The 57,375-nt window shown below is 42.5% G+C and carries 58 protein-coding genes, 2 tRNA genes, 1 pseudogene and 1 riboswitch (2 of these 62 running past the window's edge); of the genes and pseudogenes, 33 read left to right on the forward strand and 28 right to left on the reverse strand.

The window, feature by feature from the left end; all coding sequences use genetic code 11:
* Positions 1-529: the 3' portion of a tRNA pseudouridine(38-40) synthase TruA gene (truA, locus tag QTA56_RS11840; RefSeq protein ID WP_267981148.1), read on the forward strand. Its footprint begins 269 nt before the window's first position; the window shows 529 of its 798 coding nt (coding positions 270-798); the start codon falls outside the window, past its left edge; it ends in the stop codon at positions 527-529.
* 45 nt (positions 530-574) lie between these two features.
* On the opposite strand, the gene QTA56_RS11845 is transcribed toward truA, so the two are convergent.
* Entirely contained in the window at positions 575-1,582 is a 1,008-nt protein-coding gene (locus QTA56_RS11845) for an AraC family transcriptional regulator (protein WP_267981149.1), read from the reverse strand.
* Positions 1,583-1,811: 229 nt separating this feature from the next.
* On the opposite strand from QTA56_RS11845, the gene infA reads away from it, so the two are divergent.
* Entirely contained in the window at positions 1,812-2,033 is a 222-nt protein-coding gene (gene infA / locus QTA56_RS11850) for a translation initiation factor IF-1 (protein ID WP_001284370.1), read from the forward strand.
* Positions 2,034-2,096: 63 nt separating this feature from the next.
* Here infA and QTA56_RS11855 read toward each other — a convergent pair whose 3' ends face one another.
* On the reverse strand, positions 2,097-2,468 hold the full coding sequence (locus tag QTA56_RS11855; RefSeq protein WP_267981150.1) for a lysozyme inhibitor LprI family protein: 372 nt from the start codon (positions 2,466-2,468) through the stop codon (positions 2,097-2,099).
* Positions 2,469-2,699: 231 nt separating this feature from the next.
* Here QTA56_RS11855 and QTA56_RS11860 point away from each other — a divergent pair, with 231 nt between their 5' ends.
* Positions 2,700-3,044, forward strand: a complete 345-nt coding sequence (locus QTA56_RS11860; protein WP_267981151.1) for a hypothetical protein — start codon at positions 2,700-2,702, stop codon at positions 3,042-3,044.
* A 57-nt stretch (positions 3,045-3,101) separates the two neighbouring features.
* Here the strand turns inward: QTA56_RS11860 and leuB are convergent, their stop codons facing one another.
* The 5 genes from leuB to QTA56_RS11885 all read right to left on the reverse strand — a co-directional run bounded on the left by leuB (position 3,102) and on the right by QTA56_RS11885 (position 7,920).
* Positions 3,102-4,181 carry a 3-isopropylmalate dehydrogenase gene (gene leuB / locus QTA56_RS11865; RefSeq protein ID WP_267981152.1) on the reverse strand — a complete coding sequence of 360 codons (1,080 nt, stop codon included), beginning with the start codon at positions 4,179-4,181 and terminating at the stop codon, positions 3,102-3,104.
* 43 nt (positions 4,182-4,224) lie between these two features.
* Positions 4,225-4,800 (reverse strand): hypothetical protein, encoded by a 576-nt coding sequence (locus tag QTA56_RS11870; RefSeq protein ID WP_267981153.1) that lies wholly within the window; start codon positions 4,798-4,800, stop codon positions 4,225-4,227.
* 138 nt (positions 4,801-4,938) lie between these two features.
* Positions 4,939-5,589: a 3-isopropylmalate dehydratase small subunit gene (gene leuD / locus QTA56_RS11875; RefSeq protein ID WP_267981154.1), complete on the reverse strand. Its 651-nt coding sequence runs from the start codon at positions 5,587-5,589 to the stop codon at positions 4,939-4,941.
* 12 nt (positions 5,590-5,601) lie between these two features.
* Positions 5,602-7,020 (reverse strand): 3-isopropylmalate dehydratase large subunit, encoded by a 1,419-nt coding sequence (gene leuC, locus QTA56_RS11880; RefSeq protein WP_267981155.1) that lies wholly within the window; start codon positions 7,018-7,020, stop codon positions 5,602-5,604.
* 201 nt (positions 7,021-7,221) lie between these two features.
* Entirely contained in the window at positions 7,222-7,920 is a 699-nt protein-coding gene (locus QTA56_RS11885; RefSeq protein WP_267981156.1) for a hypothetical protein, read from the reverse strand.
* Between the two features lie 160 nt (positions 7,921-8,080).
* Here QTA56_RS11885 and QTA56_RS11890 point away from each other — a divergent pair, with 160 nt between their 5' ends.
* On the forward strand, positions 8,081-8,296 hold the full coding sequence (locus QTA56_RS11890; protein ID WP_267981157.1) for a DUF2061 domain-containing protein: 216 nt from the start codon (positions 8,081-8,083) through the stop codon (positions 8,294-8,296).
* Between the two features lie 41 nt (positions 8,297-8,337).
* Complete coding sequence (locus tag QTA56_RS11895; RefSeq protein WP_267981158.1) at positions 8,338-9,201, forward strand: LysR family transcriptional regulator; 864 nt, start codon at positions 8,338-8,340, stop codon at positions 9,199-9,201.
* Positions 9,202-9,204: 3 nt separating this feature from the next.
* Here QTA56_RS11895 and QTA56_RS11900 read toward each other — a convergent pair whose 3' ends face one another.
* The 3 genes from QTA56_RS11900 to QTA56_RS11910 all read right to left on the reverse strand — a co-directional run bounded on the left by QTA56_RS11900 (position 9,205) and on the right by QTA56_RS11910 (position 11,024).
* Positions 9,205-9,960 (reverse strand): UCP032817 domain-containing protein, encoded by a 756-nt coding sequence (locus QTA56_RS11900; RefSeq protein WP_267981159.1) that lies wholly within the window; start codon positions 9,958-9,960, stop codon positions 9,205-9,207.
* 93 nt (positions 9,961-10,053) lie between these two features.
* Positions 10,054-10,296, reverse strand: a complete 243-nt coding sequence (locus QTA56_RS11905; protein ID WP_267981160.1) for a DUF2789 domain-containing protein — start codon at positions 10,294-10,296, stop codon at positions 10,054-10,056.
* 77 nt (positions 10,297-10,373) lie between these two features.
* Positions 10,374-11,024 (reverse strand): HAD family hydrolase, encoded by a 651-nt coding sequence (locus QTA56_RS11910; protein ID WP_267981161.1) that lies wholly within the window; start codon positions 11,022-11,024, stop codon positions 10,374-10,376.
* 181 nt (positions 11,025-11,205) lie between these two features.
* Between QTA56_RS11910 and QTA56_RS11915 the strand changes: the two genes are divergently transcribed.
* The 5 genes from QTA56_RS11915 to QTA56_RS11935 all read left to right on the forward strand — a co-directional run bounded on the left by QTA56_RS11915 (position 11,206) and on the right by QTA56_RS11935 (position 16,981).
* Positions 11,206-11,682, forward strand: a complete 477-nt coding sequence (locus tag QTA56_RS11915) for an RNA pyrophosphohydrolase (protein ID WP_004674529.1) — start codon at positions 11,206-11,208, stop codon at positions 11,680-11,682.
* Between the two features lie 94 nt (positions 11,683-11,776).
* The gene (gene ptsP / locus QTA56_RS11920; RefSeq protein ID WP_267981162.1) at positions 11,777-14,071 is read left to right on the forward strand and encodes a phosphoenolpyruvate--protein phosphotransferase; all 2,295 of its coding nucleotides are present in this window, start codon (positions 11,777-11,779) and stop codon (positions 14,069-14,071) included.
* Positions 14,072-14,524: 453 nt separating this feature from the next.
* Positions 14,525-16,045, forward strand: a complete 1,521-nt coding sequence (locus QTA56_RS11925; protein ID WP_267981163.1) for a catalase — start codon at positions 14,525-14,527, stop codon at positions 16,043-16,045.
* 91 nt (positions 16,046-16,136) lie between these two features.
* Entirely contained in the window at positions 16,137-16,577 is a 441-nt protein-coding gene (locus QTA56_RS11930; protein WP_267981257.1) for a thiol-disulfide oxidoreductase DCC family protein, read from the forward strand.
* Complete coding sequence (locus tag QTA56_RS11935; protein ID WP_267981164.1) at positions 16,574-16,981, forward strand: DoxX-like family protein; 408 nt, start codon at positions 16,574-16,576, stop codon at positions 16,979-16,981. Before QTA56_RS11930 ends, QTA56_RS11935 begins: the two co-directional genes overlap by 4 nt.
* Here the strand turns inward: QTA56_RS11935 and QTA56_RS11940 are convergent.
* Positions 16,968-18,020 (reverse strand): MBL fold metallo-hydrolase, encoded by a 1,053-nt coding sequence (locus tag QTA56_RS11940; RefSeq protein WP_267981165.1) that lies wholly within the window; start codon positions 18,018-18,020, stop codon positions 16,968-16,970. The genes QTA56_RS11935 and QTA56_RS11940 overlap by 14 nt on opposite strands.
* A gap of 415 nt (positions 18,021-18,435) precedes the next feature.
* Here QTA56_RS11940 and QTA56_RS11945 point away from each other — a divergent pair, with 415 nt between their 5' ends.
* On the forward strand, positions 18,436-19,332 hold the full coding sequence (locus QTA56_RS11945) for a LysR substrate-binding domain-containing protein (protein WP_267981166.1): 897 nt from the start codon (positions 18,436-18,438) through the stop codon (positions 19,330-19,332).
* A 48-nt stretch (positions 19,333-19,380) separates the two neighbouring features.
* Here QTA56_RS11945 and QTA56_RS11950 read toward each other — a convergent pair whose 3' ends face one another.
* The 5 genes and pseudogenes from QTA56_RS11950 to QTA56_RS18335 form a co-directional block, all read right to left on the reverse strand.
* Positions 19,381-19,989, reverse strand: a complete 609-nt coding sequence (locus QTA56_RS11950; RefSeq protein WP_267981167.1) for a glutathione S-transferase family protein — start codon at positions 19,987-19,989, stop codon at positions 19,381-19,383.
* A gap of 51 nt (positions 19,990-20,040) precedes the next feature.
* Positions 20,041-20,739 (reverse strand): helix-turn-helix transcriptional regulator, encoded by a 699-nt coding sequence (locus QTA56_RS11955; protein ID WP_267981168.1) that lies wholly within the window; start codon positions 20,737-20,739, stop codon positions 20,041-20,043.
* Positions 20,740-20,810: 71 nt separating this feature from the next.
* Positions 20,811-21,485 (reverse strand): HAD-IA family hydrolase, encoded by a 675-nt coding sequence (locus QTA56_RS11960; RefSeq protein ID WP_267981169.1) that lies wholly within the window; start codon positions 21,483-21,485, stop codon positions 20,811-20,813.
* On the reverse strand, positions 21,482-22,414 hold the full coding sequence (locus QTA56_RS11965; protein WP_267981170.1) for an RluA family pseudouridine synthase: 933 nt from the start codon (positions 22,412-22,414) through the stop codon (positions 21,482-21,484). The genes QTA56_RS11960 and QTA56_RS11965 overlap by 4 nt, the downstream gene beginning before the upstream one ends.
* Before the next feature lie 62 nt (positions 22,415-22,476).
* Positions 22,477-22,853: pseudogene (locus QTA56_RS18335) on the reverse strand (hypothetical protein).
* Positions 22,854-23,207: 354 nt separating this feature from the next.
* Here QTA56_RS18335 and QTA56_RS11970 point away from each other — a divergent pair.
* The 5 genes from QTA56_RS11970 to QTA56_RS11990 all read left to right on the forward strand — a co-directional run bounded on the left by QTA56_RS11970 (position 23,208) and on the right by QTA56_RS11990 (position 31,249).
* Positions 23,208-26,561 carry an Rne/Rng family ribonuclease gene (locus QTA56_RS11970; RefSeq protein ID WP_267981171.1) on the forward strand — a complete coding sequence of 1,118 codons (3,354 nt, stop codon included), beginning with the start codon at positions 23,208-23,210 and terminating at the stop codon, positions 26,559-26,561.
* A gap of 247 nt (positions 26,562-26,808) precedes the next feature.
* A complete protein-coding gene (locus QTA56_RS11975) occupies positions 26,809-28,650 on the forward strand; it encodes a long-chain-acyl-CoA synthetase (RefSeq protein ID WP_267981172.1) in 1,842 nt (613 codons plus the stop codon).
* A 230-nt stretch (positions 28,651-28,880) separates the two neighbouring features.
* Positions 28,881-28,956: transfer RNA gene (locus tag QTA56_RS11980), tRNA-Lys, on the forward strand.
* Between the two features lie 23 nt (positions 28,957-28,979).
* A tRNA-Lys gene (locus QTA56_RS11985) sits at positions 28,980-29,055 on the forward strand.
* Between the two features lie 562 nt (positions 29,056-29,617).
* Entirely contained in the window at positions 29,618-31,249 is a 1,632-nt protein-coding gene (locus QTA56_RS11990; RefSeq protein WP_267981173.1) for an NERD domain-containing protein/DEAD/DEAH box helicase, read from the forward strand.
* 47 nt (positions 31,250-31,296) lie between these two features.
* On the opposite strand, the gene QTA56_RS11995 is transcribed toward QTA56_RS11990, so the two are convergent.
* The 5 genes from QTA56_RS11995 to QTA56_RS12015 form a co-directional block, all read right to left on the reverse strand.
* The gene (locus tag QTA56_RS11995; protein WP_326498155.1) at positions 31,297-31,575 is read right to left on the reverse strand and encodes a YkgJ family cysteine cluster protein; all 279 of its coding nucleotides are present in this window, start codon (positions 31,573-31,575) and stop codon (positions 31,297-31,299) included.
* Entirely contained in the window at positions 31,572-33,101 is a 1,530-nt protein-coding gene (locus QTA56_RS12000) for a hypothetical protein (RefSeq protein WP_267981174.1), read from the reverse strand. Before QTA56_RS12000 ends, QTA56_RS11995 begins: the two co-directional genes overlap by 4 nt.
* Positions 33,102-33,194: 93 nt before the next feature.
* Entirely contained in the window at positions 33,195-34,217 is a 1,023-nt protein-coding gene (locus QTA56_RS12005; RefSeq protein ID WP_267981175.1) for a kinetochore Spc7 family protein, read from the reverse strand.
* A 58-nt stretch (positions 34,218-34,275) separates the two neighbouring features.
* Complete coding sequence (locus tag QTA56_RS12010; protein ID WP_267981176.1) at positions 34,276-34,770, reverse strand: lecithin retinol acyltransferase family protein; 495 nt, start codon at positions 34,768-34,770, stop codon at positions 34,276-34,278.
* Positions 34,771-34,812: 42 nt separating this feature from the next.
* Entirely contained in the window at positions 34,813-35,715 is a 903-nt protein-coding gene (locus tag QTA56_RS12015; RefSeq protein WP_267981177.1) for a helix-turn-helix transcriptional regulator, read from the reverse strand.
* Positions 35,716-36,079: 364 nt separating this feature from the next.
* Between QTA56_RS12015 and QTA56_RS12020 the strand changes: the two genes are divergently transcribed.
* The 3 genes from QTA56_RS12020 to QTA56_RS12030 all read left to right on the forward strand — a co-directional run bounded on the left by QTA56_RS12020 (position 36,080) and on the right by QTA56_RS12030 (position 37,020).
* Positions 36,080-36,493 carry a hypothetical protein gene (locus tag QTA56_RS12020; protein WP_267981178.1) on the forward strand — a complete coding sequence of 138 codons (414 nt, stop codon included), beginning with the start codon at positions 36,080-36,082 and terminating at the stop codon, positions 36,491-36,493.
* Between the two features lie 140 nt (positions 36,494-36,633).
* Entirely contained in the window at positions 36,634-36,783 is a 150-nt protein-coding gene (locus QTA56_RS12025) for a hypothetical protein (RefSeq protein WP_267981179.1), read from the forward strand.
* Positions 36,784-36,795: 12 nt separating this feature from the next.
* On the forward strand, positions 36,796-37,020 hold the full coding sequence (locus QTA56_RS12030; RefSeq protein ID WP_267981180.1) for a helix-turn-helix domain-containing protein: 225 nt from the start codon (positions 36,796-36,798) through the stop codon (positions 37,018-37,020).
* Here the strand turns inward: QTA56_RS12030 and QTA56_RS12035 are convergent.
* Positions 37,017-37,271, reverse strand: coding sequence for a helix-turn-helix domain-containing protein (locus tag QTA56_RS12035; RefSeq protein WP_267981181.1), 255 nt, complete (start codon positions 37,269-37,271; stop codon positions 37,017-37,019). The two genes, QTA56_RS12030 and QTA56_RS12035, sit on opposite strands and share 4 nt — an antisense overlap.
* 94 nt (positions 37,272-37,365) lie before the next feature.
* Here QTA56_RS12035 and QTA56_RS12040 point away from each other — a divergent pair, with 94 nt between their 5' ends.
* The 6 genes from QTA56_RS12040 (at position 37,366) to QTA56_RS12065 (ending at position 39,982) form a co-directional block, all read left to right on the forward strand.
* Positions 37,366-38,154 carry a hypothetical protein gene (locus QTA56_RS12040; RefSeq protein ID WP_267981182.1) on the forward strand — a complete coding sequence of 263 codons (789 nt, stop codon included), beginning with the start codon at positions 37,366-37,368 and terminating at the stop codon, positions 38,152-38,154.
* 37 nt (positions 38,155-38,191) lie between these two features.
* The gene (locus QTA56_RS12045; protein ID WP_267981183.1) at positions 38,192-38,497 is read left to right on the forward strand and encodes a hypothetical protein; all 306 of its coding nucleotides are present in this window, start codon (positions 38,192-38,194) and stop codon (positions 38,495-38,497) included.
* 85 nt (positions 38,498-38,582) lie between these two features.
* Complete coding sequence (locus QTA56_RS12050; RefSeq protein WP_267981184.1) at positions 38,583-38,750, forward strand: hypothetical protein; 168 nt, start codon at positions 38,583-38,585, stop codon at positions 38,748-38,750.
* A 70-nt stretch (positions 38,751-38,820) separates the two neighbouring features.
* Positions 38,821-39,321, forward strand: a complete 501-nt coding sequence (locus tag QTA56_RS12055; protein WP_267981185.1) for a hypothetical protein — start codon at positions 38,821-38,823, stop codon at positions 39,319-39,321.
* Positions 39,302-39,649: a hypothetical protein gene (locus tag QTA56_RS12060; protein WP_267981186.1), complete on the forward strand. Its 348-nt coding sequence runs from the start codon at positions 39,302-39,304 to the stop codon at positions 39,647-39,649. The genes QTA56_RS12055 and QTA56_RS12060 overlap by 20 nt, the downstream gene beginning before the upstream one ends.
* A gap of 54 nt (positions 39,650-39,703) precedes the next feature.
* Positions 39,704-39,982, forward strand: coding sequence for a hypothetical protein (locus QTA56_RS12065; protein WP_267981187.1), 279 nt, complete (start codon positions 39,704-39,706; stop codon positions 39,980-39,982).
* 119 nt (positions 39,983-40,101) lie between these two features.
* On the opposite strand, the gene QTA56_RS12070 is transcribed toward QTA56_RS12065, so the two are convergent.
* A complete protein-coding gene (locus QTA56_RS12070; protein ID WP_267981188.1) occupies positions 40,102-40,680 on the reverse strand; it encodes a hypothetical protein in 579 nt (192 codons plus the stop codon).
* Positions 40,681-41,052: 372 nt separating this feature from the next.
* Here QTA56_RS12070 and QTA56_RS12075 point away from each other — a divergent pair, with 372 nt between their 5' ends.
* The 3 genes from QTA56_RS12075 to QTA56_RS12085 all read left to right on the forward strand — a co-directional run bounded on the left by QTA56_RS12075 (position 41,053) and on the right by QTA56_RS12085 (position 45,296).
* On the forward strand, positions 41,053-41,640 hold the full coding sequence (locus QTA56_RS12075; RefSeq protein WP_267981189.1) for a hypothetical protein: 588 nt from the start codon (positions 41,053-41,055) through the stop codon (positions 41,638-41,640).
* A gap of 208 nt (positions 41,641-41,848) precedes the next feature.
* Positions 41,849-43,024 carry a site-specific integrase gene (locus tag QTA56_RS12080; protein WP_267981190.1) on the forward strand — a complete coding sequence of 392 codons (1,176 nt, stop codon included), beginning with the start codon at positions 41,849-41,851 and terminating at the stop codon, positions 43,022-43,024.
* A 58-nt stretch (positions 43,025-43,082) separates the two neighbouring features.
* Entirely contained in the window at positions 43,083-45,296 is a 2,214-nt protein-coding gene (locus tag QTA56_RS12085) for a DEAD/DEAH box helicase family protein (protein WP_267981191.1), read from the forward strand.
* Positions 45,297-46,249: 953 nt separating this feature from the next.
* On the opposite strand, the gene QTA56_RS12090 is transcribed toward QTA56_RS12085, so the two are convergent.
* Positions 46,250-47,233, reverse strand: a complete 984-nt coding sequence (locus tag QTA56_RS12090) for a FecR family protein (protein WP_267981192.1) — start codon at positions 47,231-47,233, stop codon at positions 46,250-46,252.
* A 5-nt stretch (positions 47,234-47,238) separates the two neighbouring features.
* Positions 47,239-47,745 (reverse strand): sigma-70 family RNA polymerase sigma factor, encoded by a 507-nt coding sequence (locus tag QTA56_RS12095; protein WP_267981193.1) that lies wholly within the window; start codon positions 47,743-47,745, stop codon positions 47,239-47,241.
* Between the two features lie 209 nt (positions 47,746-47,954).
* Here QTA56_RS12095 and QTA56_RS12100 point away from each other — a divergent pair, with 209 nt between their 5' ends.
* A complete protein-coding gene (locus tag QTA56_RS12100; protein WP_267981194.1) occupies positions 47,955-50,420 on the forward strand; it encodes a TonB-dependent siderophore receptor in 2,466 nt (821 codons plus the stop codon).
* Positions 50,421-50,447: 27 nt separating this feature from the next.
* Here the strand turns inward: QTA56_RS12100 and hemW are convergent, their stop codons facing one another.
* Positions 50,448-51,605 carry a radical SAM family heme chaperone HemW gene (hemW, locus tag QTA56_RS12105; RefSeq protein WP_267981195.1) on the reverse strand — a complete coding sequence of 386 codons (1,158 nt, stop codon included), beginning with the start codon at positions 51,603-51,605 and terminating at the stop codon, positions 50,448-50,450.
* Between the two features lie 108 nt (positions 51,606-51,713).
* On the opposite strand from hemW, the gene QTA56_RS12110 reads away from it, so the two are divergent.
* From QTA56_RS12110 to QTA56_RS12120, 3 genes are all read left to right on the forward strand, one after another.
* Positions 51,714-52,175, forward strand: coding sequence for a DMT family transporter (locus tag QTA56_RS12110; protein ID WP_267981196.1), 462 nt, complete (start codon positions 51,714-51,716; stop codon positions 52,173-52,175).
* 28 nt (positions 52,176-52,203) lie between these two features.
* Positions 52,204-53,565 (forward strand): MATE family efflux transporter, encoded by a 1,362-nt coding sequence (locus tag QTA56_RS12115; RefSeq protein WP_289821552.1) that lies wholly within the window; start codon positions 52,204-52,206, stop codon positions 53,563-53,565.
* Positions 53,566-53,754: 189 nt separating this feature from the next.
* On the forward strand, positions 53,755-55,047 hold the full coding sequence (locus QTA56_RS12120; protein WP_267981197.1) for an ABC1 kinase family protein: 1,293 nt from the start codon (positions 53,755-53,757) through the stop codon (positions 55,045-55,047).
* Positions 55,048-55,066: 19 nt separating this feature from the next.
* Here the strand turns inward: QTA56_RS12120 and QTA56_RS12125 are convergent, their stop codons facing one another.
* Positions 55,067-56,032: a metal-dependent hydrolase gene (locus tag QTA56_RS12125; RefSeq protein WP_267981198.1), complete on the reverse strand. Its 966-nt coding sequence runs from the start codon at positions 56,030-56,032 to the stop codon at positions 55,067-55,069.
* 410 nt (positions 56,033-56,442) lie between these two features.
* Here QTA56_RS12125 and QTA56_RS12130 point away from each other — a divergent pair, with 410 nt between their 5' ends.
* Entirely contained in the window at positions 56,443-56,697 is a 255-nt protein-coding gene (locus tag QTA56_RS12130; protein WP_267981199.1) for a type B 50S ribosomal protein L31, read from the forward strand.
* A 113-nt stretch (positions 56,698-56,810) separates the two neighbouring features.
* Here the strand turns inward: QTA56_RS12130 and crcB are convergent, their stop codons facing one another.
* Complete coding sequence (gene crcB / locus QTA56_RS12135; protein ID WP_267981200.1) at positions 56,811-57,191, reverse strand: fluoride efflux transporter CrcB; 381 nt, start codon at positions 57,189-57,191, stop codon at positions 56,811-56,813.
* 132 nt (positions 57,192-57,323) lie between these two features.
* Positions 57,324-57,375, reverse strand: a riboswitch (Fluoride riboswitch) (it continues 15 nt past the right edge of the window).

Genomic DNA, 57,375 nt, shown 5'->3' on the forward strand with positions numbered 1-57,375 from the left:
TCAGTGGATCAAGTGCATGGATGAAAGTTTCCATGCACGTTTCAAGGCGACTGCACGTCGTTATCGCTATGTCGTGTATAATGCCCCTCACCGCCCCGCGTTACTGCATAAACAGGTTACGCATATCTATTATGCGCTAAATGCAGAGAAAATGATTGCAGCAGCATCCAAGTTTGAAGGCACTCATAATTTTGAGACGTTCCGTGCAGCGGCCTGTCAATCAAACCAGCCTGTACGCCATGTAGAGCATTGTCGTTTATTTGAACATGGCCGTTATTTAGTTCTTGATATTCAGGCAGACGGTTTCCTACACCACATGGTACGAAATATCATGGGGTGTTTACTGGAGATTGGACAGGGCCTGTATGAGATTGAGCATATTGACACCATGTTCGCTGCACAGGACCGTAAAGCCGCTGGTATTACTGCCCCACCTGACGGACTTTACTTTATTCAGGCCTATTATCCTGAAGAGTTTAGCTTGCCACAGCCACCACTAGGTCCACAGTGGTTAAATCTGCCTGAATAAAAAAGCCCTATCGATAAAAGATAAGGCTTAGTCATTCTAAAAAATCTAACGTTGTTTGCGTTTACGGTATTCCACTGGCGTTTCATTGGTCCAGCGCTTAAAGGCACGGTAGAATGTACTTGGTTCGGAGAACCCTGTTAAATAAACGATACGCTCCACACTTTCATTGGTGTTCGCCAGCAGCTTCTTTGCCAAACGACAGCGATAGTCGGAAAGAATCTGCTGAAAGCTGGTATTGGCTTCACTCAACTGGGTACGTAAACGGCGTGGCGTAATATTGAGTTGTGCTGCAACAGTTTCCAGTGTGGTTTCACCACTTTCCAGTGTCGAACCGATGGCACGGCGTACCTCGCCCACTAAATCATATCGGGCCAGTTCCTGCAACTTTTCAATTGCAAGCTGCTCATGCAGTTGCAGCAATTCAGGTTCAGCTTGCCATAATGGATAATCAAGCACGGCATCATCAAAATAAAGGCGGGTTTCTTTTTGACCTAGGCTGACAGGGCAGCCATACACCCGAAAATATTCATCATCATCCGCCCCCTCATTGAAGTTGAAGTCAATGTAGATTGGCTGAAACTGCCCTTCGGTGATGAATTTAAAGAAGCGAAGAATGCCCGACATCGCACATTCAGAAAAATGACGGTTTACAAATTGGTCAGACCAGTACTGCTCACCATTGCTTAGGTAACAGCGACCATCTGCAATCACCAGTTTGGCATCAAAGGCATCACTGATCAGGCGCTGATAGGCCAAGGCACGTTTCAGGCCTTCTCCAAAAGTTTCACTACTGATAAATAGATGTTCAATCACCTGCCCACGATAAAGCGGTAAATGCTCCCCCAAATGCAAACCAATGTCTGGGTCATTGCTCACGTCCTGTGCCGCAATCCAGAATGCGTTCTGCGCACTTAATGGTGTTCTGGCGTTTGTATCAACCTGATTGAGTGCGACACCTGCCTTTGTTAAAATCTCTTCAGTTGGTAATCCAGCTTTACGAATCGCCTGATAACCAAAGCGCAATACAACCGATGCATCTGTTAACTGACCCACGCAGTGCCCTTCCCTGTAGATACTTTATTGTGACAATAACACTAAATTTAGATTAACGTTGATTGACCAAACTGACAACACTATTCTGCTTCTTTTGTTAAAAAAAATCGTCGATTGTCTGACAGTTTTTTCCAAATGATTACTCAAAGCTTTGCCGCGACTTCATCTTGTAAAATTTAAATAAATTGACTATAATTTGCGCCTTTCCAATTTGATCATCAGGTAGGCTATGGCCAATAAAGAGGAACTCATTGAGTTCGAAGGCGTTGTCACCGAAACGCTTCCTAATACGATGTTCCGTGTGCGTCTAGAAAACGGTCACGAAGTTATTGCTCACATTTCTGGTAAAATGCGTAAACACTATATCCGTATTTTAACAGGCGACAGCGTAAAAGTTGAAATGACACCTTATGACTTAACCAAGGGTCGTATCACTTACCGTGCACGCTAAGAATTAGTGAATGCAAAAAAGCCACATCAATATGTGGCTTTTTTTATGTGCATAAACAAGGGATTATTCACTTAAACGTGTGGTTTTACATCCCACGGTTTGGCATTCACGTAGACGTTCCAGCAACCAGTGATTGCGTTCCTGTGTTGTGGTCAGGCGGCATTGCACATCAACACTGTTCTGCTGTGAATCTGTACAGCTTGCGTCGCGATGACGTATCCATGCGAGCTGTGCCCTTTTTAGAATCTTTTGTTGTGTCTCATTGAGCTGCTGGCGTAACTGCTGATAATTCTTGTTTAAGTCAGCATCGGCACTGGCATAAATTTTATTGGTACAGTAAATATCATCATAAGTGTTACGTGCCTTGTCGCAATTATCTGCATAACTCAATGTGGCGAAAGCACCACACATTAACCCTAAAATTATCTTGCGCATCAAGTTTTTCCCAATCGCTTAATTATGCGGCATATCTAAGCATATTTTGCGTCAATTGAACATTACTTTACAAACAGATAGGTATGTATATTGTGATTGGTTCACACAAATGGACTCGACAAGATGTGCCCTTTGGCTTTGAATAAAAAAAGATCAATACGATAAAGGAACGTCATAATGATAAATTCAAGGTCCCTATTCTTTTGTTCAGTCATTGGACTGTCAGCATGTATGACCTCTCCGCAGCGAACCACCAGCCTCCCCGACTATCTACAACCTTACATTGGCCAGTCTGCAAGCAGTATCCAGCAGCAGCTCGACCTAAGACCTTTAGGACTGCAAACCCTGGCCCAGCCCCAAAACCAGAACAACCAGCTTGTTTATACGGTGATCCGTCCTGTACGTATTCCCATTCCAATTGCCCAGTCCGCCGAGATGGGTGCCCAGAACATTCCCATTCAAAGCATGGGCAATGCAGGCAGTGCCTATGACCTCAACCTGCAATGCAAAATTATTTTTGAGCTGGATCAGCAACAGATTGCCCGCTCCATCCGCTATGAAGGCAAAGCCTGTTAATTTTTTATGTTATAAAAAAACGCAGCGATTGCTGCGTTTTTGGGATGCCTAAGTTGCTTAGCCTAAAACCGCAACCACAGCTTCACCCATTGCATCCGTACCGACCTTGGTCATTCCCTCAGCCATAATGTCCGCTGTGCGTAGGCCTTGGTCAAGCACCTGGCCTACCGCATCCTCAATGGCCTGTGCAGCAATTTCCTCACGGAATGTATAGCGCAGCATCATTGCTACAGAAAGAATGGTTGCCAGTGGGTTTGCCACATTCTGGCCCGCAATATCAGGTGCTGAACCATGACAAGGCTCATACATGCCCTTACCATTTTCATCCAGTGAGGCAGATGGCAACATGCCAATTGAACCTGTCAGCATTGCCGCCTCATCAGACAAGATATCACCAAACAGGTTGCCTGTTACAATCACGTCAAACTGTTTTGGCGCACGCACCAACTGCATGGCCGCATTGTCAACATACATATGTGACAACTGGATATCTGGATATTGTGCCTGCTGCAAGCCAGTTACGGTCTGCTTCCACAATTCAGTTACTTCAAGGACATTTGCCTTGTCAACTGAACACACCTTGCCACCACGCAGACCTGCAAGCTCAAACGCCACCTTGGCAATACGCTTGATCTCACTTTCTGAATAAACATCAGTGTTATAGCCCTGCTTTTCACCATTTTCCAGTTCACGGATACCACGTGGCTGACCAAAGTAGATACCACCTGTAAGCTCACGCACAATCAGGATATCCAGACCAGCAACAATTTCTGGCTTCAGGCTTGAAGCTCCCGCCAATTGCGGATAAAGGATTGCAGGGCGCAGGTTGGCAAACAGGTTCAGTTCACTGCGGATTTTTAACAGGCCACGTTCTGGACGGATTGAACGCTCAATGCTGTCCCATTTAGGTCCACCAACCGCGCCCAACAAGATTGCATCGGCTTTTTTCGCCTGCTCACTGGTGACAGCTGGGTAAGGTTCACCATGTGCATCAATCGCAGAACCACCCAATAAACCATGTTCCCATGTCAAACCTAAATTAAATTTTTCATTGACCTTGGTCAGGACTTTCTCAGCAGCACCCACAATTTCAGGACCAATCCCATCACCTGCCAAAATTAAAATATGTTTAGACATCTATTTTTCCAGTTTCATTAGTGCAGTTTTAAACTGCAAGTCATTAAATCTTTTTCTCAACAAACTCACCCAGTCCTGTCACCACATCATATGGGCGGCAGAAGCGGCGAATGGTATGCTGCTCTTGCTGTAAATCCACACATAAGGGTTCAGGTGCAGACACATTCAACAAACTACCTGAGCGTTTTGCCCTGTCCCGATACATTTTAAAGGTGTAGCGCTGATGGGGCTTGAACTCATGAATCACATGGAACATCTCGGCGCGGTCTGGAGAAATTGGATAGAAACGAATCACAACCTCATATTGCTTGGCAGGTATACTTAAATAGACCTGCTGTTTTCGGCTGAAAACCGAACCATCCAGACGGATGATGCCGTGTTCCATTGCCTGTTGACTGATACGATGGGATTTCGCATCCATCACAACAATGTCATTGATTCGCTCAAACTCACAATTCTCAGTCCCTGAACAATATAAAGTTGCATTATTCGCTTTATTTTCCAATGTGGTCTGTGCAATTCGAACCTGATCAACAACAGTCGGCGCGTTTTGGCATGCCGTTAACGTTGTCGCAAGACCTAAACACAGCAAAATACTGTAAGCGAGTCTTCTTTTCATTATTCAAGCCCAGTCCTCATAACATGCACACATGCAAGCAAATATTATTCGCTAGCATGTTAGCAAGAGTTCAATGTCTGCGCTATGACTATCTTTAAAATGTCCCCAGACATTAAAGTATCTCCACTCAACAAAAGCCTAGGCCTTTATTTCCTGAAACACCCACGGACGTGCCTGTTTGGCTTTTTCTTCATAAGCACGGATGTCATCCGCAACTTGCAAGGTTAAGCCAATATCATCCAAACCATTGATTAAACAATGTTTACGGAATGGATCAATCTCAAATTTAAATGCCTCACCTGTTGGAGTGCGCACTTCCTGCGCCTCTAAATCGATGGTCAGTTGATAACCCTCTGTCTCGGCACATTCCTTGAACAACTGGTCAACGATCTCTTCAGACAGGATCACAGGCAACATGCCATTCTTGAAGCAGTTATTAAAGAAAATATCGGCAAAGCTTGGCGCGATCACGGTACGGAAACCATATTCATTCAATGCCCAAGGCGCATGCTCACGGCTTGAACCACAACCAAAATTGGTGCGTGCCAAAAGAATGGTTGAAGCCTGATAGCGAGGCTTATTTAATACAAAATCGGGATTAATTGGACGCTTGCTAATGTCCTGCCCTAAATAGCCTTCATCCAAATAACGCAATTCATCAAATAAGTTATCGCCAAAACCTGTACGCTTAATTGACTTTAAAAACTGCTTTGGAATGATTAAGTCGGTATCGACATTGGCACGGTCTAAAGGTGCAACAATACCTTGTTCTACAGTATATTTTTTCACGATCCTGCTCCCTTAGAATGAACGAACATCAACAAAGTGACCTGCGATTGCCGCCGCCGCCGCCATTGCTGGACTGACCAAATGGGTACGTCCGCCATTGCCCTGACGACCTTCAAAGTTACGGTTTGAAGTCGATGCACAATGTTCCCCTGGCTGCAATTTATCTGCATTCATTGCCAAACACATGGAGCAGCCTGGTTCACGCCATTCAAAGCCTGCCTCCAAGAAAACCTGATCCAAACCTTCCTGTTCAGCCTGCTGTTTTACTAGACCAGAACCTGGAACAATCATCGCCTGTTTAATGCTTGAAGCGACTTTACGGCCTTTGACCACTTCCGCTGCCGCGCGAATATCCTCAATACGTGAGTTGGTACATGAACCAATAAATACACGGTCTAACTGAATTTCTGCCAATGCCTGACCAGCAGTTAAACCCATATATTGATAAGCACGGGTCCAGTCATTGCGCTGCACATCGTCTTTGGCTTGTTCTAAGGTTGGCACTGCTTGTGAAACAGGAATTACCATTTCTGGTGAGGTTCCCCAAGATACTTGCGGCTCAATTTCTGCACCATTTAATACCACAACTGCATCAAACACGGCATTTTCGTCAGAATGCAAGGTATTCCAGTATTCTACTGCCTGATCCCACTGCTCACCTTTTGGTGCGTAGTTACGGTCTTTCACGTACTCAATGGTTTTGTCATCGACAGCAACCATACCAACACGAGCACCCGCCTCAATGGCCATGTTACATACTGTCATACGTCCTTCGATTGACATGTCACGGAACACCTGACCACCAAACTCAATCGCATAGCCTGTGCCGCCAGCAGTACCGATTTTGCCAATAATTGCCAAAACCACATCTTTTGAAGTTACGCCTTTACCTAATACGCCATCAACACGTACAAGCATATTCTTCGATTTTTTCTGTACCAAACATTGCGTTGCCAAGACATGCTCAACTTCGGATGTTCCAATACCATGTGCCAAACAGCCAAAAGCACCATGTGTTGCAGTATGTGAATCACCACACACCACCGTCATGCCAGGCAATGTCAAACCCTGCTCTGGCCCCACCACGTGCGCAATCCCTTGACGGATGTCATTAATCCCAAACTCAGTGATGTTAAAGGTTTTACAGTTGTCATCCAAAGTCTGAACCTGTATGCGGGAGGTGTCATCCTCAATCCCAGCAATGCCCTGCTCACGTTCCTTTTTCGAGGTTGGCACGTTATGGTCAGGGGTTGCAACATTGGCACTTAAACGCCACGGCTGACGGTTAGCAAGTTGCAAGCCTTCAAATGCCTGTGGGCTGGTCACTTCATGTAATAAGTGACGATCAATGTAAATTAAGCTTGAACCATCATCACGTTGCTTAACCAAATGGTCATCCCACAATTTGTCATATAATGTTTTGCCTGCCATGTCGTCATGCTCCATAGGACTGGGTAATGAAATCTTGAATTTATTATAACAATGGTTTTACATAAATCTAATTTATCATTTTTATTAATTAACAAACTTTCAGGAATACATAAAACTATTTTAAAAATCTAGCTATTAACTGCTTAAAAAACCATTAAACAAGTTAACCAAATAGAAGAGGTTAACTTTAATTAGAATGAATTATTCAACATATACATCAGAGAGTTTAAACTCTGGATAAACCTCTAACAATTTAAAGCAATCATGGATGCCATGACAGTATTTACCCTTTAAATAAACCTCAGCATAGGAATGCTCAAATCTGAATTTTCCATGTCTAAAATAGAAAATTCTTTTCAAAGCGATCGTATTTTGAGAGAAACCTATATCACGTAATAGTTGCTTATCAGCACGAACCAACCCCCAAAACAAAGGGATACATAACAATTGAATAATGAAATATAGGATCAAAAATAGCTTAGCTAAAAGCATGGCAAAAGTAATGGCAACTGGAGAACCTCCAAAAAGCAAACTAAGAGAGATGACTATGCTTAACCATATTAATATTGGCAAAATAACAGCTATGTCTAATAAAGCGTATTTGAATCCATACCCCATCCAAGCTGGAATATGAAGAATTGCTGTCTTTAAGTTTAATAATGCATCGATATGATGTCTTAAAGAAACATCATCATAAGCATAAGTCACAACACGAACACAACTTCCCTCTTCAAAAAATAACTCCTGAAAATTTCCCTGAAGAAGATATCCATTTATCTTGCAAGTAAACTTCTTACTCCGTACATAACGTGCACGATAACTCGTCATATCCAGTCTTAAGTGGCTTGGCTGGATTGATAAATCTTCAACAATCCCCTCTAAGGTTATAATATTTTCCATATAACTATTTTATTTACAAAAAATAAGCATCTTTATCCCCTACTTTTCATTTTATGTCAGCGATTGCTTTATTCAATATGGTTTATCACAAATTTCTTTTTTACATTTCACTCGATAATGATTATTATTTACAAATGCAAAAACTTCCAAGGAAATCCCCATGACTCGAATTAAAAAATTTGTACACAACAATCGCCGAACTTTTAAAAAAACTTTAAGTTATTATGTTGTGCATATCAGTGTTGCCATGATGGTTGCCTATGTGATTACGGGAAACTTTTGGATCGCCGCAACCTTAAGTCTACTTGAGCCTACTGTTCAGGCATTTGCTTTTTTCTTTCATGAAAAAGTCTGGAATCACTTTGAAGTTAAATAACACACATTAAACGATTTTAAAATTTCCTTGGATCATCCGATATGAATCTTGCTGCTTTTGAAGCATTTGTTAAAGTCATGGAAACCAGTTCGATTTCAATTGCAGCAGAACAACTTTTCATTACCCAGCCTGCCGTCACTAAACGTATTCATGGTCTGGAAGAATATTTTGGTGTCAAACTATTTGAATCCGCGGGACGGGGGATTCAGCCGACCCATGCGGCACATTCCCTTTTGCCCAAAGTGAGAACCTGGCTGAATGAGCTTGGGGAAATTCACCATACGCTGAGCCATGAACAATCTCAGGTTCAAGGCCGTTTAAAGATTGGCACCAGTCACCACATTGGCCTACACCACCTTGCTGAACCCCTAAAGAGTTTTGTGCAGCAATTTCCACAAGTAACTTTAGATGTGCATTTTGTTGATTCTGAACAGGCGCATGAACAGGTTCTGGCAGGTGAACTGGAGCTGGCATTTTTAACCCTGCCTCCTATTGGGGATGATCGTCTCAACTATGTCACCATCTGGAATGATCCTCTGGTTTTTGTCACCTCCCCTTTTCATCCCTTAGCCCAACAAACAGAACTGAGTCTGGAAAACCTGATTGCCTATCCAAGCCTGCTTCCCGCCTCACATACCTATACCAGCCAGATCACGCTGGCGGAATTTGAAAAGAAAGGGCTAAAACCGAAAATCACCATGAGCAACAATCCGTTGGAATCCATACGGATGCTGGTCTCAATTGGTTTGGGTTGGTCAGTATTACCAAAAACCTTGCTCAATCAGGATTTAAAACAACTGGATTTAAAAGTGAATATGAACCGTCAACTGGGCATGGTCTGGCATCCTGCACGTATCCAGTCCAAAGCTGCACAGGAATTGATCAACATGATGCTGTTTGTTTAAACTTCAATCCCCGCCACAGCTACTGCAACTACTGCCACAACTAGAGGAGGATGAGGACTGATCCTGTAAATATTTGGCATAGCCCTTGGTCATTTGCTCCAATTCAAAATACTGTCCATTATTCCAGTTTAATGCCTGATCAATGGCAAATAGTCTCGGCATCTGTGTTGTGTTTCTTGGGTGATCACCATGCAACATACAGCTATAACGCCAAGCTTCAAAGAGTTGCCTGTCTTGTTCTTCCGCTTTTATATTTTGATCATAAGGCTGATGGTTTAGCGTTCGCCCAAGCGTCTGCTGGCAGAGTTGCTGATATTGCTGTGGAAATTCCAGCATGACATGCCATAGGGCATCAACCGCATGTGAGGGCATGGCATAGGCTTGTTGTTGCATGGCATGAAGCGCCAAATAATCCTTAAAACCCAGTTCGATCAAGCGTCGTTGCTTTAGACCCAGTTCAGGATATTGATTTCGGAATTGATTCCAGAAAATTGCATCAATTTTTAGCTCATCTATTTTCTGCAATTTTTTACGGCGGGTTCGGGCAATCAGGGCATTATTACCCACAATAATGGTCCAGATAAAAGGGATAAGCACCCATCCAGTAAAGAACTGTTGTTGCCATGCATACATCAACAGCAAAATAATGAGGGGTAACAAGATCCAGCGTATTTTTATATGGGGTTGATGACGTTTTAACTGGATGAGTGCATCAACCGTGGTGGAAGTATTTTCTTCCCGATTTATTTTTATTTTCATGCTTAAATCTTAAGAAGAAAAGATGACAATTCTATGACAGCAAATCAGAATTGAGTGGCCTTTCTCCATAAAGAGAAAGGCCGTGCTGATAGGCTATTTAGTGGCATCTTCATGCAGGGATTCATTCAATTGATCCACGATAATGGCCCACTCCCCATCTGACTTGATTTTCTCTGCCAAAAATTGACGCTGTGCCTCTGACCAGTACACCGCATCCACAATATTGATATCGGCCTCAAGTTGGTGACTGTCAATAAACTGTGCAATTGCCGCTTCGCCTGAATCCAGGCCAAGCTGTTCAAATAAGTTGGTCATTCTTGGTCTAACGTTATTCATGACTTATTTTCCTGTTATTTCATCTTGTTAAGAATTCAACATAGCATGTTTACTGGAAAATTAAAGTCAACAATGTCCTAAATTGACCAGTCCTGAATTTCCCAGCCCTGTTCCTGCGCCAGCTTCTCCAAACGGTCATCTGGATTGACTGCAATGGCATGGGTGGCATATTCAAGTAGGAATCGGTCATTAATCGAGTCTGAATAGGCCCACGATTCCTCAACCGTCCGACCATCTAACCATTGGTCCAGACGTGCCAGCTTGCCTTTCTGGTAACATGGCAAACCTGTGACCTTACCCGTATATTTACCCTCAAGCACTTCAGCATTGGTGGCAATAATTTCAGTAATGCCAAACTCACGGAAAATCGGGGCGGTAATAAAATCACTGGTTGCGGTAATCCCGACGATGGCATGTCCCAAATCCTGATGTTTCTTAATGGCCTCAAAACCTTTGGGACGCATTTGTGGACGAATCACCTTTTGCATAAACAACTGATGCAGCTCAGTTAAATAGGCATTATCATGTTGAGTGAGGAATTCAAATACAAATTCATTATAGGCAATCGGATCAAGTTGTCCCGCCTTATAGTCTTCATAAAACTTGTCATTCATTTGACGATGATGAACTGGATCAACCAAGGCTTCATTGACCAGAAACTCACCCCATGAATGATCAGAGTCGGTATTTAACAGGGTATGATCTAAATCAAACAAAGCCAATTTCATATAAATACTCATTTAAATGCAAATTAAAGAAAAAAAACGTAAATCTATTTCCGTAAGTCACTAAAAATTCGTTAAGATCATAGCAATTTAAACATTTTACTTTGACCTTTTCGAGTTGGACGTGAAGAGTGACTGTCCCCGGGATCAAAGTCAACGATATAGACAAAATTTAGGTAGCCAAATGATCGACTCAGAAGGTTTCCGACCCAACGTCGGGATCATTTTGGCAAACGATGATGGACAAGTCTTATGGGCAAAGCGCATTGGTCACAATGCCTGGCAATTTCCACAAGGAGGTATCCAGTTTGGAGAAACCCCTGAACAGGCACTTTATCGTGAACTGAGAGAAGAAGTCGGCTTATTGCCCGAACACGTCCAGATTATAGCGCAAACTAAAGGTTGGCTGCGTTATCGTTTGCCACATCGGTACATTCGGTCAGATTCAGATCCCGTATGTATTGGACAAAAGCAAAAATGGTTTTTACTGAGGTTGACGGCATCGCCGCACCATATCCAGCTAAACCTGTCAGACCCACCCGAATTTGATCAATGGCAATGGGTGAGTTACTGGTATCCATTGGGTCAGGTGGTCAACTTCAAGCGTGATGTTTACCGCAAGGCCATGATGGAGTTGTGTTTACAGTTACCTCAGCGTTAATTGTCGCGAAATCATCATTTTAAGCAATGATTTTTAACGATATAGCTGTTATAAATAGGCATATAACGATTCAATAAACAGGAGCAGACACCTCATGTCAAACATGCAACTCGACACGCTCAGACGCATTGTGCAGGAAATCAATGCGTCCGTCAGTTTGCATGATTCCCTCGACATTATGGTCAACCATGTGGCTGAGGCCATGCATGTTGATGTCTGCTCGATTTATTTGCTGGATGAACGCAACAAACGTTATGTGCTGATGGCCTCAAAGGGCTTAAAGCCTGAAGCGGTTGGACACGTTTCCTTAAGCGTGGGTGAAGGTCTGGTGGGCCTGGTTGGAAAACGTGAAGAGATCGTCAACCTCGACAATGCCCCAAAACACGAACGTTTTGCCTATTTACCTGAAACAGGTGAAGAGTTGTTTAACTCATTCCTTGGCGTACCTGTCATGTACCGTCGCAAGGTCATGGGCGTTCTGGTGGTTCAAAACAAGGAATCCCAGGACTTTAGCGAGGCGGCTGAATCATTCCTTGTCACACTGTGCGCACAGCTTTCTGGCGTTATCGCCCATGCCCATGCAGTCGGAAATATTGATGTTTTCCGCAAACCGAATAGTGGTTCCACCTACAAGACCTTTCAGGGCGTTTCTGGCGCAGGCGGTATTGCATTGGGTCGGGCGATTGTGCTCTATCCGCCCGCCGACCTAACCGCAATTCCAGACCGTGAAGCTGAGGACATCAGTGACGAGCTGGCATTGCTCGATCAGGCCATTGCCTCTGTTCGTAAGGAAATCCAGTCTCTGGATGAAAAAATGCAGGATTCCCTCATGTCAGAGGAACGCGCCTTATTCAGCGTGTTCCTGCGCATGCTGGATGAAAATGCATTACCTAGTGAAATCAAGGACCATATCCGAACAGGTAGCTGGGCTCAGGGTGCCGTGCGCAAAGTCATTGACAAGCATGTGGCGCTGTTTGCGCAAATGGAGGACGACTATCTGCGGGAACGGGTTTCTGACCTCAAGGATTTGGGACGGCGCATTTTGGCCTGCCTACAGGAAGCGGATTCAAGCCATCGTGAACTCAGCCCTGACAGTATCCTGATTGGTGAAGAGATCAGCACTGCGGCGCTGGTCGAACTGCCTGTCGATAATATTGCAGCGATTGTAACCTCTGAGGGTGCAGCCAATTCACATATGGTGATTGTGGCACGTGCCTTGGGGATTCCAACCGTTGTCGGTGTCACCGAATTGCCAATCAACACACTGGATGACATCGAGATGATTGTCGATGCCTATCAGGGGCGTGTCTTTGTCAATCCGCCACGCCGCTTACGCCAGCGTTATAAGGAAGTACAGAAAGAAGAAGAACAGATCGCCAAAGATTTGAAGCAATACGAAACACGGGATGCCATTACTCCTGACGGAGTGGAAATTCCATTGTTCGTCAACACAGGTTTGATGATTGATGTGGTCCGTGGCGTTCAACGGGGTGCCAAGGGCGTGGGGCTGTACCGCAGTGAAATTCCATTCATGCTGCGTGAGCGCTTCCCAGGTGAGGAAGAGCAACGTGCGATTTACCGTCAACAGCTCAGCCATTTTGCCAACAAGCCTGTGATTATGCGGACGCTGGATATTGGTGCGGATAAAGACCTGCCTTACTTTAGCATTGAAGAGGAAAACTCGGCACTGGGCTGGCGTGGCCTGCGCTTTACCCTTGACCATCCAGAAATCTTTTCCGCACAGATTCGCGCCATGCTCAAGGCCAGCATAGGCTTGAATAACCTACATATCCTGCTGCCGATGGTCACCAGTGTCAGCGAGGTGGAGGAAGTTCTCTATTTATTGGAACGTGACTGGATTGCGGTTCAGGAAGAGGAACAGGTGAAGATCACCAAACCTAAAATCGGCATCATGGTCGAGGTTCCAAGTGTCCTGTTCCAGATTGATGAATTTGCAGAGTTGGTGGACTTTTTCTCTGTAGGTTCCAACGACCTGACCCAATACCTGCTTGCGGTTGACCGTAACAACCCGCATGTTGCCAATGTCTACTCACATTTTCATCCGTCTGTGCTGCGGGCTTTACAAAACCTTGTTCAAGCCTGCCATCAGCACCAGAAGCCGATCAGTGTATGCGGAGAAATGGCGGGCGACCCCCTGACCGCCATCCTGCTCATGGCGATGGGATTCAATACACTTTCCATGAGTTCAAGCAACATCCTGCGGGTGAGAAAGGCAATTTGCCATGTCCCAATGGCAGATGCCAAACAGCTGCTGGACAATGTCCTGCAAATGAATAACCCACTGGTCATTAAAAGCTGGCTTGAGCATTACTTTAAAACCCACGGCTTGGCCGATATGGTAAAATCCAATCGTTTGGTCAGTGCCTAGAAAATAACTAGGGCATCCTTTCAAGGATGCCTTTACATAACTGCAACAGGTGAAAAACCTCCTGTTTTTATATATGAGCATACAAGCTAAATTTTGAGGTTGATTATACAACCACCCTTAACGAACTATTCAATTCCGTTTAATTGTTTATTTTAATGGGACTTTTTTCAAATTTTAACAATTTATTGCTCAACAATCCTCATTGCCACATTTAATATTTATACAGCTTTTATCGAATAAAACATTTACGGCATCAGCTTTAATCCATTGGAAAAAAAGCTTTCATCAACCTAAAGTAAAAACACAAAGGATGTTCAATCATCATTGCAAATCCCGTACAGGCATCTGAATTTTGATACCCAGTTTGCATATGAGGTGATTTAAGCATCTATCTTTTAGAACGGTCAAATGGTCGAGATGAGCTTACACAGGTCATCTTGATGGAGAACAAACATGAGCCAAGACGATAAAAAATGTCCTTTTAGCCACTTAACCACAGACTTTGGTGCTCCCGTTGTTGATAACCAGAATAGTTTAACCGCAGGTGCACGGGGACCCTTGCTTGCCCAGGATTTATGGCTAAATGAAAAACTTGCCAACTTTGTCCGTGAGGTGATTCCTGAACGCCGTATGCATGCCAAGGGTTCAGGTGCATTTGGTACGTTCACCGTCACCCATGACATTACCCAATACACCCGCGCCAAGATTTTTAGTGAAATCGGCAAGAAAACCGAGATGTTCGCCCGCTTTACCACCGTTGCAGGTGAACGCGGTGCCGCCGATGCGGAACGGGACATTCGCGGTTTTGCGTTAAAATTTTATACAGAGGAAGGCAACTGGGATATGGTGGGCAACAACACGCCTGTATTCTTCCTACGTGATCCGCGTAAATTCCCTGACCTGAACAAAGCGGTCAAACGTGACCCGAAAACCAATTTGCGTAGTGCAACCAACAACTGGGATTTCTGGACACTGCTTCCAGAGGCGCTGCATCAAGTCACCATCGTGATGTCAGACCGTGGTATTCCTGCCAGCTACCGTCATATGCATGGTTTCAGTAGTCACACCTATAGTTTCATCAATGCGGCCAATGAACGTTTCTGGGTGAAATTTCACTTTAGGACACAGCAGGGCATTAAAAACCTGACCGATGCTGAAGCCGAAAACATCGCAGGGAAAGACCGTGAAAGCCATCAACGTGACCTATTTGATGCGATTGAAAATGGTGACTATCCAAAATGGACGCTTTTTGTTCAGGTTATGCCAGAACAAGATGCTGAGAAAGTGCCATACCATCCATTCGACCTGACCAAGGTTTGGCCGCATGGTGACTATCCATTGATTGAAGTCGGTGAATTTGAACTGAACCGCAACCCTGAAAACTTCTTCCTGGATGTGGAACAGTCAGCCTTTGCCCCAAGCAACCTGGTGCCTGGCATCAGCGCCTCACCAGACCGCATGCTACAGGCACGCCTGTTTAACTATGCCGATGCACAGCGCTACCGTCTGGGTGTGAACTACCAGCAAATTCCAGTCAATGCGGCACGCTGTCCTGTTCACAGCAATCACCGTGATGGTCAGGGCCGTATTGATGCCAACTATGGCGGTTTACCGCACTATGAACCAAACAGCTTTAACCAGTGGCAGGAACAACCCCAATACAGGGAACCCCCATTAAAAATTAATGGTGATGCGGATTTCTGGGATTATCGTGAAGATGACCATGACTATTTCCGCCAGCCTCGCGCCCTGTTTGAACTAATGACACCTGAACAACAGCAAGTCTTGTTTGACAATACTGCCCGTGCAATGGGCGATGCGCTGGACTTCATCAAATATCGCCATATCCGTAACTGCCACGCCTGCCACCCTGCCTATGGTGAAGGGGTTGCAAAAGCACTTGGCATGACCGTTGCCGATGCCCAGGCTGCCCGTGAAACGGATCCAGCCCGTCATTTACCAAGCTTTCTTTAATTCCTGAGAATCCTTTAAAAAGCCATCTTCGGATGGCTTTTTACATTGAATTAGGCGACAATTTAGTCAAGCCATGACTAGAAAAACAACCATGCAGCATAAACTAGAGCAACTGATTCAGGCACATCACATTATCCTGTTTGATGCACAATGTGTGCTGTGCTCAGGCTGGGCCAATTTTATGATTAAAAATGACCATCATCATCAATTCAGGCTTGCATCTGTTCAATCCAGCCTGGGGCAACAACTTCTCAGAAAGTATCAATTGCCCACCGATCATTTTGAAACTATGGTACTGCTCGAAAAGGGCCAGCTTTATACTGAATCAACCGCCTTTCTACACATTATTCAACGTCTGGACAATCCTTATGCCCTACTGAGATATGCTGGAGTGATTCCGAAAGCAATCCGCGACTTTGCCTATCGCCGCATTGCCTTAAACCGTTACCGTCTTTTTGGTAAAACCGACCACTGCTATATGGTCACACCTGAAGTTCAGCAACACTTTTTGTTGGATGATGCGCTTCAATGAAAAGTCCCATCGAAACGGTTCAGCAGATTTTAAAGTTTTGCCAGTTGATGATCGCACTACTCTGGATTTATCAGGGCCTGATTCCCAAACTGATTTTTCAGGCCGCTGGTGAGCAATACGTTTGGCAACAGTTACAGATACCCATCATTTATATTCCCTGGATGATTTCCTTGTCAGGCATCGCCGAGATTATTTTTGGTAACCTATTTTTATGGATAACCCATCAGTATCTGCATTGGCTCAGCATCTTCAGTTTGACTGGATTATTGGTTCTTATTTTGTTTATCTATCCAGAGCAAACCTATCAGGCATTCAATCCTGTGGTGATGAATGTCGGACTTGCGAGCCTTTCCATCATTGCCTTATGCTGTATCAGGACGCTACAGCAAGCTAGGCCCGAATAAAGTGCCCCTCGCGGATACAGTAAAAAGGGTTCACCAGTTTTGAAGAGGATTTCATGGCCTGCATCAGTTCATGTTCTGGTGCATCACGGTCTTCATCGGTAAGTTGGAAAGTGCGATAATGAATCGCCAGTGAACGGTGTGCATGCAGGTCCAGATGCGCATGAAAGGCATCCTGTGGATTCATGTGCACATAACGCATCAACTGACGTGGCTCATAGGCGCCAATCGGCAGCAACGCAATTCTTGCAGCCCCATAACGTTCATAAATTTTCTTGAAATGACCTGCATACCCCGTATCACCCGCGAAAAAACAGTGGCCCGTTCTCGACAATAGTGAAAATCCGCCCCACAGTGCCCTGTTCTGATCCCTGACACCACGTCCCGATGCATGCTGCGCTGGGGTATAGGCGATCTTTAACTCATCATGAAAGGGGATTTCCTGCCACCAGTCCATTTCAATGACATGCAGGTGCTTCGGCAGATAGTGGCCATTGCCCAAACCTGTATAAATCGGCATTTCAAATTTCTGGTGCAGCCAGTCCAGGGTAGCCAAATCCATGTGGTCATAGTGGTTATGACTTAGCAACACTGCGTGGATGGTTGGAAGATGCTCCAGTGCAATGCCCGCTGGGCAAACCCGTCTGGGTCCCCGTCCCTGCTTTGGGCTGACATATTCACACCAGACTGGATCGGTTAAAAAATTATAGGGGCCGATCTGGATCAAAATGGTGGCATGTCCCACAAACCAAATCTGCCAGTCATTCAGATCGGCATGAGGGCGGTTTTGCGGCAACTCAAGCATCTGGTTACGCAGATTCGACTCATGGCTACGGTCAACATTCCAGGTAAAGGATTTACGTGTTGTCAGCCATTTTAGCAGCCCCTTACGGTCAAACGGTGTCAACGGTTTGTCCAGGTTGTAGAAACGGTCAATCCCACAGTGGTCAGAGGCCTCATGTGGAAAAGGAGGTTTCCCCCAGGTATGGCTCAAGCAAGATTGTGTCGGCAATTGGTAGGTTAATGTCGGCTTATCTTTCATGTACTTCTTCTGTGGTGGAACCTGATCGCTTGTGGGGCTGAGTTATATTGGCTTAGGATTATGGCTTATTTTTAAGGCTGCATCTTTTCCAGATCAAGATATGGCTTGGGACGATAACCTGACCTTGACCTGCCTGATCCTTTAAAAACATGGCTTTCCATAATCAGTCCTTGATCCTAACATAAGGTCATTGAGTTATGCTGATTTTCTCTGGCTGAGTCAACACAATTTTACTGAACTCATAACGCCAAATGACAATTCCGTTAAACTTCCAGGCATAGCGTTTTAATATATTTTTTATATTTTAGAAAAAAGCATATTGTCTAGAAAATCAGCTACTATATAATGCGGCCATGAGAATTATTTTTTAATACTTTAATTAAGAATAACAGTAAGACACACACGGACAAGTCTTATGGAATTACGCCATCTACGTTACTTCATCACCGTCGCTGAAGAACTCAGTTTTAGTAAAGCCGCACTAAAGCTGCACACGGCGCAGCCCTCATTAAGCCAGCAGATCAAGGACCTTGAGGATGATATTGGCGTACAGCTCTTTCACCGCACCAAACGCAAGGTTGAACTGACCGAGGAGGGGCTGGTTTTTCTGGAACAGGCTCGCCTTACCCTGACACAGGCGGACAAGGCCATCACCATGGCACGACAGGTGGCTGCGGCAAAAGTCCAGTATCTGAAAATTGGCTTTGTCCCTTCTGCTGAAATCCGTATTTTTCCCTATATTCTACCGCGCCTGAGGGTCAAGCTTCCCAAGCTGCAAATCCGCACCCTGAACCTGAAAGAGAGTGACCAAATCGCTGAACTCAAGAAAGGCGACTTAGACATTATTTTTATTAATCAGGAGTTTCAAAATGAGGTTTTTGCCAGTCAGTTAATACTGAAAGAACCCTTGGTGTTTATGCTCCCCAAACAGCATCCCCTGGCGCAATTAACTGAAATTCCAGTAGGACAATTGAATGGGCTGGCCATAACCGTTCTGTCCCAAAAGCTCTCCCAGCCCCTGTTCGATACCATCACTCAGTATATTGAACAGCGACAGATTCAGTTTCAGACAATTTCTGAGGCCAACAGCATTGCGGAGAGTATTCAGGCAGTGCATTCAGGCCAAAGTTGCGCCATTCTGCCCTCCTATATGCAGGCGCTGGCAACGGATCAAATCGTGATGCGCCCACTGAGTCATTCCCTCCCCTGTCTGGATGTATTTTTCAGCTATAACAGGCTTGAGCCCAGCCTGGCCACAGAACAGTTTCTGGAAGAAATTCGACAGGTATTTGAGCTCGATATTCCTGCATAGTCCCAATGATGAAAAAGATAGCCGATTCAGTCGGCTATCTTTTACCCTTTAGGCATTACTAAAAAATTCCGCAAACTTTTGGTAACTTGGTCGTTGCTTTATATTGTCAAGATAACGCTCTATGGCTGGATGGGACTGAACTCCTCCCATTTTAAGCTGCCAGAACAGCATCGCCGCAACTGTCACATCAGCAGCGGTAAATTGCTGACCACATAGATATGGATCAGCCTCGCTCAGCCCCTGAACAAAGGCCTGATAGGCATCCTGATAATCACCATATCCCACTGAGGATTTTTGTTCTGGCTTCACCTCCACGCCCAGCATTTGATTGGTGGAAGCCGCCTCCCACGGACCAGAGATAAAGAACAGCCAACGATAGTACAGGCCCCGTTTAGGATCATTCAATGCAGGTGCCAAACCCTTGTCCGCAAATTTATCTGCCAGATAGGCACAAATCGCATCCAGTTCATAGACCACCACTTCATCGTCCACCAATACGGGAACCTTTCCAAAAGGGTTGATCTTTAAGTATTCAGGGGTCTTCATTTCAGTTTGAAAGGCAACCTCAATGCGTTCGCATTCAACGCCCAGTTCGATCAGCAACCAGTCCACCACCACACCACGTGAATAATTATTGGTATAAAGTTTAAGTGCCATTTTCATATTTCCTTGCTTGTTGGTTTTATTTAAATCTAATTGTTTTGATTGTCAGTTTTTGTCAGTAGTCGAACGGCAAACCTCCTGTGTCCACCATTGCTGAAAAAGTTGCTGCTTAAACTGTGGATACAGTTCCTGACTCAGGCTCAGTTGCTGAATCCGATCTATACGAAAATGCCGAAACCCATCACGCAGTTCACACCAGGCAGCCAGCACGATACGGTCATTAAAATAGCCCAGTGCAAACGGCCACAATATCCTTGAGCTTATCCTTTGCTGCTCATCGGCATAATCAACCAGGATTTTCACCTGCTGGCGAATGGCCAAGCGGACTTGCTCCACCAGTGCCTCATCCACAGGCAACCAGACATTGATCGCCCTTAAGGTGGTTTGCTGCAACAACTGTTGCCGATGTTCAGGCAGTACCGCATTTAACTTTGCCAATACAGAAGTGGAGGCCGATTTCAAGGCCTGATCAGGAATATAGTTCAACCAGTTCAGGGCAAGGACAATCGCCTCAATTTCGGTCTCATTCATGGTGATGGGAGGTAGCAGGAAATCCTCCCTGAGCTGAAATCCCAACCCTGCCGCCGCCTCAATTTCCGCCCCCTGCCCCCTTAAGGTTTCAATATCACGGTAAACACTGCGCTGGCTAATCTGCAAACGTTCAGCCAGAACCTGTGCCGTCACAGGATAACGGTACTCCCTTAGCAGTTGTAACAGGTTGAGCAAACGGATTGAACGACTCATGACTTCCCTATTGTTATTATGCAGGGTAAGGCATCATTCCCCTTACCCTGGTCAGGTCAATATTGTGTTGATTAACTTTCAATCAAGGCAGAGGATGGCAATACAGCTTGAAAATAGCCATGCAGGTCCTGAACTGAACTGACAATGGTCAAGGGTTGGTATTGCTGTAAGGTTTCCACACTATGCACCCCATAGCTCACCCCAATGCGCTGCATATTCAGGTTTTGTGCCATTTCAAGATCATAACTGGTATCACCCACCATAATAGCCCGCTCTACCGCCACACCTGTCTCAAGCAGGATTTCCTGCAACATTAACGGGTCAGGCTTTGATCGGGTTTCACTGGCGGCACGGGTAATGTCAAAAATATCGTGACTATTGGTTTGGTTCAGCACCCGATCCAGACCTTTACGACTCTTACCTGTTGCCACCGCCAGCTTGATCCCCTGCCGCTTTAGGTCAGCCAATAGTTCCGCAACACCACCAAACCATGCATCACCTTTAGAGTTCGCAACATAATGGTCTGCATAGCATTGCAAAATATCCTGCTGTAAATGCGGCACCTGAGGAAACAGGATTTGCATCACCTCTGGCAAACCCAGCCCAATAATGCTTTTCGCAGCCTCATTGGTTAAGGGTTGCTGGAACTGTTGTGCCGCATGTTGCAGGCTTGCCACGATCTGTCCCACTGAATCGAATAAGGTTCCATCCCAATCAAAAATCACCAGTTCGATATTTTGACTCATTTCTGCTTTCTCAACTCATTTAAAACCTGTTGCATATCTTCAGGCATTGGCGCCTCAATGGTTGGGTAGCCTGGAATTTGCAGACGCATGGCATGTAGGCACAAGCGTCTGGCCTCTGGACCAGCATAGGCGGTGCTGTGACCATATTTATCATCACCAATAAGTGGATGACCAATACTTAAACCATGCACACGAATTTGATGGGTACGTCCTGACAAAGGTGCCGCATGCACCAGTGTTGCCGCCTTGAAACGTTCAACCACGTTCCACTCGGTTTTACTCGGCTTACCCTCTTTAGAGACACGCACACGGCGCTCGCCATTGGCAAGCTCATAGCGGAACAGCGGTGCATCAATCAGTTGCTGATCCAGACTGACCTGCCCCTTGACGATTGCCGCATAGGTTTTCTTGATTTTATGCTCACGCAGTAAATCCTGTAATAATTTTAAGGTACTGCGTTTCTTGCTGATCATCACCAAACCTGAGGTATCACGATCAATACGGTGGATCAGTTCCAGATATTTTTTACCTGTGGCTGCACGCAGGGCCTCAATCAGGCCATAGGCCACACCGCTGCCCCCATGCACTGCAATCCCCGATGGCTTATTCACCACCAGCAGGCCCTCGTCCTCATAGACCACACGGCTCAGCAGGCTTTGTGCCACACTGTCACTGACAGGAACCGCACTTTCATCTTTCTGTTCATAACGAATCGGGGCAACACGAACTTGGTCGCCAATTTCCAGACGGGTCTCGGCCTTTATCCTTTTTTTGTTTACACGGACCTGTCCCTCACGGATCAAACGGTAAATACGGCTTTTTGGAACACCTTTTAATCGGGTAAATAAAAAATTATCAATTCGCTGTCCAGCCTGATGCTCATCCACGTCAAACCAAGTGACACTTTGCCATTGCTGTGTAGAATTCATACGCTCGATTCATCCAAGATTTGCTAAATACGATTAAAAAATGATCATTTAGCTAAGTTATTTCACAAGAAACCTAAACTTAGCCCATAGGCAGATGCCGCAAGGTTTGATATATTCAGCGCACGGATACCGCCGTAAGTGAGCATCAAATCAGAAATTTTATTCAGTTGAAATTTCAAATTGATGAGATATTCACCAACAGCTCGGATAGGTCCTAAAGAATTATGCCGACGCCGAAGGCTTATTATATCGGCAAAAATGGCAAACTGTTGCGTTTAATTGTGCATCTGCACATAGGGTTTGTTGATATTTCAATGAACTCTACGGTTTGTCCAGAAAAAATATGTTGCCAACAAGTTTGTTGGCTATTAAACGTAAACTGATCCACATCAGACAATTTGCTCCCTGATGCCGCATTCAGGCTAAAGCGTTGATGCATTGGAACTGCCAGGCAAAGATACGATGATCATTCCGTATCAGGACGTCCAGATGGGGCGGCCTTAATGCTTAATGACAGTGAAAGTCATCACATCCAATGCACCGCTCACCCGCCAGTGAAGCGCACAGGAAACTTGGATCATTTAGGGTCCAGTGATATATCACGGTGCCCAGGATTGAAGCAGGATTGCCGACATCGAAATAACCGTATCAGAACCCAGAACTGGATTTACAGTCAGTGGTTTCAGAGCTTCGCATATCAAAGCTGCTCCTGAGTCTTGATCACGCCAATTTGATGTTTGCTCAAAAATAGCGAGCGAGTTGTTTGTGTGCATCACTATTAGGTGTCACACCCATGAAACGTATGCTGATTAATGCAACCCACGCTGAAGAGGTTCGCGTTGCACTGATTACTGGTAATCGTCTTTACGATTTCGACCTGGAAAATCGTACCCGTGAACAGAAAAAATCAAATATCTATAAAGGCCATGTCACTCGCGTTGAACCGTCTCTAGAAGCAGTCTTTGTCGAGTACGGCGCTCAGCGCCAGGGCTTTTTATCAATGCGGGAAATTGCAAACTCGTATTTCAAGGCAGACCCACGCCAAACCTCCAACATCCGTGAACTGATCACCGAAGGCACAGAATTACTGGTTCAGGTTGAAAAAGAGGAACGTGGCAACAAGGGTGCCGCGCTTTCTACTTTCATTTCACTGGCTGGCCGTTATCTGGTTTTGATGCCAAACAATCCGAAAGGTGGTGGCATCAGCCGTCAAATTTCAGGTTCAGTGCGCGAAGAGCTTAAGGAAATTCTGGCATCCCTGAATGTTCCCCGTGGCATGAGCGTGATTGTACGTACTGCGGGTATCGGTCGCTCACAGGAAGAACTGCAACTTGACCTACAGCATTTGCTTGACCTCTGGGCACAAATTCAGGGTACGGCAAGTTCTGGTCCATCACCAATGCTGGTGCATCAGGAAGCGGGTGTGGTGACACGTGCCATCCGTGACTATCTACGTGATGACGTTGCTGAAATCCTGATTGATAGCGAACAGGCCTATAATGAAGCCTATAACTTCGTTAAGGCTGTGATGCCACGTCAGCTGGACAAGTTAAAAACCTATACCCAGAATGAGCCATTATTTGCCCATTTCGGTATCGAAAGCCAAATCCAGACTGCTTATGAACGTGAAGTAAAACTTCCTTCTGGCGGTTCAATCGTGATTGACCAAACCGAGGCACTGGTTTCCATCGATATTAACTCGGCGAAATCAACCCGTGGTCATGATGTTGAAGAAACAGCATTAAATACCAACCTTGAAGCGGCTGAGGAAATTGCGCGTCAACTTCGTTTACGCGATATTGGCGGTTTGGTGGTGATCGACTTTATCGACATGACCAAGGACCGCAACCAGCGTATGGTTGAGGCGAAACTTCGTGAAGCAACCCAAAGTGACCGCGCACGCATCCAGTTCGGCCAGCTTTCACGTTTTGGCCTGATGGAAATGAGTCGTCAGCGTTTACGTCCATCGCTTGAGGAAGCAACGGGCTATGTGTGCCCACGCTGTCATGGCACAGGCATGGTACGCGACCTACGCTCCCTTTCACTTTCAATTATGCGTAAAGTGGAAGAAATTGCATTACGTGAACGTCAAGGCGAGGTACAGGTGGAAGTCCCTGTGGAAATCGCGGCATTCCTGTTGAATGAAAAGCGCCACAGTCTTGTATATCTGGAACAAACCTCCAATGTGCGTGTCACCATTCTGCCACATCCACATTTAGAAACGCCACATTATGAAATCCAGTACAATCCAGCAGGCTTTGCACCATCCAGCTATGAACGTACTGAAGCGACTCGTGACAGTGAAAAACAACTCGGCTATGAATCTTCTGAGTGGCATCTGGAAGAAGCTGAGCACAGTCATGCTGCTCCAGCACAGCAGCAGGCGGCAGCGCCACAGAAAAAGGCTACAACACAGCAAGGCACTGCCCAGCCAAAACAGGCACAGGCAGCAGCATCAAAAGCAGCAAGCCCTTGCGCATGGTTAGAGAACCTGTTTGTTCAAAAACAGGCTCAGACCATTGATCAGTCCCGCTCTGCACAAAATGCGGCGTCAGCCATTGAACAGATGATCAATAATGGCGCTGTGAGCCGTGGTCAATTCGGCCAGGTTGCAACAGCTGCAATTGCGGAAACGACAGCAAATAATGTCTATATTTCCCAGACACCTGTAAAACAGGAAACCCGCGAAGCGTTTGATAAAGACGAAAAGTCGAACCGTCCAAATCAATCCCAGAACCCGAAGAAACGTAAGCATAAAGAGCAGCGTGAACAGCATGTACACGCCCATGAGCAACAAAATCAGGTGCATGAGGAAGTTGTTCAACTGTCACGTCAGGAACAGCGCCAAGAGCAACGTGACCTGAAACGCCAGCAAAAACGCCCGCAGGAATCACAAAACCAGCAACAGCAAAATGATGCTGTTCATGGAAATGATGCCTCTGCACCGTTGCCACGTCGTGACCGTCATAATCAGCAGCGTCCAAACCGCCCGAACCGTCACCGTGACCAAAGTGTTCTCAATGAAACGCCTGTTGCAGTTGAGGTTGCGTCCAATCCACAGCAGCTTAAAGTTGATGTGATTGATACGCCTCGTACTGAACCAATGAACACGGCATTGATCGTCAACATTGATCAGGGACAGAGTGAAATTGTTGCGCTCACTCCACAGCAGACTACTGCGCCAGCGCCACAGGTCGAGCCAGTAAAAGCAGTTGTAGAGACGATTGAAACAGCCACACCTGCCCAGGCAGAGCAAGTTGCTGCTGAAACAACACCAGTTGAAGAGGCAACCCAGGCACCAGCGAAACGTGCAAGCAATGATCCACGTTCACGCCGTCGTCATCAGCGTGGGGCGCAAAGCAGTCAGAAAGCGGCAGCAAAAATTGCACCATCGCAAATTCCAACGTTGGGGCAATACACCATGGGTGGCCTGATTCGCCATGTTTATGGTGAAGATTGCACAATCCTGATTGAGCAGTTTGGTTTGGTGACCACGTTCAACCGTGCCTTACAGAAGTTCGCTGAACAATATGCCAGCACTCTGGTGGTTGAAACAGCTGCTGAGGAAAAGCGCCCTGTTACACGTGATGCAGAACTTCCAAGCCAGAAGCCAACGGAAGAAGCTGAACCAGCACCTGTATTGCCATTAACACCACCAGAAGCATCCGCTTCGCGTGTTGCCAACGATCCACGTGAACGTCGTCGTTTAGCAAAACTTGCGGCTGAGCAGGCAAAAGAGGAACATCTGGCTTCCAATACAGCGCCTGCTGCCCCTGTAGAAAGCACTGAAACCACGCAAGAAGTGCAGGAAACAGCAATTGAGGCAGTTGTTGCAGAAGACACTGTTGCTGATGCAGCACCTGAACAACAGGCACTGGCACTGGCAAATGAAGAAACGCCTGTGGTGGCAGAAGAAACAGCACCTGCTGAAGTAGTTGAACCACAGCAACCTGCTGTTGAAACTGAAGCTGTGGTAGTCACAGAGACAACTGAAGCGGTTCAAGCTGTTGAAAATACTGAACCAGCCGCAAACGTTGAAGAAACGGATACGGAAGATGAAGCTGCAAAGGCGGAAAAAGAGAAATCTAGCCGCCCCCGCCGTCCACGTGGACGTCCACCGAAAAAGAGTACCGTTGGCAATGAATAATTTGCTAAATTGCACTCAATAAGCAAAAGCCTAGTCATTTCGATGACTAGGCTTTTTTGTTACTGTAAAATGTAGCGTCATTGAAATATTGCAAGAGAGGTAGGCCCTTGCGCTGCTTAGTCGCAGTTCAGGTTGATTGCTCTAGGGACTTACCATTAAAAACAGCATCAACAACAATGATGTTAAATGGTTGTGTTCCAACAAATAGCCATTTTTTGGATTGATCGAAAAATAAAACAGGATTGATATGAGCCAAACTACGCAGACCGATATTATTACCCTTGGTGATGTCGCAACCCGACTTCCGAACTTCATCACCAAAGTACCTCATATCCTCAATGGTCTTAAACAGGCATATTTGCGGACACCAGCCTCTCCAGCTGGTTTAGGGATCGCCTTTGAAAAAGCAGTAAAGCGTAACCCGCAAGGTATTGCACTGTTATTTGAAGATCAAAGCTATAGCTATCGAGCACTAAATGAATGGGCAAACCAGATTGCACATTACTATTTGTCTCTGGGCGCAAAAAAGGGTGATGTTATTGCGGTGATGGTTGAAAACCGCCCTGAACTCATTGCCACAATCGTGGCGCTGGCCAAAATTGGCGTGACCATTGCCCTGGTGAATACCTCACAGGTCGGCAAGGTACTTGCCCATAGCATCAACCTGGTCAATCCAATTGCCGTGATTGCGGGTGAGGAAGTCCGTGCTGCCATTGATGAGATCCGTCAGGACCTGAATGTTGCCCAGGACCGTTTCCACTGGTTTGCTGACCAGGAAACGCGCAAGCATGCTGGTACTGCACCTAAAGGCTATGTCAATCTTGCCCAGCAAATTGATCAATTCCCGAAATTCAATCCATCCACCACCCGTACAGTGACAGGCAAGGATGGCCTGTTCTATATCTATACTTCTGGTACAACAGGACTGCCTAAGGCGGTTATTTTCACCCACAGCCGCTGGACGCTGGCTTATGGTACATACGGCCATATCCTTAATCTTGGCAAGGATGACGTGATGTATGTGACCCTGCCACTTTACCATGCAACAGGCGTGGTGGTGTGCTGGTGTGGCGTGATTGCGGGTAGCGCAACACTTGCGGTACGTCGTAAATATTCAACCAGTGCATTCTGGAAAGACGTACAAAAATTCAATGCGTCTGCCATTGGTTATGTTGGTGAACTTTGCCGTTACCTCATTGATGCGCCGACAACGGAACTTGACCGCGCCCACCGTGTCACCAAGATGATTGGTAACGGTATGCGTCCAAACATCTGGGGCAAATTCAAGGAACGTTTTGGTGTGCAGGAAGTTCTTGAGCTTTATGCATCAAGTGAAGGCAATGTTGGCTTTAGCAACATCTTCAACTTTGACAATACCGTGGGCTTCTCTCCTACCCCTTATGCCATTGTTGAGTTTGACAAGGAAAAGAATGAGCTTGTCCGTGACAAGAAAGGCCACTGCAAGAAAGTGAAGACAGGTGAAGTGGGCTTGCTGGTTGGCAAGATTACCAGCCGCTCTCCGTTTGATGGTTATACCGATCCTGAAAAGAACAAGTCGGTTATTCTCAAGGATGTATTTGCCAAGGGTGACTCATACTTCAATACAGGTGATCTGGTTCGTGACATCGGTTTCCGTCATGCACAGTTCGTGGACCGTTTAGGCGACACTTTCCGCTGGAAAGGCGAAAATGTATCAACCACTGAAGTTGAAAACATGGTTTGCGAATACGATAAGATTGCAGAAGCCGTGGTTTATGGCGTAGAAATTCCAAATACCAACGGCCGTGCGGGTATGGCTGCAATCACGCTGGTGGATGGTGAAGAACTGAATGAAGCTGATTTAAGCGCTATGGTGAACGTATTCAAGAAATGCCTGCCATCATACGCAATCCCCGTATTCCTACGTGTTCAGGCCAAGGTTGAAACCACAGGCACATTTAAGTACCAGAAAAACAAGCTGAAAGAGGATGCCTTTAATCCAGGCAAAACGTCTGAACGTTTGTTGGTATTATTACCAGGGGCAACAGGCTATTGCGATGTAAATGCCGAAATCTTTAACAATATTCAAAGTTATCAATACCGTTTTTAGTTTATTTTTTAGCTAAACGAGAGGAAATCGTGTTTTTTATAAACAATCATTCACATGATTTACAATTTCCTCTTGTGTTAGCTGAATAAATTGCTAGAATACGCAACATCAAAACGATGCAGTGTTTGAAAGATTTATCTTTCCTCTGATTGCTTAGGATCCAAGACCAAAGAAAATCATAGATTTTCTCTTGCGCTCGGGTAAAGCGTTGCTTTACTTATCCTCGCTCAGGGTCGTTAGCTCAGTTGGTAGAGCAGCGGACTTTTAATCCGTTGGTCCCGCGTTCGAGTCGCGGACGACCCACCACTTTATAGTTTTGATTATTATCTGGGTCGCTAGCTCAGTCGGTAGAGCAGCGGACTTTTAATCCGTTGGTCCCGCGTTCGAATCGCGGGCGACCCACCAGATTCAAAGCCTTGTAAATCAAAAGTTTACAAGGCTTTTTTAATTTCAGATAATCTCAAAAAACTTCTTTCTGTGGTTCATTTTACGGTTCATCGGTTAAATACTCCGATGGTCTCAACCTATCCACTCTACATATTCAACCAGATGATCTTTCATCAAAGTATGCTGTACAAGGCTTTATCCTCTCTAGCTTAAATCTAGGCATAAAAAATAGCGTTCTTTCCCCTTTCTAGGCGTGTTAATGAATGCTTGGGTATAGAGACACTGCACGAGATAGATTCTTGCCGTTTTATGCGATTGACATGCATCTACGGTGCTCTCTGACCTCTTTCCCCTGCCAATCAAACCATTTGTGGCATAGCTAGATAGGCTCTCGCTGACAAATCACCTACGCTCTTGAAAAACAGACCGTAAGCGGTTCATCAGAAAAAATCCTAACGTTTCAGTAAATATAGGTCATGGTCTACGAATCCTCTCCATTATTGAAGTTTTTTCTATAAAAAGGTTTGCGCTGTATAAGCATATCCTCAATAATCAAATCAACTTTCCTTAGCAAAAACACATGGATATGCAAAACTCGATAAGCAGCGCACAATTAGTTGGTAATCTGGCTGAGTCAAAAGTTGTTGAATGCTTAGCGTCGTTGGGCAAGCCTTGGCAATCGTTTAATTCGGTAGAATGGCGATTGATACAACAACATGGCGAACAAATCGGTGAAGCGGATGCTGTTATATTTCATCCCCAGCATGGCTTGATTGTTCTAGAAATTAAGGCAGGTGCTGTATATATAAAAGATGGGCAATGGTTCTATGCCTCTGGTCGGTCAATGTCACAGTCTCCCTGTCAACAGGCTCGACGTAATCGCTATGCGCTCATGGAAAAGCTCAGTGCAAAAATTGGTAAAGAGGCACTCAATCAATTAACAGTAACTCATGCCGTGTTTTTCCCCGATCTTGTATGGAAATCTGAAACACCCACTGAACTACCATCAAAATCTTTTCTTCTTGATCGTCAAAGTTTAAAGAATATTGAAAATGCCTTGCTACAAATCTTTAAAGAAGCAAACTCCGTACAAAAGATTTGGACAAAACCACAGCAACATGCCATTCAGCAAATCTTTACTCCATCTGTTATTACCTTTAGTCCCTTAGTCGTACAGATAGAGCAAACTAGTCAGGCTCTGCATCGTGCAACACAACAGCAAATGAATGTATTGCGTATGCTGGCAAGTCAAAATCGTTTATTGATTGATGGAATTGCTGGTTCAGGTAAAACCCATCTTGCTATGACACTAGCAGAACAACATGCTCAACAGAATAAACGAGTCTTGCTCACTTGTTATAATCGTTACTTAGCAGCACAGCTTGCACAAGCAACTGCACATATTCCCAATATCAAGGCAATCGCCTTTCATGATCTGGTCAAGGAATACGCTGAATTGGCTGGATTAAGCTATGCGGAACCCCAAAACCCTGCTGATTTAGAATATTTTTATGGTGAGGGTGCAACAGAATTACTGCTAGAAGCCATAGATATTGTAAATAGCCGTTTTGATAGCATCATTGTTGATGAAGCAGCAGACTTCAAATCAGAATGGTGGATTGCCCTAGAGGCTTTAGGTACAGAAAATTTTAGCTGGTATTGTTTTTTTGACTTACAGCAGAATATTTATCTTGATAAGCAGGTATGGCAACCACCTTTTGCAGCCAATGTCATGTCATTGACCGAGAATCTGCGTAATACTCAACCTATCGGCTTAGTTGCCACCAAATATGGTCAATCCAAACCTGCTGAACGTTATTTAGTTGAGCAAGGTATTGAGCCTCTTTGGCATTATTGCGATGATTTTACAGGAATGGCAATACAACTGCGACAGTTGCTCAAGCAATTGATTGAGAAAGAACAAGTCCCTGTGGAAAACATTGTAGTCCTCTCCCCATTCAGACATAACAACAAACAATCCTCTTGGTCAGTTGGATTAGATCATGTCAACATCAATACCAACATGGCACAGATTATACCAAATCATGTCCGTGTTGGAACAATTCAGGGTTTTAAGGGTCTAGAAGCAGAAGTTGTTATTCTTGTCGGACTCAATGCCAAAGCTGCTCAACATCCAACTTGGTTTTATGTGGGCGCAACACGAGCTAAAGCTGCTTTATATCTCTTCGCATTAAGTGACAGTTGGCTTTAAACAAACGGACCGTAAACAGTTCATCAGAAAAGTCTAAAGTTTTTAATTTATCTATTTTTGTTTTGTTCCATTTCATATAACTGCTTACAAGCAATAAGATTTAGTTCAACAAAGTTATGCCAAGCCATTTTTTCTTGGAAATGCTGCTTATAAAACTGATCAACATGACAAATTTCAGGACGAGTATCATAGATCGTACATAAATGGGTCGTAGTATCGTGATGGCGACATACTCCATCCCCACGATCAAGATAAGCTGTCAATTCAGATAAATTGACGTGGCGACAACATGCACCACATTGCGAACAAGGAAAATTCATTTTCATAGCTGAAATACAAAATCATCATCTTGCATTAATTGGTCAAATTCTTCAAAACTCCTAAATCCTAGATCATGACCAAATGCCCCATTAAGCCGATTTAAAGCCTGTATATATTGATCAGCATCTACAGATAAAATGGAATCTTCCATCTGACTAAAGACATCAGCAATAAATTCTTTACGAGCAACTCTATTTTCTTCTAAGACTTGTTCCATTTCTAAACGAGCAACTCGCATTTGAGGAATAACAGCTAAACATAACTGTTCTATTTGCTCTTTTCTTTCTCTTGCAACTTTTACATTCGCTGCCTCACCCAAAGCAAATAGCCCAGACTGATGTAGTATATTTGCTATAAAGTATCCAACGGTCGATCCCACTAATGCACCAACAACAGGAATCGGGATCAATGCTTGTCCTACAGCACCATAATAAAATGCACCTGCACCTGTTAATGCTGTATGACTAATTTCATTACATAATTCTTCTTTTGTCATATTTTCATCAGTTAAGAATCTATAAATCGACTTTCCTGCTTTTACAGCACCTGCTGCCACAGCGACATGCGCATTACTTTTTATGAGTACTTTTGCTGTTGATTCTGCAAGATACTCTTGTGCAGTATGAGCTACGCCTCGTGCAGCAACACTAGTCACATAACTTGTTGTATAGCCTCTTACTGTATAAGTTGTGGTCTTTAATAAAAATTCACTAACCGTTAAATCTGATTGACCAGACAATAATTGGTATCCATCTCCTATCATGGACATCCCACCGCCAATTGCTGCTCCCAATACTCCTGCTTGATGCCCTGTACGATGCAGTTCTGTTAATAATGCCTCTTGTTTATGTTCAGTAGCAATCTGTCCTACACGTTCTAAATCTGTAGCTTCAATCGCCTCTTGTTGAGTTGTTCCTCCTGACGTGATTTCTCCATGCCGAACACCTTTCTCCAAATGATTTTGTGCATCTCTATAATCTTCGGCTTTTAAAGTACCTGTATCAATTCTCTTTTGATATAGCTCACTAATTTTTTCAGTTTGCTCTGATGGTGCGACACGTTGCATTCCTTGATATTTTTCATCTGCTAAAGCAAATGCGCTCTTGGCAGCATCATTACATGATTTTAGTTGGGCTTCATCTAAAATAGCACCATTCGTATTTTGTATTAGAATGTCAGCAGCAGCATGTGGCTGCCCCATACTATCCGTCGTTTGTGCAAAAATTGCATATTCACCTTTCTGTATAGCATCCATATTAAATTTCATGACTTCTAGCTGCTCAAATTGCCAACCTTGTGCATGAATACAATTCTTTTTTGCTTCTGCAATTTTCATCAATACATCTGCATCACCCAATAATCGTTGGGTTGCTTTAAATAATGGGTCTAACTGATGCTCATTTAAAATATGTATGCTTTGTTCAAATATTTTTTGATTATCTTTTAATTTACTTTCAGAACCATTATAAACTGATTTATTCTCATCCAAAACTATCGACTTTCTTTGTAATTTATTTAAGTTATTTGACATATATTACCTATACAATTCCATTTATAAAAACAATGACTAATTTATTATAAAACCAGTCATTGTTCGAAAAAACCGATCTATTTTCAACTAAAACTATTGATCGTCATCAGCATAAAATTCACAGATCTCATCATCAAAATCACGAGCATCGGTCAATTCAAAATCAAGAAAGACTAATGAACCATCTTCATCTAAGATTCTAGTTTCCATCAAATTCTTTAGTACTTTCGCAGTAGCAAAACACATCATCACAAGTTGTTTTTGCCGCTCTGTATAACGTCTATAATCGGTACTATCATCAATTATTTCATTTAAATCATCAAGAAAGAGAATAAACCATTCCTGCAAACTCACTAAAATTTCCGTAATTTCTGTAAACCGATCTCCTATTTCTTTTGTCAGTAATGTTGCATTGCTCATTTGTTCAACGGCAAGTTTTGCTTCTTGTAAGTTTGCATAGGCATTATGGCGAGCTTCTTCTGCCTTAGCTGCTAACATCATTCCACCTACAGCTAATACAGGTCCAGCAACAACACCACCTAAAACAGCCATTCCCCCAGCCATTCCAAAACCACCTGCACTTAAAGCACCACCACCCAACCATGCCAATGTTGCATTAGTTGCTGCTGCCCCACTTAATGTTCCAATTGCAGTTCCAGTAGATGCGGTTGCTAACATCCCTACACTACCAAATGCAGCAAAACCCGCCATGCCTCCTGCACCTAAAGCAGCGAGTCCACCACCTAATGTTTCATTTACACTTAAAACAGTTTTTGAGATAGATAAAAACTCTGCTTTCGTTAAGTGAAGATTATTTAACTCATCAGATAGTTCTGTATCGTCAAAATCAATATTTTTAATTTTTTCAAAGCTCTCAACAAATTCAAGCAATTGATTTTCATAAATATCAACTTTTAACTCACCAAGCGTTTCAATTTTTTCTTGGGTTTCTACTTTTTGTGTTTCAAGTTCTTCTACTGCTTCATCATATATTACTTGAGCTTCAGTATTATATTCGTCTGCGGTATTAAAATCTCCTTTAGCATCAACACCTTTCTTAACCCCATAACCTGCTGCTGCAATTGCAACACCTGCTAAAATAAATGGAAGTGGCATATCTTACCCCTACTGTTTTATAAAAATTTAAAGTCACTGGTCTGTCATGTTTGTAATACTAATTTCTAAAATCCCATACTCGCCACTCATTACATCCTAAAATAGAAGAAGCGGTATTTTTTAAAAGCCAAAATGGCCAATCATTGTTTTCAAAATTCCCTGTTAAACATCCAGAACTAAACATATGACAATTATTACTAATTACACTATATTCTACTTTTTTCCCTATTTTCTCTTTGGCACGCTGTGCAACTTTTTCAGAACCTACAGATTGTCCATCTTTACAAGATACATAGATACTTAGAGCCATATTTAAACCACCCAATCTATTCAAAAATATTTCAGGAGAAACAACTTCAATGAGACCAGAACCATCTAAATGTACAATTTTATTATCACCGATATAGACTCCAGAATGCTCAAATTGATTATTCATTAAACCACAATAAATGATACTCCCCCTTTTTACTTCCTTTACTGCTCTAAGATTATCAACTAAATACTTAGTAGCAGCACCTAAAATAGATCCCCCTAAAATAAGTGAACTTGGCATAATTTTCTCCTAATTTAAATAATTTTCCATGAATTAAAACATTTACCCAATATATCCTTTTAACCCATCCATCAACTCACTTTGCAAGCTTTCAGGACTGACCACATGAATATGTGGCATCCAGTAACGGATCAGCGAAAGAAGTTGGACTGAACTGACATACTGACTACTCATCAGCAAACCACCGTTATCCATTTCTTTGACAATTTGCTGATGTGGCAACAAACTCCGTTGTCTAAAATGATCTGCAACTTCTGCACTGATCGTTAAAATAGCTTCCTGTTTGTCTTGTCCAAACCAAATACTTTCTTCTGTTTCTAATTGCTTCAATATTTCTTTGCTATGCTGAAAAGAAGGTTGATTGTCATGGATCGTAAACTCTTTAACAAAGCTGAGGCGATACGCTTTTAATTTCTCATCTTTCACTGCTGCCAAATACCAGCAACTACGATGATTAATCAATTTATATGGCTCAAGTAAGTGATAACTACCTTTATAATAAAGCGTGATTTTATGCTTCTTTAAAATAGCAGGTTCTAAGTGCTCAAATAGAGCTTTAAACTTTGTACCATCTTCATTAAATTGCCCTTTACTTTCATAAACAAATTTTGCATTTTCATTCAAGATACGATGCAAGAATTGTCTATCCATATTGGGGAATAAATCAGAAACACCTGAGAGTATGGAAAAATGACGAATATCATCATTATTCAATTGCCCTAAATAATAATTTTCAGGTAACGCATAAAGACCATCATCATTCAGCCCAAGCATAGGCAATGCCACCATTAAACGCTGATTAATATCACGCTGTATGGTACGTTTACTGACACGATGTTGTTCTGCAAGTTGCTTGGTATCCAATGCTTTGCCTTCATTAAGCTGACACAGCATGTCCGTGATACGTTGTGCTAATTTGACATGTTCATTTTCATTATCTGTCATTTACTCTTTCCAAAGTTAATCTTTCTTATATCCATAATATCCACACTGATAGACAGGTGATGTCGTCACTAATCAAAATAATGATGTGCCTTATAAAAAGTCCATTTATTTTAATTTTTTCAATTTCCATTTTTATGACGACACAGCCTGTCCACCCAACCTGTTAGCTTATAAACATCGCCAACAGACGGAGGAAAAAACCGCTATCAAACCTGTGCTTAGAACTTTATGAATACTAAGTTTGGTGGTGAGGTCGGTAGCAATTGTACCTAACTAAGGTACGTGTTACTACGACTTTTTAGGGGTAAACAACACAATCTCGTCTCGTGTATTCAGTCACATTAATCATTGCAGGAAAAAAGTCATGTCACATTATGAAAAAAATGAAAGAGTCAATAAAATTGGGGTATTTGAGAAACTCATCCAACGTGCAAATCACAAAGGAATGAAAATTATACTCGCTTCCATGATTGCACTCATAACTACAAATAGTTTTGCAGGAGTTACATTGGAACAAGGAGATACCATGTATTATTTTGCTAAACAATGTAATGAAAAGGGTAAAACAGCTTATGCCTTGACTGATACAGGTCAATGGCAAGCGTATTCTGCCGCAGAAGTTTATGAGCAGTATAAGTATATGAAATCTATGATCACGATCAATCAGTTCTTATCAACGACACCATCTAAAGTAACAAAAGAGGATGTACTTGCATATTTAGATAAAACACGACCTAAACGAATTAAGGCTGCCAAAAGTTATCTTGCATGTAAGTAATATTTTAAAGCATGTTCAAATATTTTTAATATGAGCATACCTAATTATAAATATCAAAAACTTCAAGCTATAAAATAATATGTAATTAATCACATTTTACTTACATATTATTTTCATGGTCTATAAACAAAGGAGTGACCATGAAAATTATTTATTCTGTATTCAATATAGGTTTATTACTTGCTAGCGATAAATCATTTTTCAATCTTATTGCAAATAATGTAAATATTAACCCTAAAACAAAACCCCATACTCTTTCCACCTTATTCATCCCTGTAATAAGAGAATAAGGAGAAAGTTGTATGGATGCTTTACAGCAATGGTTTATAGAACAGCGTGAAAAAAGGAAATTAACAATTCAACAGCTCGCACAAAATCTGAACCAACCTGTTTCATATATACAAGACATTGAACAGGGAGAGCATATTTTAGAGATCGTTGAATTTTTACGATATTGCCGTGCTTTGGATGTTGATCACAATATAGCGATTGAGATTATTCAAAACGAATTGCAAAAACAATCTTAACCCTTTGCTTTGTTGATTTCATTTTGAATTAAATCCAATCCAGTTTGAGGATTGATTCCAAGCGTATTGCAGTACCAAACGTATTCCACAATATCTAAACGCCTTTCGCCTTGTTCAACTTTTTGTATGTACGAATGAGGTTTGTCCATGCGTTCAGCCAAGCTACGCATAGAAAGGTGGCGTAATTTGCGTTCACTCTTGAGCCAATGGATCAGAGTTCGCATCTCGTCAGTATAGATACTATTTGTCATGTACCTATTTTGAATACACCAGATAATGTACCCAAAATAGATACAAAAAGTACCTTAAACAAGACAAAGAGATTAATATAGGAAATTAAAGAACATGAGCATTAAGAAACTTACAACTATTATTATTGCTATAGTTGTAATGACCGTAGTTTCTACAATATTGGTCTATAAATATGCCACTACATCCAAATGCAGTCCTATGAGCTTGGAAAAAGCACTTGATACTTTTTCAACAGCGCAGATAAAAAATGATCCTGATCTTATTAAATGTATTTCAGTAACAAAAAAAGAAGAAGCAGAATTTCTTCAACTACAAACATTTCTAGGAGGTACTGACTTTAATGATACTGTCATTAAAGCTTTTGAATTACGTGATGCTGCAAAAAACTTTGAGGAGTCATCAGTTGAAAAATCTGATCTCAAAGTTCCTCAAAGCCCGCAGAAAGAAACAGCCCCTGCTGCACCAACAGTCAGTTATGAAGCCTTATATGTTTCAGATGAAGGTGTAGGCTATGACCAAATTTTTGCATTGGAAAGCCGTGGTGAAGATACGATGGGGCAAGCAATTAATTACCAGTCAAAAGCAGGGCGAGTCAATGTGATGGAACAAGTCGTGGAGGATGTTGAGCTTACAGGTTACGTTCATATTGACCATGCCTATAAATTTGCTGATCAATATGTACTGATTGTTTCAACAGGTGAGCACGGAAATAGCTGCCCAGCCACAACCTACGCCTTTAGCTATGATACAAAAAGTGAAAGTGTAACAGGTAAAACTGAAATAGATGGCTGTTCCGAAAATGTCCAAGCTTTTGCTGAAGGGAATAAGCTGACTGTGAAAAAAGATGGAAAAGCAACGACCATCTATAATGGTAAAGTCTAATATTTAAATCATTTAACTAAAATCAAAGGATAAAATTATGAAACCTTTAAGCATCTTTATTACATTATTTATATTCGCAATGTCTACAGCAAACGCTGCGACATTAAATGTAAAAATGAAGAAAAATACTCAGTGGGGAGAAGAATCAGCTCAATTAGCAACTGATAAAGGACTCATTTCCATTTATGCCCTAGAGTTAACCAAGAAACAGGCGAATGATTTGAATACGCTGAAAAAAGGTAACTGCGTTCAAATCAAAGCCAAAGATCAGACTTTAGAAAAATCTGATGGTGTAATATCCATTATGGAATTTGAGTCTGCAAAAACAGTAAAGTGTAAATAAACCTAATGCTGCATACATAAATTGTAATCGTCCGCATTTGGCATAGATATTATTTTCATGGTGATTCAATCAAGGAGCAAACACCGTGAAAAAACATTATCCAGAACTTGAAAAAGTATGTGAGGTTATGGACAACATTCCTCATCCCAAGTGTCAAAACTTGGCGAATAGTATCCGTACCTGTAATAGCATTGATGCCAGTCATCAGGAAAAAGCTGCTGCTGTACTGATTGCAGCCTTACAATTTATTTAAATCTTGACCTTATCAATAGCCCCCAATGCAGTAACGTGCATTGGGGATTTTTTATTTATGGAGCATCATCATGCAACCACAACCTCGTATCCATGACAAAGTAGGTTATTGCCTTGTCGAGACTTTGATCTGTAATAAGCTTTCTGAACGTGCCGAAGGGAAATTACATTATCAAATTTGGCAGCATCAAGAAGATAAGTCTTTTGGCATCTCACTTTGCAAGAATGAATCAAGCGGTGGCTTTAGTGCCGAACTCATTCAAGTCACCGACATTTTACAGTGTTTGGCAAATCTCAAAGCCACTGAAAAGCCATTTCATGCAACGGCATTCAAGCCTCTATTCTCAGGGAAATCGGCAAATAATCATTGCTTCCTTGCTGCGGTGTTCGTAGATCAGAAACTTGTCCAACCACATCCTATGACCGAAAGATTATTGGAAGTTGATGTTCATTTTGAATTGTGGGTGAACCAATTGGAAAGCCTTGTATCAATGGACAAAGAGATTACACCAACCAAAACCAGTAAAAAACGCCCTGAAAAGGAGATTGAAAATGAAGTACATCAAGCATAAGGAGGACATCAAATATGTAATCAACCGTGAAATTGCTTCGACAATATCCAGTACGATATCTCGACTGGAAACACAGTATGAAGAAGCCTATCAAGCCACCCAACATGGGTGGTTTATTGTATGTGAACAAGGCAAAGAGTTATTTCAGCCCTTACCAGAACTGTCTTTTAGTCTTTATGAAAAGATCAAAAATGGTGAGGCTGAATATATAGAGGAATTATTGGATTGGTATGAAATCTATATTTTACTCAATGACAATGAAGGTGTTCTGGTGTTCATTCCACGAACATTACTTCCTCAACATTCTTTACCCATGATACCGAACTGAACACTGAGTGAGTTACAGCTTGGAGTTTTAGCACACAGCATCAAGGACGGAAAAATGTCAAAGAAACCTTTATTTGAGCTTGGTCAAGTGGTAGCGACTGTAAATGCCTTAACCTTTGCCAATCAGCATCAAATCGACCTACTTGGCTTGTTGCAACGGCATCATACAGGTGACTGGGGAAATCTATGTTCTGAGGATAAAGACAGTAATGAAGAGGCTCTCATTAGTGGCAGACGTATCTTTTCTAGCTATCAATATGAAACGGATAAAATTTGGATCATTACTGAAGCTGATCGAAGTCTAACAACCATCTTATTGCCGATTGATTACTGAATCATCCTGTCAGACCACTGTCTTACCTCAAAATAGACCGTAAAGCTGTTTTGGCTTTACGGTTTCTTTTTTGATAGCGAGGTCAGGTATGACGTGATGGATTTTCAAGATAAAGTGGCTTACGTTCTAGTTGTCCGTGGGGGGGGGTTCTTCCTTTTAACTGTATAATACCCTCTTAATGTATCTGTTCTAGATTTAGATATTCTTAATTTATGCTTTGCTAACCTATTTTTCTGATCACCTCTAAATTTAGAGAAATAACGATTGAAAGTTCTCTTTTTAGATGAATATATATCAAGAGAAATTTTATCACTCAATTTTCTTTTATTTATAAAGTGATCAAGAACAGAGTTAATTTTTTCTTTTTCATCTTTTCTACATATAAATTCTTGAATAAAAAGTAGGAAGAGATGCCTTGTACTTTTAAATCCGCCATTTTCTAACACATTAAACATAAAAATTTCAAATTCTTCTGTACTTACATTTTTTCTATTCCTCTGTTTAATGTCAATCTTAATATATGAATTTTCTTTATTTTCAACTTTTTTGGGGAATTTATGATATCTAAATTCTCTTAAATAAGTATAAGCACTTGATTTGGATTTCTTAAACCTATATCTAATGCTTTCTACTGAAACTCTCTCACCCTTTTCATATGCCAAATTTAGATATAGATAAATTTCCGCAGGAATCGACATCGCACACCTCGTTTGATCAAAATTTGATCGATTGAGAATTCTCGTAGTAGAACATCACACAAAAATTTTTGAGCCAGCTCATGTTAGGATTAAAAAGTATATTAGCATAAATAAAGGTCACATTTTAGTAAATTTATTTCAATATTATCAATAACTTAAAACAAAAAGATCAGATTTGACCATCACTAAATAGAGCTATATAGTCAATATCAACCAGTCAAATAACTGGTCTATGACATTCAGTCATACAAACCGATTAGCTCACCTAAAGTTAGCCAATCAATCACAATCATTGTTATAAAGGTATCAACTATGAACACTGTACAAAACGAAAAAACTAATCCATGTCGACATATCAACTATGGGTGTTACATGGAAAAGAAAGAAACATATCCAGAACTTGTTTCAGGAAAACAACATCACTCTAGTCTGCTCAATCATGAAGCAAGTTGCATCCTAAATGGGGTGGATAATGGTATTTCAGATTCAGCCTTGATGACACAGCTTCTTTTTGAAGATGTCTCATTACATGCTTCTTTGATTACTAAGAGTCTAAATATACCAATGACTATTATTAGAAATAATGGCTATTGGGTCGAATCTGTAAAAACCTTAAAAGTGAGTAGCGATTCAGTACAGTCTTTGGTTTTACTCATTGAACTATATAAACCTGCTAAAGTAATTTTGGTAGAGAATTACACATCTCAAGATGAGCAAGAAAATCAATTGACATCTTTTGGTTATTATATGGTTGATAAGGACAATCAGTTTTTCGCTAAAGTGGTATGTATTGTTGACCATAATCAGTATTGTGTAATTAAGCCAGATAATCGTGTTGAGGACTTACTTTTCGAGGATCGCATGGTTGAGCGTATGTCGTTCCTCTTTGAGAATATGCCAGATTATTTCTCATTTAAATATAATCACTTATTGACAGTATTATCTAATAACGCTTATTGATTAAATTAACGTAACAGGCATGCAGTTACGTTGAATTAAAATCCAACTCTAAAAATATTCCTTTCAGCTATGACTATTACATAAGGTCAGAGAATCAATCACGCCTATAAAAAGCTTATTGGCACATTCCTATTATTCCATTCCCCTTGTTGCTCTAAGCGACAAGGGGTCGTTATGCCTAATTTCCACCCCAAAAGGAGTCATTATTATGAATGTATCCCTAAAGATACCAAGCTCTGCTTTGGACATGAACAACTATCCTCTGCCAGAGGGCAAGTCCAAGCATGAATATTCTGTCAATGGTATAAAAGGCTTGCGTATCGTTATTTCAACCAAAAGTACAACATTTTTGTGGCGTTATTCCTTTACACGTAAGAAATGTTCAATGGTGCTTGGTAAATATCCTGAAATCAGTATCTACCAAGCGATTGAATTAATTACACAGTATCAGGTGTTACTGGACAAAGGGATAAATCCAGATGCTGAACAACGTCGCCAACAAAGTACCCCAACCTTTGCTTACTTCGTAACGAATATCTATTTGCCTGCGGTTCAGCCGTATAAACGCTCATACAAGGATGATGAATCTCGTATCCGTACTCACCTTATTCAAATTCTCGGTAAATTACTGATTAATGGAATTACTGTACCGATGGTCAGTTCTGCACTGATCGAATGTCAGCAGAAAGGTCTCAGTAATGCAACAGTTAATCGTATTCGTGCTTTGTTATCGAGTATTTTTAATATGGCGATTGAGCATGAATGGATTACGACGAATCCTGTAAGCCGTGTTCGGAAATTCAAGGAAAATAATCTGATTGAACGTTATCTCAATGATACAGAGATGCAGCGTTTAGACAGGGTATTGATCCAACCTGCTCAATTCTCTATTGATAACCTGATTATTGTAGCGATTGTCCGATTTCTGCTACTCACAGGTGTCCGCAAGCGTGAGGCAATGGATTTGCAGTGGTCTGATGTCGATACGGAAACTGGGGTCTGGCTGCTCAAGCACAATAAAGCAGGCAAAGCTCGTCAGATTCCATTGAGTAGTGAAGCCTTGAAGATCATTTGTTCAATGCCAAAACGCTGCCCATACGTTTTTGCCAATCCTGAGACCTTGCAGCCTTATGCGGATATTCGTAAAACCTTTGAAAAAATCTTGAAGGCTGCGGATATCGACAAAATCCGTATTCATGATTTGCGACATAACTTTGCAAGTATGGCTGTGAATAGTGGCGAGTCTTTGTATGTTGTACAGAAGTTGCTAGGTCATTCTTCTCCAATCACCACACAACGTTATGCCCATGTGCAGCATGACACGCTCAGAAATGCCTCTGAAAAAATCGCTCAGTCTATACGTCAGACAAACCGAGCGAGCTAAACCCTAATTTTATCAATCATGAATGGGCACATTCCCCAATGTGCCCATAGGAGTTTCTATGTCTTTTTTTCCTAAACCACAATGTATTCGTCTGCCAAACAAGCAAAAAATCATGGATGTTGCCCATAAGATTAGCTTGAGTGATGGTCACAATCTGCTGATTGCAGGGACGGGTCTGGGCAAAACAACCTATGTTTTGCAACATTTAGCCAAACAACGCCCCATTATTCTGTTATGCCCTATGGTCTCTCAAATTAAGCAACTTCAACAGGACTATGCCTCAAGCAAAGAGATGGTGTTCAGTCATGGTGAAATGAGTAACAGGGAGGAGGTTTTATCCGCCATCACTCAAAGAAAAAGCGTGGTCATGACTTTCGACCAATGGTTGCACTATCGTCATGCTACATATCAAACTCGCCATAGCCCTGCAACGCAATTGAATTTTGATCCATATACATTGGTTATTGATGAAGTGCATAAGCTTTCCAGTGCAGGAAGCTATCGTGATAAGGCGATTCAACCAATTCTAGCAACGATTAATGGCAATCAATTCAGTCAGGTGTTGTACTTAACAGCAACACCGACTGAACATCTATGCAAGATGATCATTCCTGCCCTGACTCGATATTTTCATATCGAACCAAGCAATCCAGTACAGCGTCAAATTACCATCACACATTATGATGCAACACATATTCTGAATTTTTATCCTGCGCTATGTAAGCGATTGGAAAGCAACGCTCTGGCAGGGCAATCCAAAATTGCGCTCGTGCGAGTTAATAACAAGGATGATGGCAAAGCCATGCAAGTGATGTTAGCCCAAAAAGGCTACAGGGTGATGCTGATCAACCGTGATGAAATGAATAGCAAATCCTGTCGGGATATATTACAAACATCGGAATTAAGTCTGAATTATGATGTCATCATTTGTACTTCTATTTTAGATGAAGCCGTCAATTTGAATAATCGTCATAATGAAATAGATAGTATCCATTTTATTGGACGACATGCTCATCCTGAAGAAATCGTTCAGTTTATTGGTCGTACTCGTCAGGCAAATCCCCCTATTTTTATTCATCTTAGTCAGGAGATGAGTAAAACTAAAATTGATTGTCGCAAAATGCACACCAAAATAATGGATGAATTAGAGGGCATGTATTTAAACATGATCAGTTTTTTGACGAGCATCAGAAATATGTTTTCCCAAGATAAAATTCGTGATTTGGGTGACATGATTTCCAGTAAAGTTGACTACGTTAAGATGCTGAATAATATGAGTAATGAAGCTTTTGAAGTCAGAGCATTTTGGCATGATGGTCAAAAAATCATTCTCAACAAGTCCAATCTTGTGGCAAAACTCTATCGTACTGATCTTGCCAAGTGCTACAGCAATATTCATTATCTTCAATTTCGCATTCAGCAATTGCTGCCCAATGCCAAAATCACCTTGTCTTCGTCAGCGTGTCAGGTGAATAAAGCCCTAGACAAAGCGTTCAAACAAGCCAAAATTGCACTGATTGAGCATCAAAAACAGGTTGTCCCTGATGTTATGGCTTCACTCGTCCGAGCCATGAAATCGAACAGTATTAAAGACTATCCCAAAGTCACTCAATATTTAGAAGATTCCGATATTCTATTTATTCAGCCCTATAAGAAAGATGAACAACCACTCCACTATGAAATATTTGGTCAGGCTGTATTTCTCGCACAATACGTCACCAACCTAGAGGATGCACATCAAATCTTGTTGAATGACAAGGTTGAATTGATCCGCAAAATTGACTATGACTATCAGAGTAATCCTATTGTCAAAGCGGTGATGTTTGGTTTGGGCAACTATCTCAAAAAATCAGAGAACCTCAATATCACCCATACGGTCAAAGATATAGAGCGACGCTTGAATAAGTATCTGCAACGTCTAGACTGTTTGGCAACAACCAAACATTTTTTAGCTCAGCACCCATTCAAATATGTCGAATTGGTAGAAGACAAAATTCTATTCAAGCATGACCAAATCATTAATTTTCTGAAACGATATACCCATGTTCAGATATTGAATGACAAGAAGTCACTCGACTGTAAGAAAGTCATTTTTTTAAGTATTGGTGGCGGATTTGGGTATAGCTACCAAGCCTCCCCCAAAACACAGCATAGTAAGAAACTGCAATTCGAGCAGAAGCTTTTAGACAAATATCAGTTTTCTGGTGCAAGATTTGGTCATCTTATTGCCAACCTGCCAAAAGAAGAATTGATCATGCTTGATTGTGACTAAAGCAATGGTTTGAAAATGGTACTTCCCGATGAGTACCATTTTATAGCATTTAAGCAGTGATCAGCTCAAATGATACATTTGATACAACGTCATAGGTTAATCGCTTTTATTCCCATGAATTACGCTGTATTTGAGGTTATTTTTTTCGTGTCTCATTATGATTTTCGATTTTCATGTTTGAGCACTCCCCTAGTTGAATTTGTATTATTTGGTACGGAAGTCGTCATACCATGATGCGACTGATCTCTATGATTGTGATGACGCTACCAAATAATACAAATGCGGAGTAAAAACGACGCATTGAAAATTCGAGTATTCACATGAAAACAAAAGAAAAAATAGAGAGTTCAAGGGGGAGTTTTTCTAAAAAGAAAAAAATTCAAATGCGAACACACCCCACATCGGTCACTTGTATAGATAAAATGATATCCTCCCTGCATTTGCTTGCCCTAATGGAATCAACGCTTTATAGCTTGACGCTAACGCCATAACGATTCTTGCATGGACAAATAGAGTATAAGTAATGACATGGTCAAATCTGTGGTTGCGGTCTGAACTTGTCGATAAAACTGTCATGGTCTTTTGCGGTTCATTCAAACCATTTATAAGTCTGATACTTAGTATTGAATGTACCTCTATGGTCTGTGGTTCATTTGAGGTCTTTGTTCAAAAAACTGTCCGATATGATTGTTATTTTTCTTAGACTTATCAAATGAGTAGCCTCAATATTTCTGATACATAGAAATCGTAAAACCTTATTTTTCTTGGTGTTATAGTTTATCGTGCGGTCTTATTGATTTTATTCATTTTTTCATCACACCCATTAATATAATTCATTGATTTTATGATGTAAATAATGAGCACTTACTTTGACTTTTAATCCGTTGGTCCCGCGTTCGAATCGCGGGCGACCCACCAGATTCTAAAAAACCTCATCATTTTGATGAGGTTTTTTATTGGGCTAACTGAATTTTTTGTGGCTTAACCTGTATGTTTAAATGATGTGTATTTGCCACTATGCTCAGTGTCTTTTCCACATCCTGAGTCGAATAAGAACCTGAAATCAAAATCTCATCCAGTGCTGGTTCAAGCTGAATCTTACCTTGATAATGTGGTGTGAGTTCCTTGATAAACTGTCCCAGCGGCATACTATGTACCACAAGTAATTGCTGTCGCCATAACATATGCGTTGCCTGATAAGACTTCGGACTAATTTTGTCCTGATTAAAAGTTGCTGCATGTTGTGCAGGAATATCTTGTTGAGTTTGTCGATCTTTAGTCAAAATACGAACGATACCCTGCCGCACCAATAATTCTGTTTTCTCAGCAGAATACCGCACATTAAACACGGTGCCTAATGCAAGCAGATCACCATGTGAAGTCCGCACACTCAATTGACGTTTGAATGTATCTTTATGGGTTTCTATATAGATTTCACCCTTTGCCAGTTCAATCCGTCGTTGCTGTGAATTATATTTCACCCGAATTTTACTGTTACTGTTGAGCCAGACCTGACTGCCATCCTGTAAAGTTAAATGCTGCTGCATTCCCCGTTCAGTATGATAAATTTCCACAGGGTCAAAACTCCAGATTTCTGGAAAATAATCCTGTTGTCGAACTCCCTGCCCCACATACAGCAGCCCCAAAGCTGAACATAGCACAATGCACAATTGAGCAGCCTGCTTTGGTAATTTGGCATCGAAATGCTGTACCGTTCTGGCAATCTGCTGTTTTGGAAGTCGCTGGAATTTGTCATCAAACATGCGGACATTTTGCCAAACCTGCTGATGCAGGGGGACTTGTTGCCAAGCCTCAAATTCTGCCTGTTGCTGGGCAGTCAAGGGCTGTTCCTGCATTAACAGATACCATTCCGCTGCCTGTTGATACGCCTGTTTTTTTTCTTGTTGGCTCGAATGGGATGAGGCATTGCTATCCATTGGGTTTATTCCATTGCCATAAAACAAAGCATCATGGCTTTGGTCAAATCCCGCTTAATCGTGGCAATCGAAACTCCTAATTGCTTGGCAATATTGCCATAACTCAGCCCATGTAGCTGTGACAATATAAAAACCTGTTTTTGACGCAATGGCATCGCATCAATAATTTCACATAATTCCGATAAGGTCTCAATCAATAATATCTGCTGTTCCAGCGAAATCGTGATTCCCTCTTGTTCTGGCAACAATGTATTTAAATAGGCTTGTTCTATTTTCTTACGCCGATAATGATTCGACATCAGGCTTTTGGCAATGGTGGTGAGTAATGCCCGAGGTTCCTGATAGTAATAATCGCTATAGTGCAGCATGATTTTGACAAAAGCATCCTGGGTAAGATCAGCCGCGTCATGCTGGTTCTGCATTTTTCGACATAGCCAGCCATATAGCCACGACTGATGCTCTCGATATAATCCATGAATATGTTCATTAAACAGAGCTGATTCGGGAGGCATAGTCATCATGCAGAAAAATAAATAATAATCATTATTATTAATATAATGTTTCATTATGTAAAGATAGACAGGATAGACTGTTTGTTAAGTCACTGTATTTCCAATATAAAAAATTTGATTTTTTGTGAGCTGATTTTCATTTTCAAGTGTTAAGTCAATAAAGGAGTCTCATTGTAGACCTTTTAGACTTATTTACAGGGGAATATCAGATGCTTCACCAGAAAAATCATTTAAGTTATGCCATTCGGTTGGTATTATTAAGTGGCTCACTCCTGACCACATCTACGTGGATACAGGCTGCTCCAACACCAGTGGCCAAGAACATTGAAGTTGATGCAGGCAATCTTGATCAGGCACTTGCCCAATTTGCAGGTTTTTCAGGTGTGCAACTGGCTTATGACCCTGCCCTTGTTGCAGGCCAGAAAACTCCTGGCTTAAAGGGCAACTATACTTTCGAGCAAGGGATAACCCAATTACTGAAAAATACAGGTTTACAGCTCATCAAGCGTGATGATGGCACATGGATGATCATCCAGCCACGCAATCAGGTGCATGAGGCTGGAAAACTACAAAATATCAATGTTCAGGCAAGCCGTTCGGCACGCCAGCAAAATGGCAATGGTGTGGCACAGTTGCCTGTGATTACAGTAAATGCAGAAAGAACCAATAAATTAACATTGGGTAAGGCTGAACAGTCCATTAAGGAAACGCCCCAGTCTGTCAGCATCATCAATCGGGATGAACTGGATAAACGAAACCTTACCGATTTGTCTGATGCGCTAGATAAGGTAACAGGGGTCAGTTTATGGCAAGGCTCAGTATTTGATGACACATTTGTTTCACGTGGGTTGGAAATCCAGAATATACGTGTTGATGGTGTTTCCAGCGCCCTCAAACTTCAGGATTTATCCCAGTTTGAACAAATTGAGGTATTACGCGGGGCGGATGGACTGTTTAATGGAAATGGGGAACCGAGTGCCAGTGTCAATCTGGTACGCAAGAAGCCGTTAAAAGCAAATCAGGTGATGGCGGAACTGTCAGCAGGTAGCTGGAACAATTACCGTACCTCACTGGATGTAACAGGACCAATCGCACTGGATGGAGTATTGCGGGGACGCTTGGTCGGAACATGGAATGATCAGGATTTTTTCTATGAGGTGGCAGAAAAAAACCGCAAATCCCTCTATGGTATTCTGGAATACGATATTTTACCCTCAACAACAGCCTCAATCGGATTTAATTACGACAAATTGCAGGGTAAACAAGACTGGATTGGTTTACCGCGTTATATAGATGGCCGTGATATTGGATTTGACCGCAAGACTTCATTCATCGCCAACTGGTCAAATATTGAGGCGGAAAGTACCCAGTATTTTGCAGCATTAAATCACGAGTTTAATGATGACTGGAAGCTCAAACTGAATGTAACCAAAGAACACCTGCTAAAACTAAATGAGTATTCTCGATTGGCGGGTTCAGTTGATCCCATAACCAATATGACATCACTATCCTATATCAAAAATGGTGGTGAACCTGATTCATGGGTTGCTGATATTAATATTCAAGGGAAGTTCAATCTATTTGGCAAACAACATAGCACCGTATTCGGCATAGATTATCAAGATAAGGAAGACCCTTTTCATTATATTGCAGGACAACGTTCAGCCAACTATACCTTTAATATTTTTAGCTTTGACCATGATGCGGCCATTGCCAGACCGATCAGCCATGACTACACACCTATTCGTACCTTATATACCAAGCAACTGGGGTTATATGGCACAGTAAAATGGCAACTCACAGACCCATTAAAAATCATCACGGGTGCAAGGTTAAACAACTATGATTTCTTGCAAAAAGATGGCGATGGAAAAATCACCTATGATTATGAAGACAAAAATGTGTTTGTACCATTCATTGGCTTGACTTATGACCTAACCAAAGACTGGCTGGTATATGCAAGTACAGCCGAAACATTTAAATCACAGGCCAATCGTTTAGATGTCAATAAAAAACCACTTGACCCGATTACAGGCCGTACCTATGAAATTGGGCTAAAGGGTGATTTATGGGATGGTCGAGGGAATCTCTCTGTATCCACTTATCGTACTGAACGTAAAAATGAAGCTGCATTGATTTATACCGAAACTGTAGATGATGGTAATGGTAGTTCATGCTGTTATATTGGTTCTGGTAAGGCGGTAATGAGTGGTTTAGAACTGGAATTAACAGGGGAAATTCTGCCTAAGCTCACAGGTTCGATTGGTTATACTTATTTTGACAACAAGGACGACTTTAAAACGATTTCATGGCGCAAGATTACCCAGCCCTATCACACGCTCAAAGCATGGCTTGATTATCAAATAGAGGACTGGACAATTGGAATGAACGTTTCAGCACAGTCTGAACAATATGCCACAGGTTCAACGCCTACCACTTACGATGCCAATACAGGTAAATGGGGCGCGCCTTATGTAGACTATAAATTTAGTTCTCCCAGCCATGCAGTTTGGGGAACCCAGGTCAGTTACCAAATCAATCCTCACCTCAATGCCTCATTTCGGGTAAACAACCTGTTTGACAAGGTTTATTGGCAAACAATTGGTGATGCAAGTGGTTATAACTGGTACGGCGAACCGCGCAATTTCATGCTGACATTAAGGGCTAAATATTAAATTAGATAGGGCGTATGCAATACGCCCCTACTCTAAAAACGCTTCCAACACTGAATTTAAAAATACATGCCCCTGTTCAGTACATGAGATGCGGTTTAAATCGTTAACCAATAAATTCTTTTCACGCAATTGGTTCAATGTTTTATTCAGATCATTTAGTTCAAGTCCTGTACGCTGCCCATAAAGTTCGGCATTAACTCCATCATTTAAACGCAAGGCATTCATCATAAATTCAAAAGGCAATTCATCGGCTTCAATCTTTTTCATCTGGAGATGATCCGCAGGAACCTTGGCTAAATAATCCCTGGGCAAACGGGTTTTCTGAAAACGATAAACCCCATCTGGACGGGTGACTTTACCATGTGCCCCCGCTCCAATTGCCAAATAATCTCCAAACTGCCAATAGTTCAGGTTATGTGCCGATGGCTGTTCTTTACGCCATGCGGAAACCTCATAATTGATAAAGCCCTGTGCCTTTAAATAAGCTTCGCCCTGCTCCTGTATCTGCTCCAACAGTTCATCCTGTGGAAGCACGGGTTGGGTACGGAAGAAAACGGTATTCGGCTCAATGGTCAACTGATACCAACTGATATGGGTTGCACCCTGTTCTACCGCAAGTTTGAGGTCAGTTAGAGCCTGTTCAAGGGTTTGCTGGGGTAGACCATGCATTAAATCCACATTAACACGCTGAAAGCCTGCCTGCCGCGCCTGCTGAATGGCACTGAGCGCATTATGGGCAGAATGAATCCGCCCCAAGCGCTGTAAATGTTCTATATTAAAACTTTGCACGCCAATCGACAATCGGTTAATGCCTACGGCAAGATAGTCTGCAAAAGGATCATGTTCAACTGTTCCAGGGTTGGCTTCCAAAGTAATTTCACAATCAGGCTCAAAGTCCAGACGAGCCCTGAGCTGTTCAAATAACCATGCATAGCCCTGTGCAGAAATCAGCGATGGCGTCCCCCCCCCAATAAACACGCTATGGATGGAGCGTCCCTGAGCCATTTGCACCTGAGTTTCAAAGTCAGCCACCAATGCCGCCAGATACCGCTGTTCCAGGACGGTGGACAATTGACCATCGGGTACAGCATGTGAGTTAAAGTCACAGTATGGGCACTTGCGCACACACCAAGGCATATGGATATAAAGTGAAAGTGGAATAAGGGCTGGATTTAATTCACTCAAAATATAAGCTCAATAACAGAACTTAATTATTTTAACATGACTCGACTAATCAACGGCTCATCATCTATGTTATGTATGAGACCACCAAGAATAATGAATGATATAAATATGATCAAACTCTCAAGCCAGTTACTTTTTATCATTCCCCTCGCTTTGGGAATTGGTATTGCAATGGCATTTCAAACCGCAATAAATACCCAGCTTAAAACATATTTACACTCGCCCATACAGGCCGCTTTTATTTCATTTTTGTTTGGTACAATTATTCTTGCGGTTATGGTCTATTTCCAGAGCGCAGCAAAACCAAGTTTAAGTGAACTTTCACACATTCCGTGGTTTTTGTGGCTGGGTGGAATACTTGGGGTTTATGCAATTAGTATGAGCATTTATACTGCACCTAAACTTGGCTTCTTAACATTTACGGGTTTGGTCATTTTTGGGCAGCTTGTTATTTCCATGTTACTGGATCATTTTGGCTGGTTAGGGACAGAGAAAACCCCTGTCAACTGGCAGCGCCTACTGGGCGGTATTGTCATTTTTATTGGTGTTTTACTGACTTTACAACGCTGATTTTTCACAATTTTAAAGAGTATTTTTTGTGCCCCACACCCACACTGCACGGTTTGAACTTAAGCAACTGTTTCACCTGATGTTACCCATCCTGATTACACAGTTCGCCCAGGCGGGTTTAGGCTTGATTGACACGATTATGGCAGGCCACTTATCCGCAGCCGACCTCGCCGCAATCGCGATTGGTGTGGGGCTGTGGATTCCGATTATGCTGCTGTTTGCAGGCATCATGATTGCCACCACACCACTGGTTGCGGAGGCACGGGGCGCAAAAACACCTGAGAAAATCCCAACCATTGCACGCCAGTCCTTATGGGTTGCCGCAATTCTTGGAGTGGTTGCCATGCTGATCCTGCAAGGCATGCCATTCTTTTTACCCCTGTTTGGTGTACCTGAAAGCTTACTCCCCAAAGCCAGCCTGTTCCTGCATGCCATTGGTTTTGGCATGCCCGCAGTGATGATGTACGCCGCCCTGCGCAGTTATTCCGAGGCATTGGGACATCCCCGTCCTGTTACAGCAATTAGCCTACTTGCCTTATTGGCGCTGATCCCCCTGAACCTTGTTTTCATGTATGGATTTGGCCCTATTCCAGCATTGGGAAGCGCAGGCTGTGGATTTGCCACAGCAATCCTGCAATGGTTGATGTTCATCACTTTGGCAATCTATATTTCCAGGGCCCAGGCTTACAAACAGGCACCGATCTTTACCCAATGGGAAAAGCTGGACCTAGGCTGGACAAAACGGATTTTAAAGCTGGGCTTTCCGATTGGTCTGGCGGTTTTCTTTGAAGTGAGTATCTTTAGTACGGGTGCAATTGTCCTCAGTCCATTGGGGGAAAATGCAATTGCAGCGCACCAAATTGCCATTTCAGTCACGTCACAACTGTTTATGATTCCCCTATCGTTAGCGATAGCCTTAACCATTCGGGTCGGCATGTATTATGGCGAGAAAAACTGGCTCGCTATGCGTCAGGTACAAAAAGTCGGGTTGATCAGTGCGACCATCTTTGCAGCCTGTACCATGGCCCTGATTGCCCTGGCCCGTCCCTATATCGTGGCGATTTATACCAATGATGTACACATCATGCCGATTGCCATGTACCTGCTCTGGTTCGCAATGGCATACCAATTGGTGGATGGCTGGCAGGTCAGTGCGGCAGGCTGTCTGCGTGGCATGCAGGATACACAGGCTCCGATGTGGATTACCCTGATGGCGTATTGGGTGGTGGCCTTTCCAATTGGCTTATACTTGGCCCGCTATACCATTTGGGGCGTGGCGGGTGTCTGGCTGGGCCTGATCATTGGTTTAACCATAGCCTGTGTCCTGTTGATTGGTCGTTTATATTTGAATAATAAACGTTTGATGCAACTGACAAGCTCAAATCCATAAGCAACAGCTCCGATTCAGTTGCTATCATGAGGGTAGCGTGGATACTGCCCTCACGATAGTAAATATCAACAAGATTGAGTGATTGATTCATAAGACTTACACGACTTAACATTTTCATCTAGGCAATTTAAGTTTTGTCGCCTATGATCAGGGTATCGCTTAAAATCAGATCACAGGGGTCCAACCATCATGGCAAAGCATGCAAGCTCTCCCAGTAAACGTTTTCTAAAACTGGCGGGCATGACTGCAAGCATCGCCAGCAAAAGCGTTGCCAACTCCATTCGCAACCTGACCGCAGATGAAGAACAAAAAAATGCGGCACGTAGCCAGCTTTTTCAGGAAATCGGTTTACAGATTGCCGATACACTTGGAGAAATGAAAGGCGCAGTGATGAAAGTCGGACAGATCGCCTCACAATACAAAGACATTTTCCCACCTGAAGTCGCCAAGGCGATTGCCAAACTGCAACGTCAGGCCCCAGCCATGCCTTTTGCTGAAATCAAGCAGCAGGTTGAAAAAGAGTTGGGCAAACCACTGAATGAGATTTTTACCTCATTTGAGCCAGAGCCTTTCGCGGCAGCCTCGATTGGTCAGGTGCATCGTGCAGTACTCCCTGACGGGCAGGCGGTGGTGGTGAAAGTGCAATATCCTGGCGTTGACCAAGCCTGTGAAAGCGACTTAAAACAGGTGCGTCTTGCCCTGCGTTTAATGGGTGTTTTAAAGATTGATAAAAAATTACAGGATCAGTTGTTTCAGGAAATTCAGGATAGCCTTTCCGCCGAGCTAAACTACGAAATCGAGGCGCAAAATCTGGAAGTATTCAAGACTTTCCATGAACAGCTTGATGATCAAGTGATTATTCCAACAGTTTATAAACAATATTCTTCCCGACGGGTACTCACCCTAAGCCTGGAACAGGGCGAATCCATTGAAACCGCAAGTACATGGTCGGTTGAAACCCGCAACCAGATTGGCCGCCGCCTGATCCGTGCCCTAGGGCAGGAGATGTTCTTCCTGAAACGCTTCCATTGTGACCCCCATCCAGGCAATTTTGCCTTTCGGGAAGATGGCAGTGTCATCATCTATGACTATGGCAGTGTCAAAACCCTTTCGCCAGAACTGATTCAGCACTTTAAGGCCCTGGTAAATGCGGCACGTCAGGAGGATATTGCCCAGGTTGAGGATTTACTGGTTGAACTGCATTCAATTGCTGAAAAACAGAAATTTCCAAGCGAACTGTATGTCCAGTGGATTGAAGTACTGTTACGTCCATTAAGCACCCATTATGACTTTGCCGAAAACTCATCCCATCATGATGGCATGCGATTGGTGAAAAAATCATTGAAATACTGGGATGTATTTAAGCCATCTCCAGATACATTAATGGTCAACCGTACCATTTCAGGACATTATTGGAACCTGATCCATCTTAAGGTGCATGACAACCTGAATGACCTGTTTGAGGAACTGGTTCCCAATTAAAGCCTGATGCAGGTTTTTATCATGCCGCCTGAATCTTTGGCATAAATTCTTTGGTGAAATAAGGGATAAGCAAGCCTGTTTCAGGATTTAACAACTTTTGCTTATAGTCTTGCAGATATGCAGTTGTGTCATGGTCATTCGGATGGAAATCTAGGCGCAGATACTCCATCACATGCCCAACTGTACTGCCAAAAACGCCATTCTGGGGATTCCACAGTACATTTAGGCTGTAGGCCACATCTTTCCAATAACGCGGACTTATTGCATTCAATGGCCGTCTTAAAACTGGAATGCCTACCGCACCAGCGAAAACCAGCCCCATAATGGTAAAACTGGCAAGGAAGAAGCCTGTAATACGCAGGGTATAATTGCCTGAAATCAACTGGAAGACATCATAAGCGACATCCTTATGTTCCGATTCCTCCATAAAATGCCACATCCATAAGCCCTTGGTCTTGTCATCGATTTCTTTTGCCCAGATCTCCGCATCATGCTTCATGGCAAATTCTGCAAATACCGCAGTAAAATGCTCAATACCTGCCATCAGTGATAATTTCAACGGCTGGGGAAAACGGTGAAAACCATACTTGAAAACATTTTCCGCCAAAAAACGATAAAAACGTACAGGATATTGATGGTTTGCCAGAGTCTGGTCATTAAATGCATTGTGTACTTTAGAATGGATCGCCTCCTGACCAATTAAAGCGGTTACACGCTGTTTTAGAATCGGGTCATTCACAAAATCACGGTGATAACGTGCCGTTTCAATCACCAGTTCCTCACCATAGGTCAGGAAAATCGACATCGCTGTTACATAGGCACTTGCCAGCTCTGCATTGCGGTAAAAATTGTTATAGAAATTCTGCCCATCAAACCTAAACTCAAGATGACGGATTGGGAACGGGATTTTCTTGGTAAAATCAGGGTACTCAATGGTGGAGTTCATCAATTTACCCACAGATTGTTTTAATTTCCTTACAAGCATCGCAATTCCCTATATTCTAAAATAAGATGATGTGGCGTATTTTTCCAATGTTTGCCTGCATATCCAGTTTGCGTGCAAACCAATCCATATAAAGCAACACCATCTTAATCCGATCTTTTATTCGGGTTCAATTCAGATAACATCCTAAATATCTATTCTTATAAAATAACTATTAAACAGTAGCTTAAGAATATTTTTCATATCAAAATATGTATCAATCATAGATTTTTATAAATAGAGATATGAAGTATTCGGGTTTTTCACGCTCAAACCACTTAACTTAAACAGCAATTACCTTAACCATTCATCCATGAGGGTTTATTCTCATTAAGGCAAAACTTGAAATAGATTAAATTGACTTCATTTATTGTTATGTTATAACATTTCTTTAAATAATGGAGTAGTTCACAATGCGTAAAGATATTCATCCCGCCTATCAACAGGTTCTTTTTCACGACACCAATGCCGATGCCTATTTCCTGATTGGAAGCACCATTCAAACCAAACAGACCAAGGAATATCAGGGCAAGATTTATCCCTATGTCACACTGGATATTTCCAGCGCATCACATCCGTTTTATACAGGTGAAGTGCGTCAGGCCAGCAATGAGGGTCGTGTCGCCAGCTTTAACAAACGCTTTTCCCGCTTTAACCGCAAGGCTTAATCTAGTTTTAAGTTTTATTGATTAAACTGACATAATTCGAAGTCTAAGGTTCTATCTCCTCCTCTTAGACTTCTTTTTTTATGCCCAAATTAGCTGTTGCTCATCTTTTTAAATTAAGCAGCCGTCAACCACTGATGCAGGCTCATGCCCAGAATGGTAAACAGCAACGACCCAATCACATGAATTAAAATCGCTGTACAGGCGTAGCCCAGCTTGCCACTTTGCAACAGGGCAATAATTTCAGCAGAAAAAGTGGAAAACGTGGTCAATGCACCACAAAACCCCGTAATCACAAATAGTTTATAATTGGGACTCAGCGCACTTTGGGAAAAATAAGAAATTGCAAAGCCAATAATAAAGCCACCCACAAAATTAACGGTGACCGTACCTAAAGGAATATCTGGAAAAATGGGATTCAGCTTTAAACCCAGAAACCAGCGTAGCCATGCACCCAGCACAGAACCCAAGGCAATTGAAATTAAAGGATAATACATGGCTCACTCCAAATTAAGCTTTGGAGAAAATAGTGGATTGGACATGGATTTATAAAGATTGTGCTGGAAATTTTTCATCTGCGAACTCCAAATAGAGAACAGAGTACGCACGAACCTACGTCCCCTGTTCAGGGTCACGTAGGCATCATTAGCCACTATGGCGGTTTGTAACAGGAGGAATGCC

Source organism: Acinetobacter thutiue, assembly GCF_030385805.1.
Lineage (GTDB): Bacteria > Pseudomonadota > Gammaproteobacteria > Pseudomonadales > Moraxellaceae > Acinetobacter > Acinetobacter corruptisaponis.

Bases quoted from the DNA above. Each gene is read 5' to 3' on its own strand.
- infA (WP_001284370.1), top strand. From the start codon at position 1,812: ATGGCCAATAAAGAGGAACTCATTGAGTTCGAAGGCGTTGTCACCGAA.
- QTA56_RS11855 (WP_267981150.1), bottom strand. From the start codon at position 2,468: ATGCGCAAGATAATTTTAGGGTTAATGTGTGGTGCTTTCGCCACATTG.
- QTA56_RS11860 (WP_267981151.1), top strand. From the start codon at position 2,700: ATGACCTCTCCGCAGCGAACCACCAGCCTCCCCGACTATCTACAACCT.
- leuB (WP_267981152.1), bottom strand. From the start codon at position 4,181: ATGTCTAAACATATTTTAATTTTGGCAGGTGATGGGATTGGTCCTGAA.
- QTA56_RS11870 (WP_267981153.1), bottom strand. From the start codon at position 4,800: ATGAAAAGAAGACTCGCTTACAGTATTTTGCTGTGTTTAGGTCTTGCG.
- leuC (WP_267981155.1), bottom strand. From the start codon at position 7,020: ATGGCAGGCAAAACATTATATGACAAATTGTGGGATGACCATTTGGTT.
- QTA56_RS11885 (WP_267981156.1), bottom strand. From the start codon at position 7,920: ATGGAAAATATTATAACCTTAGAGGGGATTGTTGAAGATTTATCAATC.
- QTA56_RS11890 (WP_267981157.1), top strand. From the start codon at position 8,081: ATGACTCGAATTAAAAAATTTGTACACAACAATCGCCGAACTTTTAAA.
- QTA56_RS11895 (WP_267981158.1), top strand. From the start codon at position 8,338: ATGAATCTTGCTGCTTTTGAAGCATTTGTTAAAGTCATGGAAACCAGT.
- QTA56_RS11900 (WP_267981159.1), bottom strand. From the start codon at position 9,960: ATGAAAATAAAAATAAATCGGGAAGAAAATACTTCCACCACGGTTGAT.
- QTA56_RS11905 (WP_267981160.1), bottom strand. From the start codon at position 10,296: ATGAATAACGTTAGACCAAGAATGACCAACTTATTTGAACAGCTTGGC.
- QTA56_RS11910 (WP_267981161.1), bottom strand. From the start codon at position 11,024: ATGAAATTGGCTTTGTTTGATTTAGATCATACCCTGTTAAATACCGAC.
- QTA56_RS11915 (WP_004674529.1), top strand. From the start codon at position 11,206: ATGATCGACTCAGAAGGTTTCCGACCCAACGTCGGGATCATTTTGGCA.
- ptsP (WP_267981162.1), top strand. From the start codon at position 11,777: ATGTCAAACATGCAACTCGACACGCTCAGACGCATTGTGCAGGAAATC.
- QTA56_RS11925 (WP_267981163.1), top strand. From the start codon at position 14,525: ATGAGCCAAGACGATAAAAAATGTCCTTTTAGCCACTTAACCACAGAC.
- QTA56_RS11930 (WP_267981257.1), top strand. From the start codon at position 16,137: ATGCAGCATAAACTAGAGCAACTGATTCAGGCACATCACATTATCCTG.
- QTA56_RS11935 (WP_267981164.1), top strand. From the start codon at position 16,574: ATGAAAAGTCCCATCGAAACGGTTCAGCAGATTTTAAAGTTTTGCCAG.
- QTA56_RS11940 (WP_267981165.1), bottom strand. From the start codon at position 18,020: ATGAAAGATAAGCCGACATTAACCTACCAATTGCCGACACAATCTTGC.
- QTA56_RS11945 (WP_267981166.1), top strand. From the start codon at position 18,436: ATGGAATTACGCCATCTACGTTACTTCATCACCGTCGCTGAAGAACTC.
- QTA56_RS11950 (WP_267981167.1), bottom strand. From the start codon at position 19,989: ATGGCACTTAAACTTTATACCAATAATTATTCACGTGGTGTGGTGGTG.
- QTA56_RS11955 (WP_267981168.1), bottom strand. From the start codon at position 20,739: ATGAGTCGTTCAATCCGTTTGCTCAACCTGTTACAACTGCTAAGGGAG.
- QTA56_RS11960 (WP_267981169.1), bottom strand. From the start codon at position 21,485: ATGAGTCAAAATATCGAACTGGTGATTTTTGATTGGGATGGAACCTTA.
- QTA56_RS11965 (WP_267981170.1), bottom strand. From the start codon at position 22,414: ATGAATTCTACACAGCAATGGCAAAGTGTCACTTGGTTTGACGTGGAT.
- QTA56_RS11970 (WP_267981171.1), top strand. From the start codon at position 23,208: ATGAAACGTATGCTGATTAATGCAACCCACGCTGAAGAGGTTCGCGTT.
- QTA56_RS11975 (WP_267981172.1), top strand. From the start codon at position 26,809: ATGAGCCAAACTACGCAGACCGATATTATTACCCTTGGTGATGTCGCA.
- QTA56_RS11990 (WP_267981173.1), top strand. From the start codon at position 29,618: ATGGATATGCAAAACTCGATAAGCAGCGCACAATTAGTTGGTAATCTG.
- QTA56_RS11995 (WP_326498155.1), bottom strand. From the start codon at position 31,575: ATGAAAATGAATTTTCCTTGTTCGCAATGTGGTGCATGTTGTCGCCAC.
- QTA56_RS12000 (WP_267981174.1), bottom strand. From the start codon at position 33,101: ATGTCAAATAACTTAAATAAATTACAAAGAAAGTCGATAGTTTTGGAT.
- QTA56_RS12005 (WP_267981175.1), bottom strand. From the start codon at position 34,217: ATGCCACTTCCATTTATTTTAGCAGGTGTTGCAATTGCAGCAGCAGGT.
- QTA56_RS12010 (WP_267981176.1), bottom strand. From the start codon at position 34,770: ATGCCAAGTTCACTTATTTTAGGGGGATCTATTTTAGGTGCTGCTACT.
- QTA56_RS12015 (WP_267981177.1), bottom strand. From the start codon at position 35,715: ATGACAGATAATGAAAATGAACATGTCAAATTAGCACAACGTATCACG.
- QTA56_RS12020 (WP_267981178.1), top strand. From the start codon at position 36,080: ATGTCACATTATGAAAAAAATGAAAGAGTCAATAAAATTGGGGTATTT.
- QTA56_RS12025 (WP_267981179.1), top strand. From the start codon at position 36,634: ATGAAAATTATTTATTCTGTATTCAATATAGGTTTATTACTTGCTAGC.
- QTA56_RS12030 (WP_267981180.1), top strand. From the start codon at position 36,796: ATGGATGCTTTACAGCAATGGTTTATAGAACAGCGTGAAAAAAGGAAA.
- QTA56_RS12035 (WP_267981181.1), bottom strand. From the start codon at position 37,271: ATGACAAATAGTATCTATACTGACGAGATGCGAACTCTGATCCATTGG.
- QTA56_RS12040 (WP_267981182.1), top strand. From the start codon at position 37,366: ATGAGCATTAAGAAACTTACAACTATTATTATTGCTATAGTTGTAATG.
- QTA56_RS12045 (WP_267981183.1), top strand. From the start codon at position 38,192: ATGAAACCTTTAAGCATCTTTATTACATTATTTATATTCGCAATGTCT.
- QTA56_RS12055 (WP_267981185.1), top strand. From the start codon at position 38,821: ATGCAACCACAACCTCGTATCCATGACAAAGTAGGTTATTGCCTTGTC.
- QTA56_RS12060 (WP_267981186.1), top strand. From the start codon at position 39,302: ATGAAGTACATCAAGCATAAGGAGGACATCAAATATGTAATCAACCGT.
- QTA56_RS12065 (WP_267981187.1), top strand. From the start codon at position 39,704: ATGTCAAAGAAACCTTTATTTGAGCTTGGTCAAGTGGTAGCGACTGTA.
- QTA56_RS12070 (WP_267981188.1), bottom strand. From the start codon at position 40,680: ATGTCGATTCCTGCGGAAATTTATCTATATCTAAATTTGGCATATGAA.
- QTA56_RS12075 (WP_267981189.1), top strand. From the start codon at position 41,053: ATGGAAAAGAAAGAAACATATCCAGAACTTGTTTCAGGAAAACAACAT.
- QTA56_RS12080 (WP_267981190.1), top strand. From the start codon at position 41,849: ATGAATGTATCCCTAAAGATACCAAGCTCTGCTTTGGACATGAACAAC.
- QTA56_RS12085 (WP_267981191.1), top strand. From the start codon at position 43,083: ATGTCTTTTTTTCCTAAACCACAATGTATTCGTCTGCCAAACAAGCAA.
- QTA56_RS12090 (WP_267981192.1), bottom strand. From the start codon at position 47,233: ATGGATAGCAATGCCTCATCCCATTCGAGCCAACAAGAAAAAAAACAG.
- QTA56_RS12095 (WP_267981193.1), bottom strand. From the start codon at position 47,745: ATGCCTCCCGAATCAGCTCTGTTTAATGAACATATTCATGGATTATAT.
- QTA56_RS12100 (WP_267981194.1), top strand. From the start codon at position 47,955: ATGCTTCACCAGAAAAATCATTTAAGTTATGCCATTCGGTTGGTATTA.
- QTA56_RS12110 (WP_267981196.1), top strand. From the start codon at position 51,714: ATGATCAAACTCTCAAGCCAGTTACTTTTTATCATTCCCCTCGCTTTG.
- QTA56_RS12120 (WP_267981197.1), top strand. From the start codon at position 53,755: ATGGCAAAGCATGCAAGCTCTCCCAGTAAACGTTTTCTAAAACTGGCG.
- QTA56_RS12125 (WP_267981198.1), bottom strand. From the start codon at position 56,032: ATGCTTGTAAGGAAATTAAAACAATCTGTGGGTAAATTGATGAACTCC.
- QTA56_RS12130 (WP_267981199.1), top strand. From the start codon at position 56,443: ATGCGTAAAGATATTCATCCCGCCTATCAACAGGTTCTTTTTCACGAC.
- crcB (WP_267981200.1), bottom strand. From the start codon at position 57,191: ATGTATTATCCTTTAATTTCAATTGCCTTGGGTTCTGTGCTGGGTGCA.